45 protein-coding genes (1 of these 45 running past the window's edge) are annotated in these 57,671 nt (G+C 53.6%); 29 read left to right on the forward strand and 16 right to left on the reverse strand.

The genetic code is table 11. The features are described 5' to 3' along the window. Both OGW13_RS00825 and OGW13_RS00830 read left to right on the forward strand, forming a co-directional pair. On the forward strand, window positions 1-531 hold a 531-nt coding region (locus OGW13_RS00825), incomplete at its 5' end, for a DMSO/selenate family reductase complex B subunit (RefSeq protein ID WP_287115467.1). A gap of 1 nt (window position 532) precedes the next feature. Then, on the forward strand, window positions 533-1,396 hold the full coding sequence (locus OGW13_RS00830; RefSeq protein WP_043001202.1) for a dimethyl sulfoxide reductase anchor subunit family protein: 864 nt from the start codon (window positions 533-535) through the stop codon (window positions 1,394-1,396). 192 nt (window positions 1,397-1,588) lie between these two features. Here the strand turns inward: OGW13_RS00830 and ycaC are convergent, their stop codons facing one another. Beyond that, window positions 1,589-2,215: an isochorismate family cysteine hydrolase YcaC gene (gene ycaC / locus OGW13_RS00835; protein WP_043001201.1), complete on the reverse strand. Its 627-nt coding sequence runs from the start codon at window positions 2,213-2,215 to the stop codon at window positions 1,589-1,591. Window positions 2,216-2,528: 313 nt separating this feature from the next. Between ycaC and OGW13_RS00840 the strand changes: the two genes are divergently transcribed. Then, window positions 2,529-3,677: an MFS transporter gene (locus OGW13_RS00840; RefSeq protein WP_043001200.1), complete on the forward strand. Its 1,149-nt coding sequence runs from the start codon at window positions 2,529-2,531 to the stop codon at window positions 3,675-3,677. A gap of 115 nt (window positions 3,678-3,792) precedes the next feature. On the opposite strand, the gene pflA is transcribed toward OGW13_RS00840, so the two are convergent. The 4 genes from pflA to ycaO form a co-directional block, all read right to left on the reverse strand. Further along, window positions 3,793-4,533, reverse strand: coding sequence for a pyruvate formate lyase 1-activating protein (gene pflA, locus OGW13_RS00845; protein ID WP_043001199.1), 741 nt, complete (start codon window positions 4,531-4,533; stop codon window positions 3,793-3,795). 204 nt (window positions 4,534-4,737) lie between these two features. Next, a complete protein-coding gene (gene pflB, locus OGW13_RS00850) occupies window positions 4,738-7,020 on the reverse strand; it encodes a formate C-acetyltransferase (protein ID WP_043001198.1) in 2,283 nt (760 codons plus the stop codon). A gap of 56 nt (window positions 7,021-7,076) precedes the next feature. Next, window positions 7,077-7,934, reverse strand: coding sequence for a formate transporter FocA (gene focA, locus OGW13_RS00855; protein WP_043001197.1), 858 nt, complete (start codon window positions 7,932-7,934; stop codon window positions 7,077-7,079). A gap of 405 nt (window positions 7,935-8,339) precedes the next feature. Then, window positions 8,340-10,100: a 30S ribosomal protein S12 methylthiotransferase accessory factor YcaO gene (gene ycaO, locus OGW13_RS00860; protein WP_043001976.1), complete on the reverse strand. Its 1,761-nt coding sequence runs from the start codon at window positions 10,098-10,100 to the stop codon at window positions 8,340-8,342. Between the two features lie 136 nt (window positions 10,101-10,236). On the opposite strand from ycaO, the gene OGW13_RS00865 reads away from it, so the two are divergent. The 14 genes from OGW13_RS00865 to OGW13_RS00930 all read left to right on the forward strand — a co-directional run bounded on the left by OGW13_RS00865 (window position 10,237) and on the right by OGW13_RS00930 (window position 26,082). Beyond that, window positions 10,237-10,929, forward strand: a complete 693-nt coding sequence (locus tag OGW13_RS00865; RefSeq protein WP_109740096.1) for a DUF421 domain-containing protein — start codon at window positions 10,237-10,239, stop codon at window positions 10,927-10,929. Between the two features lie 203 nt (window positions 10,930-11,132). Continuing rightward, entirely contained in the window at window positions 11,133-12,221 is a 1,089-nt protein-coding gene (gene serC, locus OGW13_RS00870) for a 3-phosphoserine/phosphohydroxythreonine transaminase (protein WP_043001195.1), read from the forward strand. 72 nt (window positions 12,222-12,293) lie between these two features. Beyond that, window positions 12,294-13,577 (forward strand): 3-phosphoshikimate 1-carboxyvinyltransferase, encoded by a 1,284-nt coding sequence (gene aroA / locus OGW13_RS00875; RefSeq protein WP_044256343.1) that lies wholly within the window; start codon window positions 12,294-12,296, stop codon window positions 13,575-13,577. Between the two features lie 143 nt (window positions 13,578-13,720). Further along, window positions 13,721-14,482: a metalloprotease LoiP gene (loiP, locus tag OGW13_RS00880; RefSeq protein ID WP_043001193.1), complete on the forward strand. Its 762-nt coding sequence runs from the start codon at window positions 13,721-13,723 to the stop codon at window positions 14,480-14,482. 172 nt (window positions 14,483-14,654) lie between these two features. Continuing rightward, window positions 14,655-15,338, forward strand: a complete 684-nt coding sequence (gene cmk / locus OGW13_RS00885; RefSeq protein WP_042320210.1) for a (d)CMP kinase — start codon at window positions 14,655-14,657, stop codon at window positions 15,336-15,338. Window positions 15,339-15,451: 113 nt separating this feature from the next. Further along, a complete protein-coding gene (gene rpsA, locus OGW13_RS00890; protein WP_042320207.1) occupies window positions 15,452-17,125 on the forward strand; it encodes a 30S ribosomal protein S1 in 1,674 nt (557 codons plus the stop codon). Between the two features lie 147 nt (window positions 17,126-17,272). After that, window positions 17,273-17,557: an integration host factor subunit beta gene (gene ihfB / locus OGW13_RS00895; RefSeq protein ID WP_002463068.1), complete on the forward strand. Its 285-nt coding sequence runs from the start codon at window positions 17,273-17,275 to the stop codon at window positions 17,555-17,557. A gap of 204 nt (window positions 17,558-17,761) precedes the next feature. Next, window positions 17,762-20,026 carry a ComEC family protein gene (locus OGW13_RS00900; RefSeq protein ID WP_044265765.1) on the forward strand — a complete coding sequence of 755 codons (2,265 nt, stop codon included), beginning with the start codon at window positions 17,762-17,764 and terminating at the stop codon, window positions 20,024-20,026. A 36-nt stretch (window positions 20,027-20,062) separates the two neighbouring features. Beyond that, a complete protein-coding gene (gene msbA, locus OGW13_RS00905; protein ID WP_043001191.1) occupies window positions 20,063-21,811 on the forward strand; it encodes a lipid A ABC transporter ATP-binding protein/permease MsbA in 1,749 nt (582 codons plus the stop codon). After that, entirely contained in the window at window positions 21,808-22,785 is a 978-nt protein-coding gene (lpxK, locus tag OGW13_RS00910) for a tetraacyldisaccharide 4'-kinase (protein WP_044265762.1), read from the forward strand. The genes msbA and lpxK overlap by 4 nt, the downstream gene beginning before the upstream one ends. A gap of 41 nt (window positions 22,786-22,826) precedes the next feature. Further along, entirely contained in the window at window positions 22,827-24,059 is a 1,233-nt protein-coding gene (locus tag OGW13_RS00915; protein ID WP_044265759.1) for a winged helix-turn-helix domain-containing protein, read from the forward strand. A gap of 51 nt (window positions 24,060-24,110) precedes the next feature. Further along, window positions 24,111-24,293 carry a protein YcaR gene (gene ycaR / locus OGW13_RS00920; protein ID WP_042320194.1) on the forward strand — a complete coding sequence of 61 codons (183 nt, stop codon included), beginning with the start codon at window positions 24,111-24,113 and terminating at the stop codon, window positions 24,291-24,293. Next, on the forward strand, window positions 24,290-25,036 hold the full coding sequence (gene kdsB, locus OGW13_RS00925; protein ID WP_043001188.1) for a 3-deoxy-manno-octulosonate cytidylyltransferase: 747 nt from the start codon (window positions 24,290-24,292) through the stop codon (window positions 25,034-25,036). Before ycaR ends, kdsB begins: the two co-directional genes overlap by 4 nt. A 152-nt stretch (window positions 25,037-25,188) precedes the next feature. After that, the gene (locus OGW13_RS00930) at window positions 25,189-26,082 is read left to right on the forward strand and encodes a YcbJ family phosphotransferase (RefSeq protein ID WP_043001187.1); all 894 of its coding nucleotides are present in this window, start codon (window positions 25,189-25,191) and stop codon (window positions 26,080-26,082) included. On the opposite strand, the gene elyC is transcribed toward OGW13_RS00930, so the two are convergent. Then, window positions 26,059-26,838 carry an envelope biogenesis factor ElyC gene (elyC, locus tag OGW13_RS00935; RefSeq protein WP_044256330.1) on the reverse strand — a complete coding sequence of 260 codons (780 nt, stop codon included), beginning with the start codon at window positions 26,836-26,838 and terminating at the stop codon, window positions 26,059-26,061. The genes OGW13_RS00930 and elyC overlap by 24 nt on opposite strands. 135 nt (window positions 26,839-26,973) lie before the next feature. Between elyC and cmoM the strand changes: the two genes are divergently transcribed. The 7 genes from cmoM (at window position 26,974) to OGW13_RS00970 (ending at window position 37,639) form a co-directional block, all read left to right on the forward strand. Then, the gene (gene cmoM, locus OGW13_RS00940; protein ID WP_287115468.1) at window positions 26,974-27,753 is read left to right on the forward strand and encodes a tRNA uridine 5-oxyacetic acid(34) methyltransferase CmoM; all 780 of its coding nucleotides are present in this window, start codon (window positions 26,974-26,976) and stop codon (window positions 27,751-27,753) included. 3 nt (window positions 27,754-27,756) lie between these two features. Beyond that, window positions 27,757-29,079 (forward strand): chromosome partition protein MukF, encoded by a 1,323-nt coding sequence (gene mukF / locus OGW13_RS00945; protein WP_042320184.1) that lies wholly within the window; start codon window positions 27,757-27,759, stop codon window positions 29,077-29,079. Further along, complete coding sequence (mukE, locus tag OGW13_RS00950) at window positions 29,060-29,764, forward strand: chromosome partition protein MukE (RefSeq protein ID WP_043001183.1); 705 nt, start codon at window positions 29,060-29,062, stop codon at window positions 29,762-29,764. Before mukF ends, mukE begins: the two co-directional genes overlap by 20 nt. Further along, window positions 29,764-34,224 carry a chromosome partition protein MukB gene (mukB, locus tag OGW13_RS00955; RefSeq protein ID WP_222167930.1) on the forward strand — a complete coding sequence of 1,487 codons (4,461 nt, stop codon included), beginning with the start codon at window positions 29,764-29,766 and terminating at the stop codon, window positions 34,222-34,224. The genes mukE and mukB overlap by 1 nt, the downstream gene beginning before the upstream one ends. A gap of 172 nt (window positions 34,225-34,396) precedes the next feature. Then, a complete protein-coding gene (gene ldtD, locus OGW13_RS00960) occupies window positions 34,397-36,247 on the forward strand; it encodes a L,D-transpeptidase (protein ID WP_287115469.1) in 1,851 nt (616 codons plus the stop codon). A gap of 176 nt (window positions 36,248-36,423) precedes the next feature. Further along, window positions 36,424-36,972 (forward strand): peptidoglycan L,D-endopeptidase MepK, encoded by a 549-nt coding sequence (mepK, locus tag OGW13_RS00965; protein WP_043001180.1) that lies wholly within the window; start codon window positions 36,424-36,426, stop codon window positions 36,970-36,972. 19 nt (window positions 36,973-36,991) lie between these two features. Next, window positions 36,992-37,639, forward strand: a complete 648-nt coding sequence (locus tag OGW13_RS00970) for an MBL fold metallo-hydrolase (RefSeq protein ID WP_287115470.1) — start codon at window positions 36,992-36,994, stop codon at window positions 37,637-37,639. A 49-nt stretch (window positions 37,640-37,688) separates the two neighbouring features. Here OGW13_RS00970 and aspC read toward each other — a convergent pair whose 3' ends face one another. The 4 genes from aspC to pncB form a co-directional block, all read right to left on the reverse strand. Then, window positions 37,689-38,879: an aspartate transaminase gene (gene aspC / locus OGW13_RS00975; protein ID WP_156595366.1), complete on the reverse strand. Its 1,191-nt coding sequence runs from the start codon at window positions 38,877-38,879 to the stop codon at window positions 37,689-37,691. A 183-nt stretch (window positions 38,880-39,062) separates the two neighbouring features. Then, a complete protein-coding gene (gene ompF, locus OGW13_RS00980; RefSeq protein WP_044256321.1) occupies window positions 39,063-40,172 on the reverse strand; it encodes a porin OmpF in 1,110 nt (369 codons plus the stop codon). Between the two features lie 601 nt (window positions 40,173-40,773). After that, a complete protein-coding gene (gene asnS, locus OGW13_RS00985) occupies window positions 40,774-42,183 on the reverse strand; it encodes an asparagine--tRNA ligase (RefSeq protein WP_287115472.1) in 1,410 nt (469 codons plus the stop codon). A gap of 162 nt (window positions 42,184-42,345) precedes the next feature. After that, complete coding sequence (gene pncB / locus OGW13_RS00990) at window positions 42,346-43,548, reverse strand: nicotinate phosphoribosyltransferase (protein ID WP_142764980.1); 1,203 nt, start codon at window positions 43,546-43,548, stop codon at window positions 42,346-42,348. 266 nt (window positions 43,549-43,814) lie between these two features. Between pncB and pepN the strand changes: the two genes are divergently transcribed. After that, window positions 43,815-46,427, forward strand: a complete 2,613-nt coding sequence (gene pepN / locus OGW13_RS00995) for an aminopeptidase N (protein ID WP_287115473.1) — start codon at window positions 43,815-43,817, stop codon at window positions 46,425-46,427. Between the two features lie 105 nt (window positions 46,428-46,532). Here pepN and ssuB read toward each other — a convergent pair whose 3' ends face one another. From ssuB to ssuE, 5 genes are read right to left on the reverse strand one after another with little or no spacing between them, the layout of a single operon-like run. Further along, window positions 46,533-47,300: an aliphatic sulfonates ABC transporter ATP-binding protein gene (ssuB, locus tag OGW13_RS01000; protein ID WP_061070314.1), complete on the reverse strand. Its 768-nt coding sequence runs from the start codon at window positions 47,298-47,300 to the stop codon at window positions 46,533-46,535. Further along, the gene (ssuC, locus tag OGW13_RS01005) at window positions 47,297-48,088 is read right to left on the reverse strand and encodes an aliphatic sulfonate ABC transporter permease SsuC (protein WP_058587871.1); all 792 of its coding nucleotides are present in this window, start codon (window positions 48,086-48,088) and stop codon (window positions 47,297-47,299) included. Before ssuC ends, ssuB begins: the two co-directional genes overlap by 4 nt. An 11-nt stretch (window positions 48,089-48,099) precedes the next feature. Next, the gene (gene ssuD / locus OGW13_RS01010) at window positions 48,100-49,245 is read right to left on the reverse strand and encodes an FMNH2-dependent alkanesulfonate monooxygenase (RefSeq protein ID WP_061070313.1); all 1,146 of its coding nucleotides are present in this window, start codon (window positions 49,243-49,245) and stop codon (window positions 48,100-48,102) included. After that, window positions 49,242-50,216, reverse strand: coding sequence for a sulfonate ABC transporter substrate-binding protein (locus tag OGW13_RS01015; protein WP_043001170.1), 975 nt, complete (start codon window positions 50,214-50,216; stop codon window positions 49,242-49,244). The genes ssuD and OGW13_RS01015 overlap by 4 nt, the downstream gene beginning before the upstream one ends. Then, window positions 50,209-50,784, reverse strand: coding sequence for an NADPH-dependent FMN reductase (gene ssuE, locus OGW13_RS01020; protein WP_043001169.1), 576 nt, complete (start codon window positions 50,782-50,784; stop codon window positions 50,209-50,211). The genes OGW13_RS01015 and ssuE overlap by 8 nt, the downstream gene beginning before the upstream one ends. Before the next feature lie 243 nt (window positions 50,785-51,027). Between ssuE and pyrD the strand changes: the two genes are divergently transcribed. After that, window positions 51,028-52,038, forward strand: a complete 1,011-nt coding sequence (gene pyrD / locus OGW13_RS01025) for a quinone-dependent dihydroorotate dehydrogenase (RefSeq protein ID WP_043001168.1) — start codon at window positions 51,028-51,030, stop codon at window positions 52,036-52,038. Between the two features lie 179 nt (window positions 52,039-52,217). Then, window positions 52,218-52,760, forward strand: a complete 543-nt coding sequence (gene zapC / locus OGW13_RS01030; protein WP_043001167.1) for a cell division protein ZapC — start codon at window positions 52,218-52,220, stop codon at window positions 52,758-52,760. Here zapC and OGW13_RS01035 read toward each other — a convergent pair. Further along, a complete protein-coding gene (locus tag OGW13_RS01035; protein WP_287115474.1) occupies window positions 52,757-53,866 on the reverse strand; it encodes a YcbX family protein in 1,110 nt (369 codons plus the stop codon). The two genes, zapC and OGW13_RS01035, sit on opposite strands and share 4 nt — an antisense overlap. Window positions 53,867-53,963: 97 nt before the next feature. Here OGW13_RS01035 and rlmKL point away from each other — a divergent pair, with 97 nt between their 5' ends. Then, window positions 53,964-56,072: a bifunctional 23S rRNA (guanine(2069)-N(7))-methyltransferase RlmK/23S rRNA (guanine(2445)-N(2))-methyltransferase RlmL gene (gene rlmKL, locus OGW13_RS01040; protein ID WP_287115475.1), complete on the forward strand. Its 2,109-nt coding sequence runs from the start codon at window positions 53,964-53,966 to the stop codon at window positions 56,070-56,072. Window positions 56,073-56,084: 12 nt separating this feature from the next. Further along, on the forward strand, window positions 56,085-57,671 hold the 5' portion of the coding sequence (locus OGW13_RS01045) for an ABC transporter ATP-binding protein (protein ID WP_130098076.1). 321 nt of this gene lie beyond the right edge of the window; the window shows 1,587 of its 1,908 coding nt (coding positions 1-1,587); its start codon is at window positions 56,085-56,087; the stop codon falls past the right edge of the window.

Here is a 57,671-nt window from a genome sequence, read left to right on the forward strand (position 1 = left end):
TTAACCCCGGATGTCAGCTTCCGCCGCATTTATGAATATGCGGGCGGAGACTGGCAGGAAGACAACGGCGTCTGGCACCAGAACGTGTTTGCCTATTATCTCTCTATTGCCTGTAACCACTGTGAAGATCCGGCCTGTACCAAGGTCTGTCCGAGCGGGGCGATGCACAAACGGGAAGACGGCTTTGTGGTGGTGGATGAAGATGTCTGCATCGGCTGTCGTTATTGCCATATGGCCTGTCCGTACGGCGCGCCGCAGTACAACGCCGCCAAAGGCCACATGACCAAATGCGACGGCTGTCATGACCGGGTGGCGGAAGGCAAGAAACCGATCTGTGTCGAGTCTTGTCCGCTACGTGCGCTGGATTTCGGTCCTGTTGACGAACTGCGTCAGAAACACGGCGATCTGGCGGCGGTTGCTCCGCTGCCTGGCGCACACTTTACGAAGCCGAGTATTGTGATCAAACCGAATGCCAACAGCCGCCCGACCGGGGATGCCACCGGTTATCTGGCGAATCCGAAGGAGGTGTAAGATGGGAAGTGGATGGCATGAATGGCCGCTGATGATCTTCACGGTCTTCGGACAATGTGTGGTCGGTGGCTTCATTGTCCTGGCGCTGGCGCTAATGAAAGGCGACCTGCGGGCCGAAACGCAACAGCGCGTGATTACCTGCATGTTTGCGCTGTGGGTGCTGATGGGGATTGGCTTTATCGCATCTATGCTGCACCTTGGCTCGCCAATGCGGGCGTTTAACTCGCTTAACCGTGTCGGTTCATCGGCGCTGAGTAATGAAATTGCCAGCGGTTCGATTTTCTTTGCGGTTGGCGGGATCGGCTGGCTGCTGGCGGTGTTGAAAAAGCTCTCTCCGGCTCTGCGTAACCTGTGGTTGCTGCTGACGATGGTGCTGGGTGTACTGTTCGTCTGGATGATGGTGCGCGTCTATAACAGCATTGATACCGTACCGACCTGGTACAGCGTCTGGACGCCGCTGGGCTTCTTCCTGACTCTGCTGATGGGGGGGCCACTGCTGGGCTATCTGCTGCTGCGCGTGGCGGGAGTCGATGGCTGGGCGATGCGTCTGTTGCCTGCGGTTTCACTGCTGGCGCTGGTGGTCAGTGCCATCATGTCGGTGATGCAGGGCGCAGAACTGGCGACCATTCACAGCTCTATTCAGCAGGCTTCTGCGTTGGTACCTGACTACGGGGCGTTGATGGCCTGGCGGATTGGGGTGCTGGCGCTGGCCTTGTGCTGCTGGATTGTTCCGCAGTTGAAAGGGTATCAGCCTGCGGTTCCGCTGCTGTCAGTGGCCTTTATTCTGCTGCTGGTGGGAGAACTGATTGGTCGCGGCGTATTCTACGGTCTGCATATGACCGTCGGTATGGCGGTTGCCAGCTAAGTGAATAACCGGGGCTTTCGCCCCGGTCAGATTACTGACAAGGAAAGAAAAAGCGTGGTTTTTCCTTCCTTGTGGTTATCAGCCGAAAATCAATGAATTGATTTTCCTGGTTTTTAATGAGGTGATCTTTACTTTTCCGGTATCGGGATGAAGTTTGTCATCACTCTCACCGGGGCTTTCGCCCCGGTTTTACTATTTCTGTTTAGTCAACGTATCGTAGCTGGTCATCAGGTTGCGATAATCCGGAATGTGGTTGGAGAACAGCGTCGCCAACCCCTCAATATCATTACGCCAGTCACGGTGCAGTTCACAGGCCACACCAAACCATGTCATGAGCTGAGCACCGGCCTGCGACATTCTATCCCACGCCGAATGACGGGTAATTTCATTAAACGTACCCGACGCGTCGGTGACGACGAAGACATCAAAACCTTCTTCAATGGCTGACAGCGCCGGAAATGCCACACAAACTTCGGTCACTACACCCGCAATGATCAACTGCTTTTTCCCTGTCGCTTTGACGGCCTTAACGAAGTCTTCGTTATCCCAGGCGTTGATATTCCCTGGCCTCGCAATGTACGGGGCATCCGGGAACTGGGCTTTTAATTCGGGGACCAACGGGCCGTTTGGTCCGGTTTCGAAACTGGTGGTGAGGATGGTAGGCAGCTTGAAGTATTTGGCTAAATCACCCAGCGCGAGCACGTTGTTTTTGAATTTATCAGGGTCAATATCCCTGACCAGTGACAGCAATCCGGCCTGGTGATCCACCAGAAGAACCGCTGCGTCATTTTTATCGAGACGAACATAAGGCCTGGTCATTCTCTTCTCCTTGCTTGAGTCAACTCTGCGCCCGAATTCATTCAGGTGCGTATGGTTCATTCAAAGCATAGAACGGAAAAAAAAACCTGCCGGGACTATGAGATTTTTCGACTGATCGAAACGGAATACCTTTGCGTTAAATCAATAAAAACAGTCACCTGTAGTTGATTGGTTATCAGTAATACATAATCTTAATCAATAAATTCAATCGAAGACGGAAAAGGGTCGCCACACCACGGTTTCCGCCGATTGACAATGTTTTTGTTGGTGGCATGATGCGCGTGAAATTTGAACTTCCTCACGGTTTATACTCATGTCCACCTATACCCGACCTGTCTTGCTTTTGCTGGCTGGTCTACTTCTGCTGACCCTGGCGATTGCGGTGCTGAACACGCTCGTCCCGCTTTGGCTCGCCCAGGAAAACCTGCCGACGTGGCAGGTGGGTATGATCAGTTCGTCCTATTTCACCGGTAATCTGGTCGGGACGCTGTTGACAGGAGCTTTAATCAAACGCCTCGGGTTTAACCGTAGTTACTATCTTGCCTCGCTGATTTTTGCCGCCGGTTGTGTGGGCCTCGGGGTGATGGTCGGCTTCTGGAGCTGGCTGGCATGGCGCTTTGTCGCGGGCATTGGCTGCGCGATGATCTGGGTGGTTGTGGAGAGTGCGCTGATGTGCAGCGGGACATCACGTAACCGCGGTCGCCTGCTGGCGGCCTACATGATGGTCTATTATGTGGGGACCTTCCTCGGACAACTGCTGGTCAGCAAAGTCTCGACGGAACTGATGAATGTGCTGCCGTGGGCGACGGGACTGATTCTGGCAGGGATTTTACCGCTGCTCTTTACCCGCATCCTGAATCAACAGTCTGATGAACACAACGACACGCCAATTACCGCAATGCTGAAACTGCGTCAGGCGCGGCTGGGCGTTAACGGCTGCATCATTTCCGGGATTGTCCTGGGTTCGCTGTACGGCCTGATGCCGCTCTATCTCAATCATCAGGGCATGAGTAATGCCAGTATCGGTTTCTGGATGGCGGTGCTGGTTAGCGCGGGGATCCTCGGGCAGTGGCCAATCGGGAGACTGGCGGATAAGTTTGGTCGACTGCTGGTACTGCGCGTGCAGGTGTTTGTGGTCATCCTCGGAAGCATCGCGATGTTAAGCCAGGCAGCGATGGCACCTGCGCTCTTTATCCTGGGGGCGGCCGGTTTTACGCTCTATCCGGTGGCGATGGCCTGGGCCTGTGAAAAAGTGGAACATCACCAGCTGGTGGCAATGAACCAGGCGTTGTTGCTGAGCTACACCGTTGGCAGCCTGTTAGGGCCTTCCTTCACCGCCATGCTGATGCAGAATTATTCCGATAATCTTCTGTTTATTATGATTGCCAGCGTGTCGTTTATTTATTTGCTGATGCTGCTGCGCAATGCCGGACATACTCCGAACCCGGTTGCTCACGTTTAATTCAGCGTCAACAGGAAGCAATGTGTGTTATTGCATCCTGTTTTGGTTAATTTTCTGTATTCCCCGACAGAAAGTAAAAAGGCTACCCGCCGGATAGCCTTTTTAAAAGACGCAATCAATACATCACTTTATGCCCGTACTGCTCAAGAATGCCTTTAACGCGTTCCATCGTTTCTTTCTTCGGTGGATGTACACCATCGAGTTTGTACTCTTCGCCCATCGCCACCCATTTATGTTTACCCAGTTCGTGATAGGGCAGGAGCTCGATTTTTTCAACGTTGCCCATATCGCGGGTAAATTCACCGAGTCGGTGCGCGGAGTCGTCATCGTCGGACCAGCCAGGTACCACGACGTAACGGATCCACACGTTGATATTTTTGTTTGCCAGATAGCGGGCGAACTCCAGCGTACGGTGGTTGGAAACGCCGACCAGGTTCTGGTGGATCTCATCATTCATCTGCTTGAGGTCGAGCATCACCAGGTCGGTGACTTCCAGCAGTTCATCAATCACCGGGTCGTAGCGGCGAACAAAACCATTGGTATCCAGACAGGTATGGATACCTTCTTGCTTACAGGCACGAAACCAGTCACGGACAAATTCCGCTTGCAGGATGGCTTCACCGCCTGACGCCGTTACGCCGCCGCCGGATGCGTTCATAAAGTGGCGATAGGTCACGACCTCTTTCATCAGTTCTTCAACGGTGACTTCTTTACCGCCATGCGTGTCCCACGTATCGCGGTTGTGGCAATACAGACAGCGCATCAGGCAGCCCTGGAAGAAGGTAATAAAGCGGATGCCTGGGCCGTCAACGGTACCACAGGACTCAAAGGAGTGAATGCGACCAATAACTGACATTGCGGTGTTTCTCCAGATGTGGCCCATCCGGGGCCGTGTTGGTGCACAGCTCATTGGCTGTGTCGAGTCTGTTTTGGCGGTTATCCATTGAGTATAGATAGCTGACAAAACAGGCTGCAGTCGGGAAACGACCTGTTAAAAAGGCCCCACTTACGTGGAGCCTTTATTGTACGCCTTTTACCGCGTGATTTCAGTCAAAACACATTACATGGTTTGAGTGAAGGTACGGGTAATAACGTCCTGCTGCTGTTCTTTCGTCAGGGAGTTAAAACGCACTGCATAACCAGATACACGGATGGTCAGCTGCGGATATTTTTCCGGATGTTCCATCGCGTCCAGCAGCATTTCACGGTTCATCACGTTCACGTTCAGGTGCTGACCACCTTCGATGGACGCTTCATGGTGGAAGTAACCATCCATCAGACCGGCCAGGTTAGTCTTACGAACTTCGTCGTCTTTACCCAGTGCGTTCGGAACAATAGAGAAGGTATAAGAGATACCATCTTTCGCGTAAGCAAACGGCAGTTTAGCAACAGAAGTCAGAGAGGCAACAGCACCTTTCTGGTCACGACCGTGCATCGGGTTAGCACCTGGTCCGAACGGCGCGCCAGCACGACGACCATCTGGGGTGTTACCGGTTTTCTTACCATACACAACGTTAGAGGTGATGGTCAGAACAGACTGCGTCGGGATAGCATCACGGTAGGTTTTCAGTTTCTGAATTTTCTTCATGAAACGTTCAACCAGGTCAACCGCCATGTCATCAACGCGCGCGTCGTTGTTACCAAACTGCGGGTATTCGCCTTCGATTTCGAAGTCGATAGCCAGACCGTCTTCATCACGAATCGGTTTAACTTTCGCATATTTGATAGCAGACAGGGAGTCAGCCGCAACGGACAGACCTGCGATACCACATGCCATGGTGCGAATAACATCACGATCGTGCAGCGCCATCAGAGAGGCTTCGTAGCTGTACTTGTCGTGCATGTAGTGGATAACGTTCAGCGCGGTGACATACTGCTTAGCCAGCCAGTCCATGAAGTGATCCATGCGCTCCATGACTTCGTCATAGTTCAGCACGTCGCCTTTGATTGGCTCAGATTTCGGGCCAACCTGCATTTTCAGTTTTTCATCAACGCCGCCGTTGATTGCGTACAGCATGGTTTTCGCCAGGTTTGCACGCGCACCGAAGAACTGCATTTGTTTACCAACAACCATTGGGCTTACGCAGCAAGCGATAGCGTAATCGTCGTTGTTGAAGTCCGGACGCATCAGGTCATCGTTCTCATACTGCAGAGAAGAGGTGTCGATGGACACTTTAGCGGCGAATTTCTTGAAGTTCAGAGGCAGTTTTTCAGACCACAGAACGGTGATGTTCGGCTCCGGAGACGGACCCATGGTGTACAGGGTGTTCAGGAAGCGGAAGCTGTTTTTGGTAACCAGAGTACGGCCATCAACGCCCATACCACCGATGGATTCCGTTGCCCAAATCGGGTCGCCGGAGAACAGTTCATCATATTCAGGCGTACGCAGGAAACGAACCATACGCAGTTTCATGACCAGGTGGTCAATCATTTCCTGAGCGTCTTGTTCAGTGATTTTGCCTGCTTTCAGGTCACGTTCGATGTATGCATCCAGGAAGGTGGAGACACGACCGAAGGACATTGCCGCGCCGTTCTGAGATTTAACCGCAGCCAGGTAGCCGAAGTAAGTCCACTGAATCGCTTCCTGAGCGTTGGTTGCCGGACCAGAGATATCGCAGCCATATTTCGCAGCCATCTCTTTGATCTGACCCAGCGCACGGTGCTGTTCAGCAATTTCTTCACGCAGACGGATAGTCGCTTCCAGGTTTACGCCGTTTTCCAGGTCAGACTGCAGGGAAACGAACTGAGCGTATTTGTCTTTCATCAGGAAGTCGATACCGTACAGCGCAACGCGACGGTAGTCACCGATGATACGGCCACGGCCATAGGCATCCGGCAGACCAGTCAGAACACCGGATTTACGGCAGTTCAGAATGTCTTTGGTGTAAACATCGAAAACGCCCTGGTTGTGGGTTTTACGATATTCAGTGAAGATTTTTTTCAGCATCGGGTCCAGTTCGCGGTTGTACGCTTTGCAGGAACCTTCAACCATTTTGATACCACCGAACGGGATGATCGCACGTTTCAGCGGAGCTTCAGTTTGCAGACCAACAATTTTCTCGAGCGCTTTATTGATGTAGCCAGCGTCGTGAGAAGTGATGGTGGAAGCAACAGAGGTGTCAAAGTCAACAGGCGCGTGAGTGCGGTTTTCCTGTTTAACGCCTTCCATTACGCTGTCCCACAGTGCAGTGGTCGCATCAGTCGCGCCAGCCAGGAAGGACTCGTCACCCTCGTACGGAGTGTAGTTTTTCTGAATGAAGTCACGGACGTTTACTTCATTCTGCCAGTCACCTTTGGTAAAACCTTCCCAGGCTGTGGCTAACTTTTCATTAAGCTCGGACATGTAACACCTACCTTCTTAAGTGGATTTTTTATTTACTGCGTGTATCGCGACATCAATTAATGATGATCGTTGTCACGCAGATAAATGACCCAGTATGTCAACCCAACCAACAAACCCCCGCCGATAATGTTACCGATCGTAACCGGAATCAGGTTATCAGTGATGAAGTTCATCGCGGTCAGGTGAGAAAAACTTTCCGGCGTCGAGCCAACTGCGCTCCAGAACTCCGGTGTTGCGAGATCACGGATTACAATACCCATCGGAATCATAAACATGTTTGCGATACTGTGCTCAAAACCGCTGGCAACAAACATCGCAACCGGTAATACCATGATAAACGCTTTATCCATCAGGCTACGGCCTGAGTAGCTCATCCATACAGCCAGGCATACCATCAGGTTTGCGAGGATACCGAGGCTGACGGCTTCAACAAAAGTATGGTGCATTTTGTGGTCGGCGGTTTGCAGGACGTTCAGTCCCCACTGGCCGTTGGCGACCATATATTCGCCGGAAAGCCACATCAGTAGCACAAAGAGCAAGCAACCAATCAGGTTACCAAAATAGACGTTGAGCCAGTTTTTTGCCAACTGACCCCAGGTGATTCGGCCACTGGCTTTGGCAACGACAATCAACACGGTTGACGTAAAGAGGTCTGCACCGCAGATGACGCAAAGAATCAACCCCAGAGAGAAGCAGATACCGCCAATCAGTTTCGCCATACCAAAGGGCATCGTACCTGTACCGGTCGTTGCAGTGATATAGAAAACAAAGGCGATGGAAATGAACACACCGGCAGTAATTGCCAGGAAGAAAGTCTTAAGCGGATGTTTCGTTGCTTTATAGACACCTGCCTCTTCGGCCACTTTGGCCATTGCTGCAGGGAGTAAAAGATCAAAAGGGTTGTCAGCTTTCACACTAACTCTCTCTTTATTAAGTCGGCGACGAGATACTAACAAAGCATTATAGATGAGAAATTGATGTAGATCATATCCCGCCTGGCTTATAGGCCCGTAATACGCATGGTTTTTATGCAATTACGGAGTAATTAATTGATTTTTATGATAAAAATAAATTTTAAATTTTAGCAAATGAGTTGAAAATTTTCCTTCCTACGTCTGTTAGCCAGTTAATTAATATGGAGTAATTGGCAGATAAAGTAACAACTATCCATTAAATTATGTAATATCAACTACCAACATTTAACCTTGTTATTACATTTATTTTGGGATATTCAAAAATAAATAAAAAGGGGCGCTTAGCGCGCCCCGTAATATAGCCCAGACGATTATTTAAACCTACTCAGCGTAGGTTGATTGGCTTTATTTTGACCAAAATGAAGATTTTGCACGCTGCAACTTCTCATAGGCCTTCAACAGCGACTGGTGTGATGCGAATGCGTGCAGATCGCTGTCAACCGGCTGCAGACCATAAAAGGCGGCTTCACCGCTCAATGCTGCACTGGCGGCTTCGACTGCATTTGCGCCATACATACGGACAAACGCGTTCAGATATTGCAGCGGTTCACGTTCTTCTTCCTGCGACAGCAGTAACAGCGTTTGCAGGCAACGGTAATAATTCGCCCGCTCGGCGCTAAAGATCGACGTATTAAATTCCATCGTCCATTCGGTCCAGATCAGTGCCTGTTCCAGATCACCACCTGCCAGCGCCAGCATCGCTTTCAGTTCCCCAATACGCAGGGTGTACCAGCCGTTATCTGAACCGGTAGCCAGGCCTAACAGTTCACGAACGCGGGTGAAATCATCAAACCCTTCTTCATCGAGTTGCTCAATCAGGTTGAGATAGTCTTCTTTATCCCAGCGACTATTCGGCAGTGAGAGCAGGGTCTCGCGCAGATGGACGCCCATGGCGTTATTGGCTAACCACAGATCTTCAGCAGGATAAATATCAGACATCCCCGGAACGATGATCCGACAGGCGTAGACACCGAGATGTTCGTAATCGGCGATGTACACCTCTTTATCTTCCGCGTTGAAGATCGCCATCAGGGTGGCAAACTCTTCTTCTGTGGTACCGGAGAAACTCCAGTCAACGAACGGGTAGTCGGCATCCTGCTTGAACAGATCCCAGGAGATCAGACCGCTGGAGTCAATGAAGTGTGTTTCCAGGTTGGTATGCTCAGCCACTTCTTCATCGTCGAAGGTCGGCGGCGTGAAGACGTCGAGATCTTTCAGACCACGGCCCTGCAGCAGTTCCGTCACGGTACGTTCCAGTGCGACGCCAAAATCAGGATGTGCGCCGAAAGAGGCGAAGCAGGTGCCGTTAGCCGGATTGAACAGCACAACGCAGATCACCGGATACTGACCGCCCAGAGAACCGTCGTAAGCAAAGATGGGGAAACCTTCCGCTTCCAGCGTTGCAATAGATTCCACTACCGCCGGGTAGCGTGCCAGCACGTCGGCCGGAATTTCCGGCAGGCTGATGCTTTCGGCAATAATGCGATTCTTCACATAACGCTCAAAGACTTCAGATAACCCTTGCACGCGCGCTTCGTTACGGGTGTTACCGGCGGACATCCCGTTTGAGACGTACAGGTTGCCGATAATGTTCATTGGAATATAGACGGTCTGGTTATCCGACTGGCGGGTAAACGGCAGGCCGCAGATACCACGCTCTTCGTTGCCAGACTGCAGGTCGATCAGCATGCTGCCGGTCAGTTCGTTCTCGGGATCGTAAAAGGCACGCAGGCGGGCATCCAGCAGACCGTCCGGTACGTCATCATTTTCGGTCAGCGGGAACCATTTCTCGTTCGGATAATGCACGAACGGGCCATTGGCGATGGTTTCACCCAGCCAGAAATCGGCAAAGAAATAGTTGGTTGACAGACGCTCAAAATATTCGCCCAACGCCGAGGCCAGCGCGGCCTTTTTCGTCGCCCCTTTGCCGTTGGTAAAGCACAGCGCACATTCTTTATCGCGAATGTGTACGGACCAGACGTTCGGCACTGGATTCAGCCACGAGGCCTCTTCAATATGGAAACCGAGGTCGAGTAGTTTTTGCTGGAAGCGAGCGATGGAGTCTTCCAGTGCGGCGTCTTTGCCGGGAATAAATGTTTGCGTCATGAAAATCACTTTTGTCGTACGGAAAGCGCGCAATGATACGGGTTTTACGTGACTGACGCTATCGCCGCCACTGACGCGGCGCAAATAAAAGTTTTGGCTATGCTTGTAGGCAGTGATCCACCATAAGAGCATAAAAATGAAAGCGTTTGATTTACAACGGATGGCACTCGATAAAGTGCCGATGGAATTCCTCGGTGAAGTGGCTTTACGCAGTCTGTATACCTTCGTACTGGTCTATCTGTTTCTCAAACTCACAGGACGACGCGGCGTGCGACAGATGTCGCTCTTCGAAGTGCTGATTATTTTAACGCTGGGGTCGGCGGCGGGTGACGTGGCCTTTTATGATGATGTCCCGATGTTGCCAGTACTGGTGGTCTTCATTACCCTCGCGCTGCTGTACCGTCTGGTGATGTGGCTGATGGCGCGCAGTGAAAAACTGGAAGATTTACTGGAAGGTAAGCCCGTCGTGATTATTGAAGATGGCGAGCTGGCGTGGGAAAAACTGAACCAGTCAAATATGACCGAGTTCGAGTTTTTCATGGAGCTGCGACTGAATGGCGTTGAGCAACTGGGACAGGTGCGCCTGGCGATCCTTGAAACGAATGGTCAGATCAGCGTTTATTTCTTTGAAGACAGTGAGGTAAAGCCTGGCTTAAGCATTTTGCCGAAGTATTGTACGCAACGTTATAAAGTCGTTCCTGAAGCGGGAGAGTATTCCTGTGTGCGATGCAGTGAAGTGATCACAATGAAAGTCGGCGATCGTCAGGCGTGCCCGCGGTGTAAAAATCCAGAATGGTCGAAGGCCAGTCGGGCAAAACGGGTCGTCTGACAGCAAAAATATCGGTCTTTTATCGTCAATCCCGAAGATTCTGTTGTGTGAGCGAACACTCATTTTTACTCGAGTTTGTTTTAGCCATTGCGGCGCGTGTCACTGAATGATAAAACCGATATCCACAGGAATAACTTATACCCAATCTCTGTTCATGTACGAAAAGAGATTGGGTTAATAACAACGCAACGTGGTGAGGGGAAATGGCTCAGGTCTTCAATTTTAGTTCAGGTCCGGCAATGTTACCGGCAGACGTGCTTAAACTGGCTCAAAAGGATCTTTGTGACTGGAACGGTCTTGGTACGTCCGTCATGGAAGTGAGCCACCGCGGCAAAGAATTCATCCAGGTCGCGCAAGAAGCGGAGCAGGATTTTCGCGATCTGTTGAATATCCCCTCCAACTACAAAGTGCTGTTTTGTCACGGCGGTGGTCGTGGCCAGTTTTCTGCCATTCCGCTGAACATTCTGGGCGACAAAACCACGGCAGACTACGTTGATGCAGGCTACTGGGCAGCCAGCGCCGTCAAAGAAGCGAAAAAATACTGCACGCCGAATGTGATTGACGCCAAAGTTTCGGTCGATGGCCTGCGCGGCGTGAAGCCGATGAGTGAGTGGCAGCCTTCTGCTGATGCAGCGTATCTGCATTACTGCCCGAACGAAACCATCGATGGCATCGCAATTAACGAAACGCCCAATTTTGGTTCCGATGTGGTGGTGACCGCTGATTTCTCCTCAACCATTCTCTCCGGACCGCTGGATGTTTCACGCTATGGCATCATTTATGCGGGCGCACAGAAGAACATTGGCCCGGCGGGTTTGACTATCGTCATCGTACGCGAAGATTTACTGGGTAAAGCGAATGTGGCGTGTCCGTCGATCCTCGATTATTCCGTTCTGAACGACAATGACTCGATGTTCAATACGCCGCCGACCTTCGCCTGGTATCTTTCCGGCCTGGTGTTCAAATGGCTGAAAGCCAATGGTGGCGTGGCGGCGATGGATAAAATCAATCAGCAAAAAGCAGAACTGCTGTACGGTGTGATTGATAACAGTGACTTCTATCGTAACGATGTCGCGAAAGCGAACCGTTCACGTATGAACGTGCCGTTCCAGTTAGCTGACAGCGCGCTGGATAAGCTCTTCCTGGAAGAGTCTTTTGCTGCGGGCCTGCACGCGCTGAAAGGCCACCGCGTTGTCGGCGGAATGCGTGCCTCCATTTATAACGCGATGCCGCTGGAAGGGGTAAAAGCGCTTGCCGATTTCATGACTGATTTCGAGCGCCGTCGCGGCTAATCAGGTGTCTCTTTTCATCCCCACAGCCTTGTCTGTGGGGTTTTTATTTCTGTCTTTTGAGAGTTGAGTTTCATGGAATCCCTGACGTTACAACCCATCGCACGGGTCGATGGCACGATTAATCTGCCAGGCTCGAAGAGCGTATCAAACCGCGCGCTGTTACTGGCGGCGTTAGCTCATGGCACCACAGAGCTGACCAACCTGTTAGACAGCGATGACGTTCGCCATATGCTCAATGCCCTGAGTGCGTTGGGGATTGATTACACTCTTTCTGCGGATCGCACCCGCTGTGAAATCACGGGTAACGCAGGCCCGCTGCACGCCGAAGGCGCATTAGAGCTGTTTCTGGGCAATGCCGGAACGGCAATGCGACCGCTGGCCGCCGCACTGTGCCTTGGCGCAAACGATATTGTGCTGACCGGTGAACCGCGTATGAAAGAGCGCCCGATTGGTCATCTGGTGGATGCGCTGCGTCAGGGCGGGGCGAACATTGAGTATCTGGAGCAGGAAAACTATCCGCCGCTTCGACTGCGTGGCGGATTTACCGGCGGACAGGTTGAGGTTGACGGCAGCGTCTCCAGCCAGTTTCTCACTGCGCTGCTGATGACCGCGCCTCTGGCACCCCAGGATACGGTGATAAGTATCAAAGGCGATCTGGTGTCGAAACCGTATATTGATATCACGCTGAACCTGATGAAAACCTTTGGCGTTGAGATAGAGAACCAGAGCTATCAGCGCTTTGTGGTCAAAGGCGGTCAGCAGTACCACTCTCCAGGTCATTATCTGGTTGAAGGAGATGCTTCATCGGCCTCCTATTTCCTCGCGGCAGGCGCCATTAAAGGTGGAACGGTGAAAGTGACCGGGATTGGCCGCAACAGCATGCAGGGCGATATCCGTTTTGCCGATGTGTTGGAGAAAATGGGCGCGACCGTCACCTGGGGTGACGACTTTATCGCCTGTACCCGTGGCGAACTGAATGCCATCGATATGGACATGAACCATATTCCGGATGCCGCCATGACTATCGCGACAGCCGCGTTGTTTGCCAAAGGTACGACAACGCTTCGCAACATTTACAACTGGCGGGTGAAAGAAACTGACCGTCTGTTTGCGATGGCGACCGAACTGCGCAAAGTCGGCGCGGAAGTGGAAGAGGGGCATGATTTTATTCGCATCACGCCGCCGGCACACCTGAAGTTTGCCGACATTAGCACCTATAACGATCACCGTATGGCGATGTGTTTCTCGCTGGTGGCGTTATCTGATACGCCGGTTACGATCCTTGACCCGAAATGTACCGCCAAAACCTTCCCTGACTATTTCGAACAGTTGGCGCGTATCAGTACCCCTGCCTGATTTCTCTCTTCGCGCCGGTCAACTGGCTGGCGCGATATCGTCTGTATCTGTACTTTTTTCCTGTTACTGCTAATGCTAACGTGTTGATGATTTAATATTTTGATTTATATGCGTTTTATTATAAATATCAACGGAAGATTAGCATGAAAAATAAATCACTCCTGATTACTATTGCAGTATCCGCAGCGCTGCTGGCGGGATGTAAAAATGGCGTTAATGGTGATATGCTCGCCAGTTCGGGCATGTCGGCCTATAAAGCAGCCACGCTTTCTGATACCGATGTCAAAACGTTGTCCAGCAACGCCTGCAAACAGATGGATAGCCAGAATCAACTTGCGGGAAAAAGCAGTAAATACACCAGGCGTCTGGGTAAGATTGCCAAAGCTCTGGGAAATAATATTGATGGTACTCCGGTCGATTATAAGGTCTACATTACTTCTGACGTCAATGCGTGGGCAATGGCGAACGGCTGTGTCCGCGTTTATTCCGGTTTGATGGATCTGATGACCGATAATGAAATCGAAGGGGTATTAGGTCACGAGTTAGGTCACGTCTCTTTAGGGCATTCCCGCAAAGCAATGCAGACGGCTTATGCTACCCTGGCCGCGCGTGATGCTATTTCTGCCACCAGCGGCGTGGCTTCACAACTCTCTCAGTCGCAGTTAGGCGATTTGGCTGAAGGGGTGATCAACTCGGCGTTCTCCCGCAGTCAGGAATCTGAGGCTGATGACTTCTCCTATGACCTGATGAAAAAACGTGGCATCAATACGCAGGGGTTAGTGAGTGCATTCGATAAGTTAGCCACAATGGATGCCGGCCACGCTAAATCCCTGATGGATTCCCACCCGGCGTCAGCCGACCGTGCTCAGCATATGCGTGACCGTATCGCTGAAGATAAAAAGTAAAACATTGTCATCTTTCGGGCTGGTTTCTCCCCGGCCCGCTATAATTGCGCAATTATTCTTCACCTGGTGACAGACTAAATCGGTTTTTGCACACAACGTTAACGATTGTGGGCGTTGGCGCGTATAATGCGCGGCGTTTACGTTAACAGAACGCCTGTTTAAGGAGATAAAGATGACGGCAATTGCCCCGGTAATTACCATTGATGGCCCAAGCGGTGCAGGAAAAGGCACCTTGTGCAAAGCGATGGCGGAAGCATTGCAATGGCATCTGTTGGACTCTGGCGCAATCTATCGCGTGCTGGCGCTGGCGGCATTACATCATCATGTTGATGTTGCATCGGAAGACGCGCTGGTTCCGCTGGCAACCCATCTCGATGTCCGCTTTGTTTCAACCGACGGAAATCTGGAAGTGATCCTTGAAGGGGAAGACGTCAGCGGTGAAATCCGTACGCAGGAAGTCGCCAATGCCGCCTCTCAGGTCGCCGCATTCCCTCGCGTACGTGAGGCACTGCTGCGTCGTCAACGCGCTTTCCGTGAAGCACCCGGACTGATCGCTGATGGACGTGATATGGGGACGGTAGTTTTCCCGGATGCGCCGGTCAAAATTTTCCTTGACGCCTCCTCGGAAGAACGTGCACATCGCCGTATGCTACAGTTGCAGGAGAAGGGCTTTAGTGTTAACTTTGAACGCCTTTTGGCCGAGATCAAAGAACGTGACGATCGCGACCGAAACCGTGCTGTAGCGCCGTTGGTTCCCGCTGCTGATGCTTTAGTTTTAGATTCCACACGATTAAGCATTGAGCAAGTGATTGAAAAAGCGCTACAATACGCGCGCCAAAAACTGGCACTCGCTTAAGAGCGACCGAATTTGCAGTACCCCCGTTGCAATGGAATGACAGCGGGTATGTTAAACAACCCCATCCGGCACGGAGCCAGGTGGACGTTAAATATGAAACCTGAAGATTAAACATGACTGAATCTTTTGCTCAACTGTTTGAAGAATCCTTAAAAGAAATCGAAACCCGTCCGGGTTCCATCGTTCGCGGTGTTGTTGTTGCTATCGACAAAGACGTTGTTCTGGTTGATGCAGGCCTGAAATCTGAATCTGCAATTCCTGCAGAACAGTTCAAAAACGCGGCTGGCGAACTGGAAATCCAGGTGGGCGACGAAGTTGATGTTGCTCTGGATGCAGTAGAAGACGGCTTCGGTGAAACACTGCTGTCTCGTGAAAAAGCGAAACGTCACGAAGCATGGATCACGCTGGAAAAAGCTTACGAAGATGCTGAAACTGTTACCGGTGTTATCAACGGCAAAGTTAAGGGCGGCTTCACTGTTGAGCTGAACGGTATTCGTGCGTTCCTGCCAGGTTCACTGGTAGACGTTCGTCCGGTGCGCGATACGCTGCACCTGGAAGGCAAAGAGCTTGAATTCAAAGTCATCAAGCTGGATCAGAAACGCAACAACGTTGTTGTTTCTCGTCGTGCCGTGATCGAATCCGAAAACAGCGCAGAGCGCGATCAACTGCTGGAAAACCTGCAGGAAGGCATGGAAGTTAAAGGTATCGTTAAGAACCTCACTGACTACGGTGCATTCGTTGATCTGGGTGGCGTTGACGGCCTGCTGCACATCACCGATATGGCATGGAAACGCGTTAAGCATCCGAGCGAAATCGTAAACGTTGGCGACGAAATCACTGTTAAAGTGCTGAAGTTCGACCGCGAACGTACCCGTGTATCTCTGGGCCTGAAACAGCTGGGCGAAGATCCGTGGGTAGCTATCGCTAAGCGTTATCCGGAAGGTACTAAACTGACCGGTCGCGTAACCAACCTGACCGACTACGGCTGCTTCGTTGAAATCGAAGAAGGCGTTGAAGGGCTGGTTCACGTTTCCGAAATGGACTGGACCAACAAAAACATCCATCCGTCCAAAGTTGTTAACGTTGGCGACGTAGTGGAAGTTATGGTTCTGGATATCGACGAAGAACGTCGTCGTATCTCCCTGGGCCTGAAGCAGTGCAAATCTAACCCATGGCAGCAGTTCGCGGAAACCCACAACAAGGGCGACCGTGTTGAAGGTAAAATCAAGTCTATCACTGACTTCGGTATCTTCATCGGCCTGGACGGCGGCATCGACGGCCTGGTTCACCTGTCTGACATCTCCTGGAACGTTGCAGGCGAAGAAGCAGTTCGTGAATACAAAAAAGGCGACGAAATCGCAGCAGTTGTTCTGCAGGTTGACGCAGAGCGCGAGCGTATCTCTCTGGGCGTTAAACAGCTGGCAGAAGATCCGTTCAACAACTGGGTTGCACTGAACAAGAAAGGCGCAATCGTAAACGGTAAAGTGACTGCAGTTGACGCGAAAGGCGCAACCGTAGAACTGGCTGACGGCGTTGAAGGTTACCTGCGCGCTTCTGAAGCATCCCGTGACCGCGTTGAAGACGCTACCCTGGTTCTGAGCGTGGGTGACGACGTTGAAGCTAAATTCACCGGCGTTGACCGTAAGAACCGTGCAATCAGCCTGTCTGTTCGTGCTAAAGACGAAGCTGATGAGAAAGATGCCATCGCAACTGTTAACAAACAGGAAGATGCAAACTTCTCCAACAACGCAATGGCTGAAGCTTTCAAAGCAGCTAAAGGCGAGTAATTCTTTGATACTTTGGGAGGTTTCGTCCCGAAGTCAGATGAGAATACTTGACAGATTATAGAATTCGTTCTGTAATCAATGACAAAGGGCGGCTACGGCCGCCCTTTGTCAATGCAACAGCAGCAGCTTATTGGAACCGGAGGAATCATGACCAAGTCAGAATTGATTGAAAGACTTGCCACTCAGCAATCTCATATTCCCGCGAAAGCGGTTGAAGATGCGGTCAAAGAGATGCTGGAGCATATGGCCTCGACTCTTGCACAGGGCGAGCGTATTGAAATCCGCGGTTTCGGCAGCTTTTCTTTGCACTACCGTGCACCACGTACCGGGCGTAACCCGAAGACTGGCGACAAAGTGGATCTGGAAGGGAAATACGTTCCGCACTTTAAGCCGGGTAAAGAACTGCGCGATCGCGCCAATATTTACGGTTAAGTTTTTCGCACAACGTAACCTCAGAAAAGCACCTTTACGGTGCTTTTTTCTTGCCTGCTTTTCAACCCTGGAATGCCGCTCGCATTTCATGTTGCACATTGCCGGGCGGCGATGAAAATCGCGGAATCATGGCCGTAAATCCTTCATTCTCCTCCTGACAATCCCGGCTCAGACCTGCACACTGCCGCCAACACGGAGGTGTGTATGAAATTAACGACGGTCAGTCTGTGTGCATTAGGGGGAATTTTCCCTTTATTTTTGCTACCTGCGCTGCCGGGGGGATGGCTTGTTAGCATCCTGTTTGTGCTGGCCTGTCTGCTCGGTCTGCTCCGCTGGAAAGTGGCACAGTACGCTGGGCTTCTCCTGCTGTTTTTTCTCTGGGGCGTCATGGCGGCGAAACAGTCGCTATGGGCGGGAAATACGTTGCCCGCCGCCACGCAGGAGACCATCGTTGAGCTGACGGCCACGGATAGCATGACGACACATGCCGGGCTGATCACGCATCTTAATGGGCATCGGCTTTTCCCTGCCGTCGGTATTGTGCTTTATAACCAATATTTGCCAATCGCGCCGTGCGCGGGACAACGTTGGGCGATGACGCTGAAGGTCCGTGCCATGCACGGCGAGTTAAATGACGGCGGATTTGATAGTCAGCGTTATGCCCTGGCACAGCATCAGCCGCTCACTGGCCGATTTTTACAGGCAAAGATTGTCGACAGCAAATGCAGCTGGCGAGCGCGCTATCTTGCCTCGTTAACGGATTCTCTGGAAAACTATCCCTGGCAGCAGGTGATACTAGGTCTGGGGATGGGGGAGCGCCTGCTGGTGCCACAGGAAGTCAAAGCGATCATGCGAGATACCGGCACGGCGCATCTGATGGCAATTTCCGGCCTGCATATCGCTTTTGCGGCTTTACTGGCAGCAGCTCTGATTCGCGGCGTGCAGTTTCTGCTGCCGATCAGTGCAATTCGCTGGCAACATCCTGTGATTGGTGGGCTTATTTGCGCTGCGTTTTACGCCTGGCTGACCGGGTTACAGCCTCCGGCGCTACGTACGGTGGTGGCGCTGCTGGTGTGGGGGGCACTGAAATTATGCGGGCGGCAATGGAGCGGATGGTCAGTCTGGTGCTGCTGTCTGGCGGCTATTCTGGTTGTTGATCCCGTCGCCGTGATCTCGCAAAGCCTGTGGCTTTCGGCCTTTGCCGTTGCGGCGCTGTTATTCTGGTACCAATGGTTTCCTTGCCCCGCCTGTCCCACATCACGTGCCGGGCGCTTGCTGGTTGAACTGGCACATCTGCAACTGGGGATTACCTTGCTGCTTATGCCGCTACAAATCGCACTGTTCCACGGTATCAGCCTGACGTCGTTTGCTGCGAATCTGTTTGCTGTCCCGCTGGTTACGTTTGTCAGCGTCCCGCTGATCCTCGCCGGAATGGTGGTCCATCTCACTGGTCCGCTGCTTCTTGAGGGCGGACTCTGGTATCTGGCCGATCGCTCACTGGCTGCACTATTCTGGGCGCTCAATCACTTGCCTGCGGGGTGGATCAACATTGATGCCCGTTGGCAGTGGCTGGTCTTTGTCCCCTGGTTGATGCTACCCGGTTGGCGATTTATCGCCTGGCGCGTTTTCCCCGGCCTGTGTCTGGCGACGCTGGCGTTGCTGAGCTGGCCGTTCTGGAGTCCGGTGCGCACTGACGCCTGGCAGGTGCACATGCTGGATGTCGGGCAGGGGTTAGCGATAGTTATCGCCCGTAATGGTAAAGCGTTACTCTACGATACCGGGCTGGCCTGGCCGGGAGGTGACAGCGCCCAGCAGATAATCATTCCGTGGCTGCGCTGGCACCACTTGCAGCCAGAGGGGATTATTCTCAGCCATGAGCATCTCGACCATCGCGGTGGACTACACTCTTTGCAGACAACCTGGCCAGCGCTTTGGGTGCGCAGTCCGTTAGGCTGGCAGGGGCATCTGCCGTGTTACCGCGGTGAGACGTGGCAATGGCAGGGACTGCGTTTTAGCGTGCACTGGCCGTTGAAAGGAGACCCGACGCAGGGGAATAATCACTCTTGCGTCGTAAAGATTGATGATGGTACGCACAGTATTCTGCTGACGGGCGATATAGAGTCCCCCGCGGAACTGAAAATGCTCAGTCATTACTGGCAGCATCTTTCGGCGACGGCAATCCAGGTACCACACCATGGCAGCAGTACCTCTTCTTCACTGGCGCTACTTCAGCGCGTTAGTGGCAACGTGGCGCTGGTCTCCGCCTCACGCTATAACGCCTGGCGATTGCCGTCATGGAAGGTGAAGCAACGCTATCTGCAACAGGGTTACCGGTGGTGTGATACCCCGCATCAGGGGCAAATTTCGCTGGATTTTTCAACACAGGGCTGGCAGGCCATCAGCCTGCGGGAGCAAATTTTACCTCGTTGGTATCATCAGTGGTTTGGCGTGTCAGACGATAACGGGTAGAATATGCGGCTATTTCAACAGATGCTGGTTTCTTGAATGCATAACGATAAAGATCTCTCTACGTGGCAGACGTTTCGCCGACTGTGGCCAACCATTGCGCCTTTCAAATCGGGTCTGATCGTGGCGGGTGTTGCGTTAATCCTCAACGCGGCCAGCGATACCTTCATGTTATCGCTCCTCAAACCATTACTGGACGATGGTTTTGGTAAAACAGATCGCTCAGTGTTGCTTTGGATGCCGCTGGTGGTTATTGGGCTGATGATTTTACGTGGTATTACCAGCTATATCTCCAGCTACTGTATTTCCTGGGTATCCGGCAAAGTGGTGATGACCATGCGTCGTCGCCTGTTCGGTCATATGATGGGAATGCCGGTTTCCTTCTTTGACAAACAGTCTACCGGGACGCTGCTGTCTCGTATTACTTATGATTCTGAACAGGTAGCCTCTTCGTCTTCCGGTGCGCTGATTACCGTTGTGCGTGAAGGTGCATCGATTATCGGCCTGTTCATCATGATGTTCTATTACAGCTGGCAATTGTCGATAATCCTGGTTGTGCTGGCACCTATTGTGTCGATCGCGATTCGCGTAGTCTCCAAACGTTTTCGTGCTATCAGTAAGAATATGCAGAATACGATGGGGCAGGTGACAACCAGCGCGGAGCAGATGCTGAAAGGCCACAAAGAGGTACTGATCTTCGGTGGTCAGGGAGTGGAAACGAAGCGCTTCGACAAAGTCAGTAACAAGATGCGTTTGCAGGGGATGAAGATGGTTTCTGCCTCTTCCATTTCCGATCCTGTCATCCAGTTGATCGCTTCACTGGCGCTGGCGTTTGTGCTGTACGCGGCTAGCTTCCCAAGCGTGATGGACAGCCTGACGGCAGGGACGATCACCGTGGTCTTCTCCTCAATGATCGCCCTGATGCGTCCGTTGAAGTCGTTGACTAACGTTAACGCCCAGTTCCAGCGTGGGATGGCCGCATGCCAGACTTTATTTGCCATCCTGGATAGCGAGCAGGAAAAAGACGAAGGTAAACGTGTGATTGAGCGTGCGACCGGCGATCTGGAATTCCGCAATGTCACCTTTACCTATCCGGGGCGCGAAGTACCGGCGCTGCGTAACATCAACCTGAAAATTCCGGCGGGCAAAACCGTTGCGCTGGTGGGGCGTTCAGGTTCCGGCAAATCAACCATTGCCAGTCTGATCACGCGTTTCTATGACATCAATGAAGGTGAAATCCTGATGGATGGTCACGATCTGCGGGAATACACCCTGGCCTCATTACGTAATCAGGTCGCGCTGGTGTCGCAGAACGTACATCTGTTCAACGACACGGTGGCGAATAACATCGCCTACGCGCGAACTGAGCAGTATAGCCGTGAGGAGATCGAAGAAGCGGCTCGTATGGCTTATGCCATGGACTTTATCAATAAGATGGATAACGGCCTTGATACGGTGATCGGTGAAAACGGCGTGCTGCTTTCCGGTGGTCAACGTCAACGTATCGCCATCGCGCGCGCCTTACTGCGTGACAGCCCGATTCTGATCCTTGATGAAGCCACGTCAGCGCTGGATACCGAATCTGAACGCGCCATTCAGGCGGCGCTGGACGAACTGCAGAAAAACCGCACCTCGCTGGTGATTGCGCACCGCCTTTCAACTATCGAACAGGCCGATGAAATTGTGGTCGTGGAAGATGGGCTGATTGTGGAGCGCGGTACGCACAACGAACTGCTGGAACACCGCGGCGTCTACGCGCAACTGCACAAAATGCAATTTGGTCAATGATCGCACGCATCTGGTCCGGTGAGTCGCCCTTGTGGCGACTGTTACTCCCACTTTCCTGGTTATACGGCCTGGTGAGCGGGGCGATCCGCCTGTGCTACACGCTCGGGATCAAACGCGCCTGGCGCGCACCGGTGCCGGTGGTGGTGGTCGGTAATTTGACGGCAGGTGGCAATGGCAAAACGCCGGTAGTGATCTGGTTGGTGGAACAACTCCAGCAGCGCGGTCTTCGCGTTGGGGTAGTTTCTCGTGGATATGGCGGCAAAGCCGCGTCCTATCCCTTGCTGCTGAATGCCGAAACCACCACGGCGGAAGCGGGTGATGAGCCGGTGCTGATTTATCAGCGCACCAGCGCGCCAGTTGCCGTATCGCCCAACCGGGCTGACGCGGTAAAAGCGATTCTGGCGCATCACGATGTGCAGATTATCGTTACTGATGATGGTCTTCAGCACTACCGTCTGGCGCGCGATGTCGAGATTGTGGTGGTTGATGGCGTTCGTCGCTTCGGCAACGGCTGGTGGCTACCGGCAGGTCCGATGCGGGAGCGAGCAGGTCGCCTGAAAACGGTGGATGCGGTTATTGTTAATGGCGGTATTCCGCAGGCGGGCGAGATCCCGATGCATCTGGCGCCAGGACAGGCTGTGAACCTGCGTACCGGTGAACGTCGTGATGTCGCGCAATTGAAAAATGTCGTGGCAATGGCCGGTATTGGTCATCCGCCACGCTTTTTTGCCACGTTAGAATCCTGTGGCGTACAGCCGCAAAAATGTGTTCCTCTGGCGGATCATCAGGCATTGACTTCGCATGATGTCAACGGCCTACTAAACGGGTCGCAAACGCTGGTCATGACGGAGAAGGACGCCGTGAAGTGCCGTGCCTTTGCCGAAGACAACTGGTGGTATCTTCCTGTCGATGCACATTTGTCGGGGACTGAACCTGAGACATTACTCGAAAAATTGATCTCGCTGACACGTTAGCGCACCACCATGACGGCAGCGTACAAATGAGGGAATCATGAATGTCGTTGCCGTACCTCTCACTTACGGATGCCCGTAACCTTCATCTCGCCGCCCAGGGATTGTTAAAAAAACCACGTCGTCGCGCGTTGGCAAGCGATATCCTGCCGACGATTACCCGTATGTCGCTACTACAAATCGATACCATCAATATTGTCGCCCGCAGTCCCTACCTTGTGTTGTTCAGTCGACTGGGCAATTACACCCCACAGTGGCTGGATGATGCGTTGGCGCAGGGTGAACTGATGGAGTACTGGGCCCATGAGGCCTGTTTCCTGCCGCGTAGTGATTTTACGCTGATACGCCACCGGATGCTGGCACCTGAAAAAATGGGCTGGAAGTACCAGGCGGCGTGGATGGAAGAGCATGCCGGCGAAATTGAGCAACTGTTGCAGCATATTCATCAAAATGGACCGGTACGCTCGGCTGACTTTGAGCATCCGCGTAAAGGCAACAGCGGCTGGTGGGACTGGAAGCCGCACAAGCTGCATCTGGAAGGGTTGTTTACGGCAGGAAAAGTGATGGTGATTGAGCGTCGCAATTTCCAGCGCGTGTACGATCTCACGCATCGCGTGATGCCACACTGGGATGATGAACGCGATTTGCTACCCCGGGCGCAAGCAGAATCTGTCATGCTGGACAACAGTGCGCGCAGCCTGGGTATTTTTCGTGAGCAGTGGCTGGCAGATTACTACCGCCTGAAACGTCCTGAGTTACAAAACTGGCGCGACGTGCGGGCTGAACAGCAGTACATCATTCCGGTAGAGGTCGAAAAACTTGGTCGGCTGTGGTTGCATGCGGATTTGCTGCCGCTACTTGAACAGGCACAGGCAGGCAAGCTGACAGCGACGCATAGCGCGGTACTGTCGCCGTTTGATCCGGTGGTTTGGGATCGCAAACGTGCGGAGCAACTGTTCGATTTCAGCTATCGGCTGGAGTGCTACACGCCAGCCCCAAAGCGCCAGTATGGTTATTTTGTCCTGCCTTTACTGCACCGGGGTCAGTTGGTGGGGCGGATGGACGCCAAAATGCACCGTAAGACGGGCGTACTGGAAGTGATTTCTCTCTATCTGCAAGAAGGCGTAAAGCCAGGAGTGACGCTGCAAAATGGGCTACAGCAGGCGATAACCGATTTTGCCCGCTGGCAGAATGCCGTTCGCGTGACGCTCGGCCGCTGTCCGGCAGGGATATTTACGCAATGTCGACAGGGGTGGGAAATAGACGCAGTCGCATGAGCGAGTATGATAAGATCTCTGCATTCATTACCCGGTCCATCTGGAGGAACTATGGATCATCGACTGCTTGAAATCGTTGCCTGCCCGGTCTGTAACGGCAAACTCTGGTACAACCAGGAAAAACAAGAACTGATCTGCAAACTGGATAACCTCGCTTTTCCACTGCGTGATGGCATTCCCGTTTTGCTGGAAACCGAGGCCCGTGTATTAGCGGCTGATGAGCGTAAATCATGAGTTTTGTCGTCATTATTCCTGCCCGCTACGCCTCCACGCGTCTGCCGGGTAAACCGTTGCAGGACATCAACGGTAAACCGATGATTGTGCATGTGCTGGAACGCGCCCGTGAATCCGGCGCTGAGCGTATTATTGTCGCGACCGATCATGAAGAGGTCGCACGCGCCGTTGAAGTGGCGGGTGGAGAAGTGTGCATGACCCGCGTCGATCACCAGTCCGGGACAGAACGTCTGGCTGAAGTGGTTGAGAAGTGTGGTTTCAGTGATGACACCGTGATTGTCAATGTGCAGGGTGATGAGCCGATGATCCCGGCCATCATTATTCGCCAGGTGGCAGAAAACCTGGCGCAGCGTCAGGTTGGAATGGCCACGCTCGCGGCACCGATTCATAGCGCGGAAGAGGCGTTCAATCCGAATGCAGTGAAGGTGGTACTGGATGCCGAAGGCTATGCGCTGTATTTCTCGCGTGCAACGATCCCCTGGGATCGCGATCGTTTTGCGAAAAGTCGCGAGACCGTCGGCGATAATTTCCTGCGCCACCTCGGCATTTACGGCTATCGCGCCGGATTTATCCGTCGCTATGTGAGCTGGGAGCCCAGCCCGCTGGAAAACATCGAGATGCTGGAGCAACTCCGCGTGCTGTGGTACGGCGAAAAAATCCACGTGGCTGTGGCAAAAGAGGTGCCTGGTACCGGTGTTGATACCGCAGAAGACCTCGAGCGCGTTCGCGCTGAAATGCGTTAATTTTCTTTACGACACTCCGCTCTTTAGTGAGAGGAGTGTCGTACCGTTACGATTTTCCACGCTTTTTCTTTTCAACAATTGATCTCATCCGGGTGACATCCGTCGGTGTGGCGCTCATTATAAAAGCAGTAGCTTTTATGAGGGCAATCTGAATGGAACAGCTGCGCGCCGAATTAAGTCATTTACTGGGCGAAAAACTGAGCCGCATTGAATGCGTGAATGAAAAAGTCGACACAGCACTGTGGTCGCTCTATGACAGCCAGGGCAACCCAATGCCGCTGATGGCCCAAAGTTTCACCACGCCGGGGGTCGCGCAACAACTGGCCTGGAAAACCACCATGTTAGCGCGTAGCGGCACCGTGCGAATGCCGGTCATTTATGGGGTGATGACTCACGATGAACATCCCGGTCCGGATGTCTTACTGCTGGAACGTCTGCGTGGCGTCCCCGTTGAAGCGCCGGCCCGGACGCCGGAGCGTTGGGAGCAGCTCAAAGATCAGATTGTCGAAGGGTTACTGGCCTGGCACCGCCAGGATAGCCGGGGGTGTGTCGGTGCGGTGGACAATACGCAGGAGAATATCTGGCCTTCCTGGTATCGTCAGCGGGTTGAGGTGCTCTGGAGTACGCTCAATCAGTTCAACAACACCGGGCTAACCATGCAGGATAAGCGCATTCTGTTTCGCACCCGCGAATGTCTGCCCGCGCTGTTTGACGGCTTTAACGACAACTGTGTGCTGGTGCATGGCAATTTCAGTCTGCGCAGCATGTTAAAAGACGCCCGGAGCGACCAGCTTCTGGCGATGGTGGGGCCTGGTATTATGCTCTGGGCACCACGGGAGTACGAACTGTTCCGGCTGGTAGATAACACGCTGGCGGAAGGACTACTCTGGCACTACCTGCAACGCGCGCCAGTGGCGGAATCGTTCATCTGGCGGCGTTGGTTATACGTGTTATGGGATGAAGTGGCGCAACTGGTCAATACCGGGCGCTTTAACCGATCTCATTTTGATCTCGCTGCGAAATCACTCCTGCCCTGGCTCGCCTGACGAGCCTTTCAACCGCTGCCAGACTCTCCCCAGCGTCTCGTAGCTTGCGCGATCGCTATGCATCAACCAGACGGGAGAGGGGATTGCCCGCTCCCACGGATTCAACGGGGAATCGATAGCCAGTTGATTCGCCGGAGCCGGCAGCGGATTTAACCCTGCCTGCTGAAAGAAAATCATTGCTCGCGGCAGATGAGAGGCTGAAGTGACCAGCAGGAATGGCGCGTCGCCGATAGCCTGCTTCACGGCAGCGGCTTCTTCCTCCGTATCCTTAGGCTTGTCGAGTGTGATGATATCCTCTTCCGGCACCCCCAGCGATTGCGCCACCCGTGCGCCAACTTCTGCCGTACTCACCGGATTGGTTTTGGCATTCGCGCCGGTAAAAATCAATTTCGAACCCGGGTTAGCCCGCCACAGACGTATTCCCTCATTTAGACGCGGCAAACTGTTGTTGATCAGGTTAGAACTGGGCGCCCACTGCGGGTTCCAGGTATAGCCGCCGCCTAACACGACGATGTATTCAACTTTCTGCGTATCCTGCCAGGTGGGGTAGCTATTTTCTATCGGGCGCAGCAGATGGTCAGCAACGGGTTGCAGGCTGAGCAGGAACAGTACCAGCCAACTGAGGCTGATAAATACCTTGCCGGTTTTCTGAAAACGGCTAAACCACAGCAGTGCCAGACCGATACCCATCATCAAGAGCAGAAAAGGGAGAGGCAACAGCATGCCGCCAATCACTTTCTTCAGCGTAAAAAGCATCCTTTTTGGTTCCTTTTTTGACCATACAGCAGAAGAATAATCGTGATATTACACCAGAGAGGTTCATTCTCCGCGCGGGTGTGACAAAATAGCGGTTTTATCAGAGAACAGCTAAGCCAGCCTGTGGAGAGCCCGATGCGGGATCGCAATTTTGATGACATTGCTGAGAAGTTTTCCCGTAATATTTACGGCACCACAAAAGGGCTGCTAAGGCAGGCGATCCTGTGGCAGGATCTCGACCTTATTCTGGCAGACTTCGGCGCGCAACCACTGCGTGTGCTGGACGCTGGCGGCGGTGAAGGACAAACGGCCATTAAAATGGCAGAACGTGGTCATCACGTGACGTTGTGTGACGTTTCCGGTGAGATGATCGCCCGTGCGCAACGGGCGGCAGAAGCCAAAGGTGTGAGCCACAACATGCATTTTATACAATGCGCTGCTCAGGACGTCGCTTCGCATTTGGAAAGCTCCGTTGATCTGATATTGTTTCACGCTGTGCTGGAGTGGGTCGCCGATCCGGTCAGCGTGTTAAAGACCCTTTGGTCGGTATTGCGTCCCGGTGGCGTACTGTCATTAATGTTCTACAATGCCAACGGCCTGTTGATGCATAACATGGTGGCGGGGAACTTTGACTACGTGCAGATAGGGATGCCCAAACGTAAGAAGCGTACCCTTTCACCAGACTATCCGCGTGAGCCAGGAGAGGTTTACCAGTGGCTGGAACAGATGGGCTGGCAGATCACCGGGAAAACCGGGGTGCGCGTGTTTCATGATTATCTGCGTGAGAAACATCAGCAGCGTGACTGTTATGAGATATTGCTTGAATTAGAAACGCGTTACTGTCGCCTGGAGCCGTATGTCAGCCTGGGTCGTTACATTCACGTCACCGCGCGTAAACCGCAGATGCAAGGATAACCTATGAGTGAATTTTCCCAGACAGTCCCCGAACTGGTTGCCTGGGCCAGAAAAAATGACTTCTCTATCTCGCTGCCGGTAGACCGACTCTCGTTTCTGCTGGCGGTGGCCACGCTGAATGGCGAGCGCCTGGACGGTGAGATGAGTGAAGGCGAACTGGTGGATGCGTTCCGCCATGTAAGTGATGCGTTTGAGCAAACCAGCGAAACCATTGGCGTGCGCGCGAACAATGCGATCAACGATATGGTGCGTCAACGTCTGCTGAACCGCTTTACCAGTGAGCAGGCAGAAGGGAACGCGATTTATCGTTTGACGCCGCTCGGCATTGGCATTACCGATTACTATATTCGTCAACGTGAATTTTCCACGCTGCGTCTGTCAATGCAGTTGTCGATCGTGGCGGGTGAGCTCAAGCGCGCGGCGGATGCCGCCGATGAGGGCGGCGATGAGTTCCACTGGCATCGCAACGTCTATGCGCCACTCAAGTATTCGGTCGCTGAGATTTTCGACAGTATCGATCTGACTCAGCGCATCATGGATGAACAGCAGCAGCAGGTGAAAGATGATATCGCGCAACTGTTGAATAAAGACTGGCGCGCGGCGATTTCGAGCTGTGAACTGCTACTGTCAGAAACCTCCGGCACTCTGCGCGAGTTGCAGGATACGCTGGAAGCGGCAGGCGATAAATTGCAGGCCAATTTGCTGCGTATCCAGGATGCGACGCTGGCTCATGACGATCTGCATTTTGTTGATCGCCTGGTGTTTGACCTGCAAAGCAAGCTCGATCGTATTATCAGCTGGGGTCAGCAGTCGATCGATCTGTGGATTGGCTATGACCGCCACGTTCACAAATTTATCCGTACCGCCATCGATATGGATAAAAACCGCGTCTTTGCCCAGCGCTTACGTCAGTCGGTACAGACCTATTTTGACGAGCCGTGGGCGCTGACCTATGCCAACGCCGATCGTCTGCTGGATATGCGTGACGAAGAGATGGCGCTGCGTGATGAAGAGGTCACCGGGGAACTTCCGCCGGATTTAGAGTACGAAGAGTTTAACGAGATCCGCGAACAGCTGGCGGCGATTATCGAAGGCCAACTGGCTATCTATAAATCGAAAGAGACGCCGTTAGATCTCGGTCTGGTAGTGCGCGAGTATCTTGCGCAATACCCGCGTGCGCGTCACTTTGACGTCGCGCGCATTGTTATCGATCAGGCGGTACGTCTTGGCGTAGCGCAAGCAGACTTCACCGGACTGCCAGCCAAATGGCAGCCGATTAATGATTACGGAGCCAAGGTACAGGCGCATGTCATTGACAAATATTGAACAAGTGATGCCGGTTAAGCTGGCGCAGGCGCTGGCGAATCCGTTATTTCCGGCGCTGGATAGCGCATTACGTTCAGGCCGCCACATTGGTCTGGATGAACTGGATAATCATGCTTTTTTGATGGACTTCCAGGACTATCTGGAAGAGTTTTACAGCCGCTATAACGTGGAGCTGATCCGCGCGCCGGAAGGTTTCTTCTACCTGCGTCCGCGTTCAACGACCATTATCCCGCGTTCCGTGTTGTCTGAACTGGACATGATGGTCGGTAAAATTCTCTGCTACCTCTACCTCAGTCCGGAGCGGCTGGCGAACGAGGGGATTTTCACTCAGCAGGAGTTGTACGACGAGCTGCTGACGCTGGCTGACGAAGCCAAACTGTTGAAGCTGGTGAATAACCGCTCAACCGGCTCCGACGTTGACCGCCAGAAGTTACAGGAAAAAATGCGTTCGTCATTAAACCGCCTGCGCCGTTTAGGCATGGTGTGGTTTATGGGGCATGACAGCAGCAAATTCCGCATTACGGAATCGGTGTTCCGCTTTGGCGCGGATGTACGAACGGGTGACGACCCGCGCGAAGCGCAGCGTCGCCTGATCCGCGATGGCGAAGCGATGCCGGTCGAAAACCACCTGCAGCTCAATGATGAGACCGAAGAGAATCAGCCGGACAGTGGAGAAGAAGAATAATGATTGAACGCGGTAAATTTCGCTCACTAACGCTGATTAACTGGAACGGTTTCTTTGCCCGTACCTTTGACCTGGATGAACTGGTTACCACGCTTTCCGGGGGGAACGGCGCGGGGAAATCCACTACCATGGCGGCGTTCGTCACGGCGCTGATCCCGGATTTAACCCTGCTGCACTTCCGTAACACCACGGAAGCAGGCGCGACCAGCGGCTCACGCGACAAAGGTCTGCACGGGAAGCTGAAAGCGGGTGTCTGTTATTCGATGCTCGATACGATCAACTCGCGCCATCAGCGCGTGGTGGTGGGTGTGCGCTTGCAGCAGGTTGCCGGACGCGACCGTAAAGTCGATATCAAACCGTTTGCCATTCAGGGACTGCCGATGTCTGTGCAGCCTACGCAACTGGTGACGGAGACGCTGAACGAACGTCAGGCGCGCGTCCTGCCGTTAACGGAGCTGAAAGAAAAGCTCGACGCGATGGAAGGCGTGCAGTTTAAGCAGTTCAACTCGATCACCGATTACCATTCGCTGATGTTTGATCTGGGCCTCATCGCCCGTCGTCTGCGCTCTGCGTCTGACCGTAGTAAATTCTATCGCCTGATTGAAGCCTCGCTGTACGGTGGGATTTCCAGCGCGATCACCCGGTCTCTGCGCGACTACCTGTTGCCGGAAAACAGCGGGGTGCGTAAGGCGTTCCAGGATATGGAAGCTGCGCTGCGGGAAAACCGCCTGACGCTGGAAGCCATTCGCGTTACCCAGTCCGATCGCGATCTGTTTAAACACCTGATTAGCGAAGCCACCAACTATGTGGCGGCGGACTATATGCGTCACGCCAATGAGCGCCGGATCCACCTTGATAAAGCGCTGGAATTCCGTCGCGAATTGTACACGTCGCGCAAACAACTGGCGGCCGAGCAGTATAAACACGTCGACATGGCGCGTGAGTTGGGCGAGCACAACGGTGCGGAAGGCGATCTCGAAGCCGATTATCAGGCGGCAAGCGATCACCTGAACCTGGTGCAAACCGCGCTGCGCCAGCAGGAAAAAATTGAACGTTATGAAGCGGATCTCGACGAGTTGCAGATCCGTCTCGAAGAACAAAACGAAGTGGTCGCAGAAGCCGCCGATCGTCAGGAAGAGAACGAAGCGCGCGCCGAAGCTGCCGAGCTGGAAGTGGATGAGCTGAAAAGCCAACTGGCGGATTACCAGCAGGCGCTGGACGTTCAACAGACCCGCGCCATCCAGTACAACCAGGCGATCTCGGCGCTGGAACGCGCCAGAGCGGTATGCCATCTGCCGGATCTGACGGCCGATAGCGCCGCCGAGTGGCTGGAAACCTTCCAGGCGAAAGAGCAGGAAGCCACCGAAAAAATGCTCTCGCTGGAACAGAAAATGAGCGTGGCGCAAACCGCGCACAGTCAGTTCGAGCAGGCGTATCAGTTGGTGGTGGCGATCAATGGCCCGCTGGCGCGTAATGAAGCCTGGGACGTGGCGCGCGAACTGCTGCGCGAAGGCGTTGACCAGCGTCACCTGGCGGAACAGGCGCAGTCGCTGCGTATGCGACTGAGCGAACTGGAACAGCGTCTGCGCGAGCAGCAGGAAGCCGAACGTCTGTTGGCGGAATTCTGCAAACGTCAGGGGAAAAATTTCGACATTGACGAACTGGAAGCCCTGCATCAGGAGCTGGAAGCGCGTATCGCCTCGCTGTCTGACAACGTTTCCAGCGCGCATGAACAGCGTATGGCGCTGCGTCAAGAGCAGGAACAGCTACAGTCGCGCATTCAGCATCTCATGCAGCGTGCCCCCGTCTGGCTGGCGGCGCAAAACAGCCTGAGTCAGTTGAGTGAACAGTGCGGTGAAGAGTTTACGTCCAGCCAGGAAGTGACCGAATATCTGCAGCAATTGCTCGAACGAGAGCGTGAAGCGATTGTGGAACGCGACGAAGTCGGCGCGCGCAAGAATGCCGTCGATGAAGAGATCGAACGCTTAAGCCAGCCTGGTGGCTCGGAAGATCAGCGTCTGAACGCGCTGGCGGAACGCTTTGGCGGCGTGCTGCTGTCAGAAATCTATGACGACGTCAGTCTTGAAGATGCGCCGTACTTCTCCGCGTTGTATGGTCCGTCGCGTCACGCCATCGTGGTGCCGGATCTGTCGCTGATCGCTGAACAACTGGAAGGGTTGACGGATTGCCCGGAAGATTTGTATCTGATCGAAGGGGATCCGCAGTCATTTGATGACAGCGTCTTCAGCGTCGACGAACTGGAAAAAGCGGTGGTGGTGAAGATTGCCGATCGCCAGTGGCGCTACTCGCGCTTCCCGTCCGTACCGCTGTTTGGCCGTGCGGCGCGAGAAAACCGTATCGAAACGCTGCATGCCGAGCGTGAAGGATTATCCGAGCGTTTTGCCACGCTCTCTTTTGACGTTCAGAAAACGCAGCGTCTGCATCAGGCGTTCAGCCGTTTCATTGGCAGCCATCTTTCGGTGGCTTTTGAATCCGATCCGGAAGCCGAAATTCGCCAGCTCAACAGCCGTCGCGTTGAGCTGGAACGTGCGTTGACCGCCCACGAAAACGACAACCAGCAGCAGCGTCTGCAGTACGAACAGGCGAAAGAGGGCGTTGCCGCGCTTAACCGCCTGCTGCCGCGTCTGAATTTGCTGGCTGACGACAGTCTGGCGGATCGCGTCGAAGAGATCCGCGAGCGTCTGGATGAAGCGCAAGAAGCCGCGCGCTTTGTACAGCAGCACGGCAACCAACTGGCGAAACTGGAACCGATGGTGTCGGTGTTGCAGAGCGACCCGGAACAGTTTGAACAACTGAAAGAAGATTACGCGTACTCCCTGCAGACGCAGCGCGATGCGCGTCAGCAGGCGTTTGCGCTGACCGAAGTGGTCCAGCGTCGTGCACACTTCGGCTATTCCGACTCAGCGGAAATGCTCAGCGGCAACAGCGATCTGAACGAAAAATTGCGTGAGCGCCTGGAACATGCGGAAGCTGAACGTACCCGTGCCCGTGAAGCCCTGCGTGGTCATGCGGCGCAACTGAGTCAGTACAATCAGGTTCTGGCTTCGCTGAAAAGCTCTTACGATACCAAGAAAGAGCTGCTTAACGATTTGCAGCGTGAATTGCAGGATATTGGCGTGCGTGCCGACAGCGGAGCGGAAGAGCGTGCGCGCATTCGTCGCGATGAACTGCATTCGCAGCTCAGCAACAACCGTGCGCGGCGTAACCAGCTCGAAAAAGCGCTTACCTTCTGTGAAGCGGAGATGGATAACCTGACCCGCAAACTGCGCAAACTGGAACGCGATTACCACGAAATGCGTGAGCAGGTGGTAACCGCGAAAGCAGGCTGGTGCGCCGTGATGCGACTGGTGAAAGACAGCGGCGTCGAGCGTCGTCTGCACCGCCGTGAGCTTGCCTATCTCTCGGGTGATGAACTGCGTTCGATGTCGGATAAGGCGCTGGGTGCGCTGCGTCTGGCGGTCGCTGATAACGAACATCTGCGAGATGTCCTGCGTCTGTCGGAAGATCCGAAACGTCCGGAACGTAAGATCCAGTTCTTTGTCGCAGTGTATCAGCATCTGCGCGAGCGTATCCGTCAGGATATCATTCGTACCGACGATCCAGTGGAAGCCATCGAACAGATGGAAATCGAGCTGGGCCGCCTGACCGAAGAACTGACCTCCCGTGAACAGAAACTGGCAATCAGCTCACGTAGCGTGGCGAACATTATTCGCAAGACCATCCAGCGTGAGCAGAACCGTATTCGTCAGCTCAACCAGGGGTTGCAGAGCGTGTCGTTCGGTCAGGTTCACAGCGTGCGTCTGAACGTGAATGTGCGTGAAACCCATGCCACGCTGCTGGAAGTGCTGTCTGAACAGCATGAGCAGCATCAGGATCTGTTCAACAGCAACCGCCTGACCTTCTCAGAAGCGCTGGCGAAGCTTTATCAACGCCTGAACCCGCAAATCGACATGGGACAGCGTACGCCGCAAACCATTGGCGAGGAGTTACTGGATTACCGTAACTATCTCGAAATGGAAGTGGAAGTTAACCGTGGTTCTGACGGCTGGCTGCGTGCAGAGTCCGGTGCGCTGTCGACCGGTGAAGCGATCGGGACCGGGATGTCGATCCTGGTGATGGTGGTTCAAAGCTGGGAAGATGAAGCGCGCCGTCTGCGCGGGAAAGATATCTCCCCGTGCCGTCTGCTGTTCCTCGATGAAGCCGCCCGTCTGGATGCGCGTTCTATCGCGACGCTGTTCGAACTGTGTGAGCGTCTGCAGATGCAGCTCATCATCGCGGCGCCGGAAAACATCAGTCCGGAGAAGGGCACTACCTATAAGCTGGTGCGTAAAGTCTTCCAGAATACGGAACACGTTCATGTGGTTGGTCTGCGCGGGTTTGCGCCGCAGTTACCGGATCCTCTCCCCGGCGAGGCTGATGCCCCGTCAGAGGCCAGCTAAAACCTTAAAGACGGCTGAAAAGCCGTCTTTTTCATTTCTTAAACTATGGATTTCAGGTGCATTTTCTTTAAACTTCTTTACATTAGGTTAGGCAATCGCATATCAGCCTTTCTATAATGAAGGAAAGCTCCGGTAGATGTGAGCATGTCGTAATGTAACCAGAGGGCAAGGGATGTTGCTTAATAAAATTGGTGGTCGTCGGTTCTCGGCAATAAGTTTATGCTTGGCCGTAGTATTCGCTCCACTGTCCAGTGTTCAGGCTGATGAGCCTGAAGTGATACCTGGCGACAGCCCTGTCGTTGTCAGTGAACAGAGTCTCGCTCAGCCGCAGGCGCAATCTGGCGCAACGGCGGTGATGGCGGGTCTGCAGCCACTCCCTGAGGGGGCGGCGGAAAAGGCGCGAGCTGAGCTTCAGTCGCAACTTCCTTCAGGCTATACGCCTGTCTATATGAATCAGCTTGAACTGCTTTATGCGGCGCGAGATATGAAACCCATGTGGGAAAATCGCGAAGCCGTCAAAGCGTTCCAGCAACAGCTGGCAGAGGTCGCTATTGCGGGCTTCCAGCCTCAGTTCACCACCTGGGTGGCGTTACTGACCGATCCTGCCGTTAACGGCATCGCGCGCGATCTGGTGTTGTCTGATGCGATGATGGGGTATCTCCATCTGATCGCCAATATTCCGGTCAAAGGCAACCGCTGGCTGTACAGCAGTAAACCGTATGCACTGGCGACGCCACCGCTGTCGGTCATCAATCAGTGGCAGGTTGCGCTGGATAATGGACAACTTCCGACGTTTATTGCCGGGCTGGCACCTCAGCACCCGCAGTATGCGTCAATGCACGCGTCGCTATTAGCGCTGGTGGGTGATTCACGTCCATGGCCGCAACTGACCGGCAAAGCAACGCTACGACCGGGTCAGTGGAGCAACGACGTGCCTGCGCTGCGGGAAATACTGCAACGTACCAGGATGCTGGAAGGCGGACCGAAAATTGCGCTGCCGGGAGATGAGACCCCGTCAGAAGCGGTGGTCAGCCCGTCAGCCGTTGCCGTTGAAACCCCGAGCGCTGACACGGCAAAACAGACTGCGCCGCGCAGTAAGCCAGCACCGGCTGTCCGTGCTGCGTATGATAAAGAGCTGGTTGAAGCGGTAAAACGCTTCCAGACGTGGCAAGGGTTGGGCGCAGATGGCGCTATTGGCCCGGCTACCCGCGACTGGCTGAACGTGACCCCCGCGCAGCGTGCAGGGGTACTGGCGCTCAATATCCAGCGTCTGCGTTTGCTTCCATCTGAACTGTCGACGGGTATTATGGTGAATATTCCGGCGTATTCGCTGGTTTATTATCAGAATGGTAATCAGGTGCTGGCGTCCAGGGTGATTGTCGGTCGTCCCGATCGTAAAACGCCGATGATGAGCAGCGCGCTGAATAACGTGGTGGTCAATCCGCCATGGAACGTCCCGCCGACGCTGGCGCGTAAGGATATTCTGCCCAAGCTGTGGAACGATCCTGGCTACCTTGAACGTCACGGCTATACCGTGATGCGGGGCTGGAACAGCAGAGAAGCGATTGATCCGTGGCAGGTTGACTGGTCAACCATCACGCCGTCAAATTTACCGTTCCGTTTCCAGCAGGCGCCGGGAGCGCGTAACTCGTTGGGCCGCTACAAGTTCAATATGCCAAGTTCCGATGCAATTTATCTGCACGACACGCCTAACCATAATTTGTTCCAGAAGGATTCCCGGGCGCTTAGTTCCGGTTGCGTGCGTGTGAACAAGGCTTCTGAACTGGCAAACATGCTGTTACAGGATGCGGGCTGGAACGATACGCGAATTTCCGATGCGCTGAAGCAGGGCGACACGCGCTACGTCAATATTCGTCAGACTATCCCGGTCAATCTGTATTACCTGACGGCGTTTGTTGGCGCGGACGGGCGTACCCAGTATCGTACAGATATTTACAATTATGATCTGACAGCGCGATCCAGCGCACAAATTGTGGCAAAAGCAGAACAATTAATCAGGTAAATGAAGAAGTTCTGGTTAATCTGTTGTCGTAATAATTGGCAGTGACAGGGGCATCGGCCCAGAAGCCCCGTCATTGCTGGGGTTGGGCCAACTTGACGGCGGCTTTGATGCCAGTTAAGGTGCCTATCGTGCGCTAAAGCATATAGACGATAACATTGACCTGTAGACCTTAAACCATGGACAAATTTGACGCTAATCGCCGCAAACTGCTGGCGTTAGGTGGCGCTGCCCTCGGAGCTGCCATCTTGCCTGTGCCTGCGTTTGCCACACTCTCTACCCCGCGTCCGCGTATTTTGACTCTGAGCAACCTCAACACCGGAGAGTCAATTAAAGCGGAATTTTTTGATGGCAGAGCTTATATTCAGGATGAATTAGCCAAACTTAACCATTTTTTCCGTGACTATCGCGCGAATAAGGTGAAGTCCATCGATCCCAGACTCTTCGATCAGCTTTTCCGCCTGCAAGGGCTGTTGGGAACACGTAAGCCCGTTCAACTGATTTCCGGTTATCGTTCACTGGATACCAACAATGAATTGCGTGCGCACAGCCGTGGGGTTGCGAAACAAAGCTATCACACCAAAGGCCAGGCCATGGATTTTCATATTGAAGGCATTTCGTTAAGTAATATTCGCAAAGCCGCGTTATCTATGCGCGCAGGTGGTGTAGGATACTACCCACGCAGTAACTTTGTGCATATTGACACCGGGCCGGCGCGGCACTGGTGATTAACGAAACAGGAGCAGTATGAACTATCGTATTATTCCGGTCACCGCGTTCTCCCAGAACTGTTCTTTGATCTGGTGTGAGCAAACGCGTCTGGCAGCGCTTGTCGATCCCGGCGGCGATGCTGAAAAAATCAAACAGGAAGTGGATGCCAGCGGCATCACGTTGACGCAAATCCTGCTCACTCACGGACACCTCGATCATGTGGGTGCCGCGGCGGAACTGGCGCAACACTACGGAGTACCGGTTATCGGTCCGGAAAAAGAAGATGAGTTCTGGCTGCAGGGGTTGCCTGCACAGAGTCGCATGTTTGGCCTCGGCGAATGTCAGCCACTGACGCCCGACCGTTGGCTTAACGAAGGAGATCGTGTCAGCGTAGGGAATGTGACTTTACAGGTGTTGCATTGCCCGGGCCATACGCCTGGACACGTTGTTTTCTTTGATGAGCAGTCGCAACTTCTTATCTCAGGCGACGTGATTTTTAAAGGTGGAGTCGGGCGCTGTGATTTCCCGCGCGGCGATCACAGCCAGTTGATTGACTCGATCAAACGTAAGCTGTTGCCGTTAGGCGATGACGTGACGTTTATTCCGGGTCATGGCCCGCTGTCGACGCTGGGCTATGAACGGTTGCACAATCCGTTCCTGCAGGATGAAATGCCTGTCTGGTAATTCCTGTTAAAAAGCCCGCTTATCGCGGGCTTTGCTTTTATCGCACGTCTTACAGCACGGCAACAATGGCTTCGCACAGCGGCGCCATGTTATCCGGCGTCATTCCGGCAACGTTGACGCGACCAGAAGCCACCGCATAAACGCCAAACTCTTCACGCAGACGCAGAACCTGCTCTTTGGTCAGGCCGCTGAATGAGAACATGCCGTTTTGTTTGATGATGAAGCTGAAATCGCGTTCAGCCCCTTTCTCTTGCAGGGTGTTCACAAACAGCAGACGCATACGCTGAATGCGCTGGCGCATGTCGGTCAGTTCCTGTTCCCAGATTGCGCGCAGCGCATCGTTGCTGAGGATTGTGGCAACCACTGATGCGCCGTGGGCTGGCGGGTTAGAGTAGTTCGCACGAATGGCGGATTTCATCTGGCTGAAGGCGCGGTCAACGGTTTCCGCATCTGCCGCAACCAACGTACAGGCACCCACACGTTCGTTGTACAGGCCAAAGTTCTTGGAGTAGGAGCTCGCGACAATCAGCTCTTTGTGCAGCGCGGCGAACGCGCGCAGTCCTTCCGCGTCTTCTTCCAGACCACGAGCGAAGCCCTGATACGCGAAGTCAAATAGCGGCAACCAGCCTTTCTCGACGGAAAGCTGTGCCAGGGTTTGCCACTGCTCAAGCGTAGGATCGATACCGGTTGGGTTATGGCAGCAACCGTGGAATAGCACCACATCGCCCGCCTGTGCTTCGCTCAGGCTGTTTAGCAGCGCATCGAAGTCGAGTGAATGGTTTTCTGCGTCGTAATAAGCGTACTCGCGTACTTCCAGCCCGGCGGAGTTAAACACGCTCTTATGGTTCGGCCAGCTTGGGTTGCTCACCCAGACGCGTTTTACTGCCGTATTTTTTGCCAGGAAGTCGGCAGCAACGCGTAGCGCGCCGGTGCCGCCCGGCGTTTGCGCCGTGCGTGCGCGTTTGTCATTGATAAGATGACTACCTTTGCCGAACAGCAGCTCCTGCGTGCAACGGCCAAATTCCGGAATACCGTCAATGCCGAGGTAGTTTTTTGTTGTTTCATTTTCGAGTAAGTATTGCTCGGCTTTTTTAACGCTGGTCAGCACTGGCGTTTTGCCAGTTTCATCTTTATAGACACCGATCCCAAGGTTAATTTTCGAAGGACGGTCATCAGCACGAAACAGATCGGCCAGACCCAGAATGGGGTCGGCAGGGGCGGCAGTAATGTTCTCAAACATGACGAGGTTCCATTGTGGTTACAGAAGGGAAATCCGTTATCAGGTTAACGGCAGATTTACAAAATGCCAACCGTTAGTGATGAAAAGCCTGAAGGTTTTTTGAAGTCGCAAGATTTTGCTGACAGGCATAAAAAAACAGGACCGAAGTCCTGTTTTTTAGGCATTTAGCAAAGGGGTCTGCTATTAGAACTGGTATACGATACCCAGAGCAACGGTGTCGTCAGAGTTCACGCCCAGTTTGTTGTCAGAATCAATCTGGTTGATCTGGTAGTCAACATAGGTGGACATGTTTTTGTTGAAGTAGTAGGTGGCACCCACTTCAATGTAGTTCACCAGATCTTCGCTACCTACACCTTCTACGTCTTTCGCTTTAGATTTGTTGTAGGAGATGGACGGACGCAGGCCGAAATCGAACTGGTACTGAGCGACCACGAAGAAGTCCTGAGTTTTGTTGGCGAAACCACCGCTGATCGGAGTAGCGTTACGGGTTTCACCGTAGTTGGTCGCCAGGTAGATGTTGTTCGCGTCATATTTCAGACCGGTCGCCCACTGCTCAGCTTTTTCGCCACTGCCACGCAGTGCCGGATCTTGCTGTGCATTAGTACGGTCAGCTGCACCGTAAGCACCTACAACAGCGAAGCCTTCGAACTCATAGCTGATGGAGCCGCCAACGCCGTCACCATTAGAACGACGAACATCGCTGAAGTTGGTGCTGGTCGGATCGGTAGCGTCAACTTCGTAGCTGCTTGCGCGCTCGTTTTTGCCCAGGTACTGAACACCGAAGTTCAGGCCATCAACCAGACCGAAGAAGTTAGCGTTACGGTAAGTTGCTACGCCACCAACACGGCCAACGAAGAAGTTATCGCTGTATGCAGTATCACCGCCGAATTCTGGCAGCATATCGGTGTAACCCAGTGCATCGTAAACGATACCGTAGTTACGACCATAGTCGAAGGAGCCCGCATCACCGAATTTCAGACCGGCGAACGCCAGACGGGTTTTGTTGTTGTTCTGTGCGTCAGAACCGCCTTCAGAGTTGTTACCGGCGAAGTTATATTCCCACTGGCCGTAACCGGTCAGTTGGTCATTGATCTGAGTTTCCCCTTTGAAACCAAGACGAGCATAAGTCTGGTCGCCGTCGTTGCCTTTGTTATCAGAAAAATAGTGCAGACCTACCGCTTTACCGTACAGGTCCAGTTTGTTGCCGTCTTTGTTGTAGATTTCTGCAGCGTTAGCTGCACCGGCTACCAGCAGGGCAGGGATAACCACTGCCAGAATATTGCGCTTCATCATTATTTATTACCCTCATGGTTTTTTTATGACACCTGCCACTGCCGTCAATAAATTACGTCAATAAAAATTTACGGAACTATTGATGAGAGTTTGGTGTCTTTATGTGTCTGACAGGCATCTTTCCATTCAAACTAACGTTTCGCTACCGTGAAAGTGCTACAAAGATAAAGAATTAGTTTCAGAAAGAAAAAATGTGTAACTAATTATTTCATTTTTGGAACTTTGTGAACGATATCAAATTTCGAAACGATTTCAGCGCCAGAACACACCACTTATATCTATTTATATGATTTTCTTATCTTTAATTTGAATAAAAGAAAAACGACGTACAGAAAATAGACATTTCCAGTTTTGCTTATGGCATTATCTGGACGTCTGGAATGCTGTTGGATTGTTTAAAAAATGTGCTAATGGGTGAGTAAATACTAATCCGCAAGAAAACTACGGTTTATTTTTTGTGCAGAAATATTACAACGTAATACCCAGTAACAGGAGTGGAGGATTTCGGGGTTGATCTTAGAATTGCTTACTTATTACTCACAAAAACTGACATTTCAGGCAATAAAAAAGGCCAGCAACGCTGGCCTTTTTGTGAACGATCTTAGAACGTCGCATTACGCGGTGTACGCGGGAAGGCAATCACGTCACGAACGTTCTGTACGCCGGTGACGTAGGCGATCAGGCGCTCAAAGCCGAGACCGAAGCCGGAGTGCGGCACGGTACCGTAGCGGCGCAGATCGCGATACCACCAGTAATCTTCTTTATTGAGACCCATTTCCAGCATGCGCGCATCCAGCACATCCAGACGCTCTTCACGCTGAGAACCACCGATGATTTCACCGATACCCGGCGCCAGAACGTCCATCGCGGCAACGGTTTTTCCATCTTCGTTCAGGCGCATATAGAACGCTTTAATATCTTTCGGATAGTTTTTCACTACCACTGGTGCCTTAAAGTGTTCTTCTGCCAGATAACGTTCGTGCTCGGAGGAGAGATCGACACCCCAGTAAACCGGGTTCTCAAACTTTCTGCCTTTCTTAATGCACTCTTCCAGAATAACGATTGCATCGGTGTAATCTACCTGGGCGAAATCCGCTTCAATGAAACGTTCCAGACGGCTAATCGCCTCTTTATCTACGCGCTCGGCAAAGAACTTCATGTCGTCAGCACGCTCGGTCAGTACGGCTTTGAAGGCATATTTCAGCATGCCTTCCGCCAGGCCGGCGATATCGCTCAGGTTGGCAAACGCCACTTCCGGTTCCAGCATCCAGAACTCGGCCAGGTGACGGCTGGTGTTGGAATTTTCCGCACGGAAAGTCGGGCCGAAGGTATAGATTTTCGACAGCGCACAGGCGTAAGTTTCACCGTTCAACTGGCCGGATACGGTCAGGAAGGACTCTTTACCAAAGAAGTCTTTGTCGAAATCCACTTTGCCCTGATCGTCACGCGGCAGGTTTTCCAGATCCAGCGTCGACACGCGGAACATCTCACCAGCACCTTCGGTATCGGATGCGGTGATCAGCGGAGTGGAAACCCAGAAGAAGCCCTGCTCATCAAAGAAACGGTGCAGCGCCTTGGCCAGCGTGTGGCGAACACGTGCAACGGCACCAATCATGTTGGTACGCGGACGCAGGTGCGCAACTTCACGCAGGTACTCGATGCTGTGACGTTTCGCCGCCATCGGGTAGGTGTCTGGATCTTCAACCCAACCGCTAACTTCAACCTCAGAGGCCTGGATCTCAAAACTCTGTCCTTGTCCCGGAGAGGCCACAACCTTGCCGGTGACGATAACGGAGCAGCCGGTGGTCAGACGCAGCACTTCTTCATTGTAATTGGGCAGAGAATTATTAATGACGGCCTGTACAGGATCAAAGCAGGAACCGTCATAAACGGCGAGGAAGGAGATGCCAGCTTTTGAATCTCGGCGGGTACGTACCCATCCGCGCACGGTGACTTCGCTGTCAACGGCTACGCGGCCCTGGAGTACGTCGGCTACAGGCACAACGCTCATAATATTCTCTCTGTTAATAGTCCGATATATAAACACATGTTCCCCGGAATGGGGATTTCCTATGTTACCTGGCATCTGCAATCAGACAAGTAGAATTAACAGGAAAAGAAAAGAATTCAGAAATAAATGCTAAAAGGGAGCCGAAGCGGCTCCCTGGCAGGATTAACTGGCTTTTTTGATATGCGGTAAATCAAACGCTTTGCGCAATGCGCGAACAAAAGCTTTGTCGTGGCAAATGGTTTTGCCCGGACTATCAGACAGTTTGGCAACCGGTTTACCGTTGCACTCCACCAGTTTGATCACGATGTTAAGCGGCTTAACTTGCGGAATATCGCACGTCAGACGCGTGCCAATACCAAAACTCAACTTCACGCGGGATGAGAAATGCCGGTAAAGATCGACGGCTTTATTCAGATCCAGATTGTCGGAAAAGACCAGCGTTTTGCTGTGCGGGTCGATACCTAACTTTTCATAGTGAGCGATAGCTTTTTCACCCCATTCAACCGGATCGCCAGAGTCATGGCGCAGTCCCTGGTAACGGGTGGCAAATTCGCTGCCAAAATCGCGTAAGAACGCATCCATTGTGATGCAGTCAGTCAGCGCAATACCTAGCTGATCCGGATATTCATTCAGCCATGCGGCGAGAGCGGCGCGTTGACTGGTTGCCAGTTCAGGGCTTATCTGTTGATGCGCCTGGAACCACTCGTGCGCCTGTGTGCCCATCGGGGTTAGCGACAAACGACGCGCCAGATCGTAGTTACTGGTGCCAACAAACCACGACTCCTGCTGTAAACGCTTAACGATAGCCTGTTGCACTTCACGGGAAAAACGGCGACGAGTGCCGAAATCCATCAGGTGGAAGCGGGACATATCGAGACTTGACGTTAAAGCAGAGAAATCGACTAGTTTCGTCTCTAGCGTATCGAGGGCCTGCGCGACACCCACTTCTGGTGAGCGATACCGATGGACCAGCTCACTGATCACCGCCAGCAGTGGGACTTCCCACATGATGACTTCACGCCATGGGCCAGTTAAGCGGATATTCAGCTTCCCGTTGTCGTTGCTGATGGATACCTGTTGCGGGTTATAGCGAAAATCGCGCAGCCAGTTGAGGTAATCCGCTTTGAAGAAGGGCAGGCCGGAGAGCCACTGGTACTCTTCATCCTGCAGGCGCAGATGCTGCATAGCATTAACCTGCTCGCGAATGGTGTCGGCATAAATACCCAGCAGGTCGTCGCCTCGGCAACGAAATTCAGCCGCTACCTGCACATCATAGTAGTGGTGAAATACGGCTTGCTGCATATGCAACTTATAAGCATCTGTATCCAGCAACGAGTGCAGAACAGGAGAAGCGAATTGTGTCATAGGTGCGCAGTAGCATCCTCTCACGGGAGCGTTTAGTACAATAAACAACTAAGAAAACCGCTGGAGTATACCTTGTTTAGCGATTTATTGAACCCCGATCACACCATAAGCTGACGTTAGGGTCGAGTGCATTTCGTGCCTCGTGTTATAAAAATGTAGCGAAAAGAGTGTTTGTGCCTGAAAAGATAAACATTCTGCGTAGCGCGATTTCCGCAACAGGAATAGACTGGAGTCGAGACTCTTCAAAAGATGCTAAAGGTTTTTTTATGACACAACAGCCACAAGCCAAATACCGCCACGACTACCGTGCGCCGGATTACCAGATTACTGATATTGACTTGACCTTTGACCTGGATGCTGAAAAAACCGTGGTCACGGCAGTGAGCCAGGCTGTTCGTCATGGCGCATCGGATGCCCCGCTGAAACTGGATGGAGAAGATCTGACGCTGGTCTCTCTCCACGTCAACGATGAACCGTGGACCGCTTATAAAGAAGAAGCGGGTGCGCTGGTGATCAGCAATCTGCCCGAGCGTTTTACGCTGCGTATTGTGAATGAAATCAGCCCGGCCCGGAATACCGCGCTGGAAGGCCTGTATCAATCGGGCGATGCACTCTGCACTCAGTGCGAAGCGGAAGGCTTCCGCCATATTACCTGGTATCTCGACCGCCCTGACGTGCTGGCGCGTTTTACCACCAAAATTATTGCCGATAAGAGTCAATATCCGTTCCTGCTCTCCAACGGTAACCGCACCGGCGAGGGGGAACTGGAAAACGGTCGTCACTGGGTTCAGTGGCAGGATCCGTTCCCGAAGCCGTGCTATCTGTTTGCGCTGGTTGCCGGTGATTTCGACGTGCTGCGCGACACCTTTACGACCCGTTCCGGGCGCGAAGTCGCGCTGGAGCTGTACGTGGATCGCGGCAATCTCGACCGTGCGCCGTGGGCGATGACCTCGTTACAGAACTCAATGAAGTGGGACGAAGAGCGCTTCGGCCTGGAGTACGATCTCGACATCTATATGATCGTCGCTGTCGACTTCTTTAATATGGGCGCGATGGAGAATAAAGGGCTTAATATCTTTAACTCCAAATATGTGCTAGCGCGTACCGATACCGCCACCGACAAAGACTATCTCGATATTGAGCGCGTGATCGGCCATGAATATTTCCACAACTGGACCGGTAACCGCGTTACCTGCCGCGACTGGTTCCAGTTGAGCCTGAAAGAGGGCTTGACCGTTTTCCGCGATCAGGAGTTCAGTTCGGATCTCGGTTCCCGTGCCGTTAACCGGATTAGCAACGTGCGCACCATGCGCGGCCTGCAGTTTGCTGAAGATGCCAGTCCGATGGCGCATCCGATCCGCCCGGACATGGTCATTGAAATGAACAACTTCTACACCCTGACCGTGTATGAAAAGGGCGCAGAAGTGATTCGCATGATCCACACCCTGCTGGGTGAGGCAAATTTCCAGAAAGGGATGCAACTGTACTTTGAACGTCACGACGGCAGCGCGGCGACCTGCGATGACTTCGTTCAGGCCATGGAAGATGCGTCCAACGTTGATCTTTCCCATTTCCGCCGCTGGTACAGCCAGTCCGGCACGCCAATTGTCACCGTTAAAGATGACTACAACCCGGAAACCGAACAATACACGCTGACTCTCAGCCAGCGCACGCCGCCAACGCCGGATCAGGCGGAAAAACTGCCGCTGCATATTCCGTTTGCCATCGAACTGTATGACAACGAAGGTAAAGTGATCCCGCTGCAAAAAGGCGGTCACCCGGTGAATTCGGTACTGAATTTCACCCAGGCGGAGCAGACGTTTGTCTTTGATAACGTTTACTTTCAGCCGGTACCGGCGCTGTTGTGCGAGTTTTCAGCCCCGGTGAAACTAGAATACAAGTGGAGCGATCAGCAACTGACGTTCCTGATGCGTCACGCGCGTAACGACTTCTCCCGCTGGGATGCGGCGCAAAGCCTGCTGGCGACCTACATCAAGCTCAACGTAAACCGCCATCAGCAGGGCCAGCCGCTGTCTCTGCCGGTGCATGTGGCGGATGCGTTCCGCGCGGTGCTGCTGGATGAGAAGATCGATCCGGCGCTGGCGGCGGAGATCCTGACGTTACCTTCGGCAAACGAAATTGCTGAGCTGTTTGATATCATCGATCCGCTGGCGATCGCTGAAGTTCGCGAAGCGTTAACGCGTACGCTGGCGACCGAACTGGCGGATGAGTTCCTGGCGATCTACAACGCCAACCGGCTGGAGGAGTACCGTGTTGAGCATGCGGACATCGGTAAACGTACGCTGCGTAACGCCTGCCTGCGCTTCCTGGCCTTTGGTGAAACGACGCTGGCGGATACGCTGGTAAGTAAGCAGTATCGTGAAGCTAACAACATGACCGATGCGCTGGCGGCGCTGTCTGCGGCCGTAGCGGCGCAACTGCCGTGCCGTGATGCGCTGATGCAGGAGTATGACGACAATTGGCATCAGGACGGTCTGGTGATGGACAAATGGTTTATCCTGCAGGCCACCAGCCCGGCGGATAACGTGCTGGATACGGTACGCGGTCTGTTGAAACATCGTTCGTTCAGCCTGAGCAACCCGAACCGTATTCGTTCGCTGATTGGTGCGTTTGCCGGCAGTAACCCGGCGGCGTTCCATGCGGAAGATGGCAGCGGATATCAGTTCCTGGTTGAGATGTTGACCGAGCTTAACAGCCGTAACCCGCAGGTGGCGTCACGTCTGATCGAACCTTTGATCCGTCTGAAACGTTACGATGTGAAGCGTCAGCAAAAAATGCGTGCCGCGCTGGAACAATTGAAAGGGCTGGAGAATCTTTCCGGCGATCTGTACGAGAAGGTAACCAAAGCGTTAGCCTGAGACGTTGACCTGTCGTTTTTGTAGGCCGGATAAGGCGGTAACCCCGCTATCCGGCAAAATGCCCGGTGGCGCTCATGCTTACCGGGCCTACAACGTCCTGAATACTTATCCATGCCGACGGATCGGCTGTTCCGTTACCCCACGCTGCATCACCCGACTCAATACGTTGGCCTCCAGCTCCGCTAAACGCACCGATCCCAGGCGGCGGGGGCGTGCAATGTCGACCGTCAAATCCAGTCCAATCTTGCCATCCTCAATCAGCAACACCCGATCGGCCATCGCCACGGCTTCGCTGACGTCATGTGTCACCAGTAGCACGGTAAAACCATGCTCCTGCCACAGCGAAACAATGAGATCTTGCATCTCCAGACGTGTTAACGCATCCAGCGCGCCAAGCGGTTCGTCAAGCAACAGCAGGCCCGGCCGGTGGATTAGCGCCCGCGCAAGGGCAACTCGCTGCTTTTGTCCGCCGGAAAGCGCTGCTGGCCATTCGCTCGCCCGCTCTTCCAGCCCAACCGCCGCCAGCGCCTGACGCGCAGCGTCCCGCCAGTGGCCCTTCAGACCCAGTCCCACGTTGTCGATCACCGATTTCCACGGCAAAAGTCGGGCATCCTGAAACATCATGCGGGTGTCGTCCTGACTATCGCGAAGCGGCGTGGTCCCTGCCAGCAGTTCACCGGCGTTCGGCGATTCCAGCCCCGCCAGCAGGCGTAGCAGAGTGCTTTTTCCCCCACCGCTACGCCCGACGACGGCAACAAACTGTCCCGCCGGGATATGGAGATCAAGCTGATTCAGTACGATGTTACCCGCGTACTTTTTCGTTACCGCATTCAGCAGGAGCGGTGTACCCTGGTTCAGACGGGCGGTATTCATACGGTGGCCTCCTTCACATGATAAGCCGGGTTCCAGCGCAACCAGACGCGTTCCAGCAGTTGAGCGCTGACGTCGGCCAGTTTACCGAGCAGGGCGTAGAGAATAATGGCGACAACCACGATATCCGTTTGCAGGAATTCGCGAGCGTTCATCGCCAGATAACCGATTCCTGAATTGGCTGAAATGGTCTCCGCGACGATCAGCGTCAGCCACATCAGCCCCAGCGCAAAGCGCACGCCGACCATGATCGAGGGCAGGGCGCCGGGCAGGATCACATGGATAAACAGCGAAAAGCCGGATAATCCGTAGCTACGCGCCATCTCCACCAGGCCGCGATCGATGTTGCGGATCCCGTGCCAGGTATTGATATAGACAGGAAAGAGCGTCCCCAGCGCGACCAGAAAAATCTTCGCGGTTTCATCAATGCCAAACCACAAAATCACTAACGGGATGAGAGCCAGATGTGGAACGTTGCGCAGCATCTGAATGGAGGTATCCAGCAGGCGTTCTCCCCAGCGCGATAAGCCGCTGATCAGCCCCAGCGTCAGGCCAATCGAACCGCCGATCGAAAAGCCGATCAGCGCACGCCAGGAACTGATGGCCAGATGCTGCCAGAGTTCGCCGCTGGCGGAGAGCGTCCAGAAGGCGATGATCACCCCTTCCGGTGAGGGTAAAATACGCCCGGAGAGCCAGCCCATGGAGGAGGCCAGTTGCCAGACGGCGACGATGCCCACCGGTAAAAACCAGGGGGCAACGCGTAACAACCACTTTTTCGTTGGCGTTGCCATCATGGTTCTCCTCAGCTTTGCGCAACCTTACGCGGGATAAATTCATTCGCCACCGCTTCACCCTGCTGATGCTGGCGTTGCGGTTGTGGGACTTCCGGGATCGCGACGTCCAGATGCGGGAACAACAGTTCGCCGACCCGGTACGCCTCTTCCAGATGTGGGTAGCCGGAAAGGACAAAGCTGTCGATGCCCAGCGCGGCATACTCGTTGATGCGCGCCGCCACCGTCGGTCCGTCGCCGACCAGCGCGGTCCCGGCGCCACCGCGCACCAGACCCACACCGGCCCACAAATTCGGGCTGATCTCCAGTTGGTCGCGCTTGCCGTTATGCAGCGCCGCCATTCGGTGCTGACCGACAGAATCCGTCCGGGCAAACGCCGCTTGCGCCTTCGCGATCGTGTCGTCATCAAGGTGAGCGATCAGCCGGTCCGCGGCTCGCCATGCTTCTTCGTTGGTTTCACGGACAATGACGTGCAGGCGAATGCCAAAACGAATGTTACGCCCACGCGCCGCCGCTTTGGCTCGTACCTGGGCTATCTTCTCTTTCACCAGCTCAGGCGGTTCGCCCCAGGTGAGGTAAAGATCGACCTGTTTAGCGGCCAGATCCTGGGCGACATCGGAAGAGCCGCCGAAGTAAAGTGGGGGATAGGGTTGCTGGATGGGCGGGAAGAACAGTTTCGCTCCGCGAACGTGAATGTGCTTACCGTTGAAGTCGACGGTTTCACCCTGCAATAAACGACGCCAGACCTGGGTGAACTCCGAAGAGGCCTCGTAACGTTCACTGTGATCGAGAAACACACCGTCGCCCGCCAGTTCCTGTGGATCGCTGCCGGTGACCAGGTTAAACAGCGCGCGACCGTTGGAGAGGCGGTCAAGCGTAGCGGCCTGCCGTGCGGCGACTGTCGGTGAAGTGACGCTCGGGCGCAATGCGACCAGGAATTTGAGTCGCTGAGTTACCGGGATCATTGATGCCGCGACCAGCCACGCGTCTTCACAGGATCGCCCGGTGGGGATCAACACACCGGTGAATCCCAGACGATCCGCCGCCTGCGCAATCTGCTGTAAATAGCCATGATCCACCGGACGCGAGCCTTCCTCCGTCCCCAGATAGTGACCGTCACCGTGCGTCGGTAAAAACCAGAACATATTCAGACTCATAATGATTTTCCTTCCTGTTGAGTGGGGTGCCAGATGCGCTGGCGGATATCGATTTTTTTCGGTACCAGGCGGTTGTCGTAAAACAGATCTGCGGTTTGTTGTTGCAACGCGGCTACAGCGTCACTGACCGGTGAAATGCGGGTCGGCGGGCGATGATCGAGATATGACGCAATCACGGGCTCTGGCAGTCCCATTGTTTTCGCCAGCAGGGCAATGCTTTCCTGCCGCTGGCTGAGGGTTAACGCATCTGCCTGACTGAAGGTATCCAGCACGCCCTGAATGAACGCGCCGTTCTTCTCAGCGTACGGTCGCGCGGCGAGATAGAACGATCCCGTTTGTTTCAGATCGCTGCCGTCTTTCAGTACGCGCACACCGCCCTGCAATAATGCAGCGGAATAGTAAGGATCCCAGATGGCCCATGCATCAACGTTACCCTGCTGGAACGCCGCTCGGGCATCGGCAGGGGTAAGATACGTCGGCTGGATATCGGTAAATTTCAGCCCGGCCTGTTGCAGGGCGCGCAGCAGCAGGTTGTGCGAGCTGGATCCTTTCTGGAACGCCACTTTATGGCCTTTCAGTTCCGCCACCGTTTTGATGGGGCTGTTTTCCGGCACCAGAATCACTTCGGCTTTCGGTTTCGCCGGTTCTACGCCGACGTACACTAAATCTGCGCCAGCGGCCTGGGCGAAAATGGGCGGAATATCGCCGGTGCTGCCCAGATCAATACTGCCGACGTTCAGGGCTTCCAGCATTTGCGGTCCGGCGGGAAATTCAATCCAGGATATTTTGGTTCCGGGATAACGCGTTTCCAGCAGCTGGTGGCTTTTCGCCAGGACCATACTGATGCTGCCTTTCTGATAGCCTATACGCAGGGCATCAGGTGAGGGCTCCGCCGCCTGTGTCAGTCCGCAAAAGGCCAGCAGTCCGGCGAATGCCAGCCATGCCGTACGAGCTTTGAGAAGATTACGCATGGGCCGCACCTCGCACAGTATCAAAAGCAGGAACCTTAACGTCGCGGCGGTGCAGGGCGTGCCAGAACGTTTCCAGCGCTTTATCAAGACGCAGCTGCAAATTTGGCGTGAAATGAGGCTTATGCTGATAGTCGATCACCTGGGAGTCATCGGCAAAGACGCCGTGTAAAATCTCCTGCGCCTTCAGGGCGCTGAGCACCGGTTTCAGCGCGTAATCGACGGCAAGCAGATGTGCAACGGTGCCGCCTGTCGCCAGAGGCAGGACGACTTTACCTTCCAGCGCCCGTTCGGGGAGCAGATCGAGCAGCGTTTTTAGCGCCCCGGAATAGGCGGCTTTATAAACCGGCGTGGCAACGATCAGGCCGTCCGCCTCTTTCAGTTGTGCGACCAGTGTTTTCAATGCCGGGCTGTCGAAACGGGCATACAGCAGATCTTCAGGCTCGAAGTTGTGCAGATTCCAGTGGTACACCTCAACGTCCTGACCGTTCAATTTTTCCCGGGCATATTCCAGTAAAGCACTGGATCGAGAGGGAAAGCGTGGGCTTCCCGCCAAAGTGATGACGCGCATAATTGCATTCTCCCCTTATAACCAATTGTTCGCTTTGATTTAACATTGATAACAATTTTTGCAGTCTGACAGAGGGGAATCGGGAATCGAAATGATTTATGCGGAATTGAAAAGCTGAAAATTGCATAAAAAGAAGCTGCCAGGGAAAACGTTTGCTTTTTATTGCCGCAGGTCAATTCCCTTTTTGTTCGATATCACCCATAATACGCCCCCGGTTTGCACACCGGGAATCCAGGAGAGTTCATGTACTACCCCTTCGTTCGTAAAGCCCTTTTCCAGCTCGATCCAGAGCGCGCTCATGAATTAACTTTTCAGCAATTACGTCGTGTGACGGGAACGCCGCTAGAAGCGTTGATCCGCCAGAAGGTCCCGGCGAAACCGGTCACCTGTATGGGATTAACCTTTAAAAATCCGCTTGGTCTGGCTGCTGGTCTGGACAAGGACGGGGAGTGTATTGATGCCCTGGGCGCGATGGGATTTGGCTCGATCGAGATCGGCACCGTGACCCCGCGTCCACAGCCCGGCAATGATAAGCCAAGACTGTTCCGCCTGGTCGATGCCGAAGGTTTGATCAACCGTATGGGCTTTAATAACCACGGCGTTGATAACCTGGTCGAGAACGTTAAAAAGGCCCATTATGACGGGGTGCTCGGAATTAATATCGGCAAAAATAAAGATACGCCGGTTGAGCAGGGTAAAGATGACTATCTGATTTGTATGGAAAAAATCTATGCCTATGCCGGTTATATTGCCATTAATATCTCCTCGCCAAATACGCCGGGATTACGTTCATTACAATATGGCGACGCGCTGGATGATTTGCTTACGGCGATTAAAAATAAACAAAACGATCTGCAAAAGATCCACCAGAAATATGTTCCGATCGCTGTAAAGATCGCGCCGGATCTTTCTGAGGAAGAACTGATCCAGGTTGCCGATAGTTTAGTACGCCATAATATTGATGGTGTTATTGCCACCAATACAACACTCGATCGTTCTTTGGTTCAGGGAATGAAAAATTGCGATCAAATGGGTGGCTTAAGTGGTCGTCCGCTGCAATTAAAAAGTACAGAAATTATCCGCCGTCTGTCTCAGGAATTAAAAGGTCAGTTGCCTGTTATTGGCGTTGGCGGTATCGACTCAGTGATTGCCGCGCGCGAGAAGATGGCTGCCGGGGCGTCGCTGGTTCAGATTTATTCTGGTTTTATTTTTAAAGGTCCGCCACTGATTAAAGAAATCGTTACCCATATTTGATTTTTTCTCTCTCTTTATCAGAATATCAGACAACCAGGGGTTTATTTCCTCCCCTGGTTGTTTTATATTCTTTCACTGTTGCTTATTTAAACATTTTAAGCTTTGCTTATTAAGGTAATAAACGAAGCGGCGAAAAAGGACAATTTTGCAACGGGGCGATGGAGAGGGGAGAGAAAACAATGCGAATTAAACCTGACGATAACTGGCGCTGGTATTATGACGAAGAGCATGACCGAATGATGCTCGATTTAGCCAATGGCATGTTATTTCGCTCGCGTTTTGCCCGCAAAATGCTCACCCCGGATGCATTCTCACCGTCCGGTTTTTGCGTTGACGATGCCGCGCTGTACTTCTCCTTTGAAGAAAAGTGCCGCGACCTTGAGCTCTCTAAAGACCAGAAAGCTGAGCTGGTGCTCAATGCGCTGGTGGCCATTCGCTATCTGAAACCCCAAATGCCGAAAAGCTGGCACTTTGTGGCGCACGGCGAAAACTGGGTACCCGGCACTGGCGATGCGGCTTGTGTCTGGCTGAGCGATACCCAGGAACAAATCAATCTGTTAGTGGTAGAGCCTGGCGAAAATGCGGCGCTGTGCCTGCTGGCGCAACCCGGGGTGGTTGTGGCCGGGCGGACGATGCAGCTTGGTGATGCGATTAAAATAATGAATGACCGACTGAAGCCGTCGTTTCGTCCGCACAGCTTCAGCCTGGAACAGGCGGTTTAACGCGCCAGCTTCAGCGCGGTTTTTGGCACGCAGCTACAGCTGAGGATGGTGCCATCATCGCCAAGTGCCGATCTCTTCAGCGGGTTCACTTCGCCTTCCAGCAGTTTGATACGACAGCAGCCGCAAATTCCCGCCCGACACGAATAGGGTACCCGGATCCCCTGGTTTTCCAGTTGCTCAAGCAATACCTGTTGATTGTTCCCCTGAAACGCCTGTCCCTGCCAGTCGATGGTGACCGTCGCATTCGGTTGCTGCGCGACTTCAACCGTCTCCCCGGTGTCGGCGGCGCCATAAACGCGAGCCGGACCGGTCGATAAAACCTCCACTTCATCGCCCACGCGAATCACGCCGCTATTACGGGCGATCAGGTTCAGCCCAAAATCGACATCGCCATTGTCCGGCGCGGTACGGAAGGTTTGCAGCGTTGCCAGCGGCTCACCGGAGGGATGCTTTTGCCCTTTTTCCGGACTGACCGTGGTAAAAATACAGCGGCTGCACGGTTTCGCCACATCAAAGATAACCTCGCTAATGCGGATCACTTTCCAGTTGTCTTCTTCCCATGCCGTAGCACCAGAGACCACGATATTGGGGCGGAACTGTTCAACCTGCACCCCCGCCGGGCAGCGCTGCTGCAGATCGCGCAACGAAGCGTCATTCACCAGCAGATACGGGAAACCATCGGCAAAAGAGAGCGGCACGCCCGCGTGGCGTTTAACCCGCCGGGTCAACTGTGGTCCCACCCAACGCAGTTGCACGCTGCGGGAGAAGAAGCCGCTAAGCCACTGATTAATCGCATCGGGGGCGACTCGCGCGGTAAAATGGTTGCCCCAGACTTCCGTCGGCGCATCCTGGGCGGCAAAATCAGCAAACCGCACCAGCGCGCTGCTGCCGTCAGGCGCGGTCAAATGCAGGCCATCGTGCAGGGGCGAGGGGGTAAAGCGCACCATTTGTGGAAACTGACGCGCTGTGATGAAGGTGCCATCGGCTTCGGTAACCATAAAAATACGATCAAAAGCCAGACCGCTGACGTCTGCCAGAGCGTGGGTCAGCCCAATGCCACGCATTGATTTGACGGGGTGGATGAAAAGTCTGGATAACGTCAACACGGTACAGTCCCTCGAAAGAAATAAGCCTTCAACTTTATGACATAGCGCCCATATTAGCTATAATGCGCAGCAATTTTCTTCGAGTATAAGTGACGCTATGAATTCTTTGTTTGCCAGTACGGCCCGTGGGCTGGAAGAGCTGTTAAAAACTGAACTGGAAAGCCTCGGCGCCGTGGAGTGTCAGGTGGTTCAGGGTGGGGTCCATTTCCAGGGCGACACCCAGCTTGTTTACCAGAGCCTGATGTGGAGTCGCCTGGCCTCGCGCATTATTTTACCTTTGGGTGAGTGCAAAGTTTACAGTGACTTAGACCTTTACCTTGGTGTGCTGGCCATCGACTGGACGGCAATGTTTAATCCGGGTGCGACCTTTGCTGTCCACTTCAGCGGGCTGAACGACACCATTCGCAATAGCCAGTACGGCGCGATGAAAGTCAAGGATGCGATTGTTGACGCCTTCACGCGTAAAAATCTGCCGCGTCCGAATGTCGATCGCGAATCGCCCGACATCCGCGTAAACGTCTGGCTGAATAAAGACACGGCCAGCATTGCGCTGGATTTAAGCGGTGATGGTCTGCATCTGCGCGGCTATCGCGATCGCACCGGTCTGGCACCGATCAAAGAGACGCTGGCGGCGGCGATTGTGATGCGCTCTGGCTGGCAGCCGGGAACTCCATTGCTCGACCCGATGTGCGGTTCGGGCACGCTATTGATTGAGGCGGCGATGTGGGCAACCGATCGCGCACCGGGCTTACACCGTGGGCGTTGGGGCTTTAGCGGCTGGGCGCAGCATGATGACGCTATCTGGCAGGACGTGAAGGCGGAAGCGCAAACCCGCGCCCGCAAAGGTCTGGCTGAATATACCTCGCGTTTTTACGGTTCTGACAGTGATGCCCGAGTGATCGAACGCGCGCGCAGCAACGCCCGTCGCGCAGGGATTGGCGAACTGATTACCTTCGAAGTCAAAGACGTGGCGAAGCTGAGCAATCCGCTGCCGAAAGGTCCTTACGGGACGGTGATCAGCAACCCGCCTTACGGCGAACGTCTGGACAGCGAGCCGGCGCTGATTGCGCTGCACAGCCTGCTGGGACGCACCATGAAGAACCAGTTCGGCGGCTGGAACCTTTCTTTGTTCAGCGCCTCACCGGATTTGCTAAGCAGCCTGCAACTGCGCGCGGACAAACAATTCAAAGCGAAAAACGGCCCGCTGGACTGTGTGCAGAAAAACTACCATGTAGCGGAAAGCACGCCGGACAGCAAACCGGCAACGGTGGCGGAAGACTATGCCAACCGTCTGCGTAAAAACATCAAGAAACTGGAAAAATGGGCGCGTCAGGAAGGGATTGAATGCTACCGCCTGTACGATGCCGATCTGCCTGAATACAACGTAGCGGTCGATCGCTACGCCGACTGGGTCGTGATTCAGGAGTACGCTCCGCCGAAAACTGTCGATGCGCAGAAAGCGCGTCAGCGACTGTTCGACATCATCGCCGCCACCTTGTCGGTGCTGGAGATTGCGCCGAACAAGCTGGTGCTGAAAACCCGTGAACGGCAGAAAGGGAAAAACCAGTATCAGAAGATGAACGAGAAGGGGGAATTCATCGAGGTAAGCGAATACAACGCTCGCCTGTGGGTGAACCTGACCGATTACCTGGATACCGGACTGTTCCTCGATCACCGTATTGCGCGACGGATGCTGGGGCAGATGAGCAACGGCAAAGACTTCCTTAACCTGTTTTCCTACACCGGCAGCGCCAGTGTGCACGCAGGTTTAGGCGGCGCGCGCAGCACCACGACGGTCGATATGTCGCGTACCTATCTTGAGTGGGCAGAGCGCAACCTGCGTCTGAATGGCTTGAGCGGACGCGCGCATCGCCTGATCCAGGCCGACTGTCTGGCCTGGCTGCGTGAAGCTAATGAACAGTTTGATCTGATTTTTATCGATCCCCCGACGTTCTCCAACTCGAAACGGATGGAGGATGCCTTTGACGTTCAGCGCGATCACCTGGCGCTGATGAAAGATCTGAAACGTCTGCTGCGTAAAGGCGGCACGATCATGTTCTCCAACAATAAACGCGGATTCCGTATGGATCTTGACGGACTGGCGGCGCTGGGGCTGAAAGCACAAGAAATCACCCAAAAAACGCTTTCCCAGGACTTTGCCCGTAACCGTCAAATCCACAACTGCTGGTTGATTACCGCGGCCTGAAAGGATAAGTAAATGTCATTAATCAGTATGCATGGCGCATGGCTGTCGTTCAGCGACGCGCCGCTTCTTGATAATGCAGAACTGCATATCGAAGATAACGAACGCGTCTGTCTGGTGGGCCGTAACGGCGCCGGCAAATCAACGTTAATGAAGATCCTCAATCGTGAGCAGGGTCTGGACGATGGGCGCATTATTTATGAGCAGGATCTGATCGTTGCCCGTTTGCAACAGGATCCTCCGCGCAATATTGAAGGCACCGTTTACGATTTTGTCGCGGAAGGCATCGAAGAACAGGCGGTCTACCTTAAGCGATATCACGAAATTTCGCGTCTGGTGATGACCGATCCGAGCGACAGAAACTTAAATGAGCTGGCAAAAGTGCAGGAGCAGCTCGATCACCACAATCTGTGGCAACTGGAAAACCGCATCAATGAGGTGCTGGCGCAGTTAGGACTGGATCCTAATGCCGCGTTGTCGTCGCTGTCCGGTGGTTGGCTGCGTAAAGCCGCGCTGGGTCGTGCGCTGGTCAGTAATCCGCGCGTTCTGCTGCTGGATGAACCGACCAACCACCTCGATATTGAAACCATTGACTGGCTGGAAGGGTTCCTGAAGTCGTTCAATGGGACGATTATTTTTATCTCCCACGACCGTTCTTTTATTCGCAATATGGCGACCCGCATTGTCGATCTCGATCGTGGCAAGCTGGTGACCTACCCGGGGAATTACGATCAATACCTGGTGGAGAAAGAAGAGGCGCTGCGCGTCGAAGAACTCCAGAACGCCGAGTTCGATCGCAAGCTGGCGCAGGAAGAGGTGTGGATCCGCCAGGGCATTAAAGCCCGTCGTACCCGTAATGAAGGCCGCGTGAGGGCGCTGAAAGCGATGCGCCGCGAACGCAGCGAACGCCGCGAAGTGATGGGCACCGCGAAGATGCAGGTCGAAGAGGCGACCCGCTCCGGTAAGATCGTTTTCGAAATGGAGAACGTGGATTACCAGGTCGACGGCAAACAGCTGGTGAAAGACTTTTCAGCTCAGGTACAGCGCAGCGATAAAATTGCCCTGATCGGTCCTAACGGCTGCGGTAAGACCACGCTGCTGAAGCTGATGTTAGGCCAGTTGCCGCCGGACAGCGGTCGTATTCACGTCGGTACGAAACTGGAAGTCGCTTATTTCGACCAGCACCGCGCCGAACTGGATCCAGACAAGACGGTGATGGACAACCTCGCCGAAGGTAAGCAGGAAGTGATGGTTAACGGCAAACCGCGCCATGTGCTCGGCTATTTGCAGGACTTCTTGTTCCATCCGAAACGGGCGATGACCCCGGTACGCGCACTGTCTGGCGGTGAGCGAAATCGTCTGCTGTTGGCGCGTCTTTTTCTGAAACCCAGCAATCTGTTGATTCTCGATGAACCAACGAACGATCTCGACGTCGAAACGCTGGAGTTGCTGGAAGAGCTGATTGATGGTTATCAGGGCACCGTGTTACTGGTGAGCCACGATCGTCAGTTTGTCGACAATACGGTGACCGAGTGCTGGATTTTCGAAGGCAACGGGAAAATCGGCCGTTATGTCGGCGGCTATCATGATGCACGCAGTCAA

Origin of the sequence: Citrobacter sp. Ca225, from assembly GCF_030337175.1 — a bacterium.
In the GTDB taxonomy this organism is placed as follows: Bacteria; Pseudomonadota; Gammaproteobacteria; order Enterobacterales; family Enterobacteriaceae; genus Citrobacter_A; species Citrobacter_A amalonaticus.

What these genes read in the sequence shown, in the direction of transcription:
- OGW13_RS00830 (WP_043001202.1), top strand. Translation starts at nt 533, where the DNA reads ATGGGAAGTGGATGGCATGAATGGCCGCTGATGATCTTCACGGTCTTC.
- ycaC (WP_043001201.1), bottom strand. Translation starts at nt 2,215, where the DNA reads ATGACCAGGCCTTATGTTCGTCTCGATAAAAATGACGCAGCGGTTCTT.
- OGW13_RS00840 (WP_043001200.1), top strand. Translation starts at nt 2,529, where the DNA reads ATGTCCACCTATACCCGACCTGTCTTGCTTTTGCTGGCTGGTCTACTT.
- pflA (WP_043001199.1), bottom strand. Translation starts at nt 4,533, where the DNA reads ATGTCAGTTATTGGTCGCATTCACTCCTTTGAGTCCTGTGGTACCGTT.
- pflB (WP_043001198.1), bottom strand. Translation starts at nt 7,020, where the DNA reads ATGTCCGAGCTTAATGAAAAGTTAGCCACAGCCTGGGAAGGTTTTACC.
- ycaO (WP_043001976.1), bottom strand. Translation starts at nt 10,100, where the DNA reads ATGACGCAAACATTTATTCCCGGCAAAGACGCCGCACTGGAAGACTCC.
- OGW13_RS00865 (WP_109740096.1), top strand. Translation starts at nt 10,237, where the DNA reads ATGAAAGCGTTTGATTTACAACGGATGGCACTCGATAAAGTGCCGATG.
- serC (WP_043001195.1), top strand. Translation starts at nt 11,133, where the DNA reads ATGGCTCAGGTCTTCAATTTTAGTTCAGGTCCGGCAATGTTACCGGCA.
- aroA (WP_044256343.1), top strand. Translation starts at nt 12,294, where the DNA reads ATGGAATCCCTGACGTTACAACCCATCGCACGGGTCGATGGCACGATT.
- loiP (WP_043001193.1), top strand. Translation starts at nt 13,721, where the DNA reads ATGAAAAATAAATCACTCCTGATTACTATTGCAGTATCCGCAGCGCTG.
- cmk (WP_042320210.1), top strand. Translation starts at nt 14,655, where the DNA reads ATGACGGCAATTGCCCCGGTAATTACCATTGATGGCCCAAGCGGTGCA.
- rpsA (WP_042320207.1), top strand. Translation starts at nt 15,452, where the DNA reads ATGACTGAATCTTTTGCTCAACTGTTTGAAGAATCCTTAAAAGAAATC.
- ihfB (WP_002463068.1), top strand. Translation starts at nt 17,273, where the DNA reads ATGACCAAGTCAGAATTGATTGAAAGACTTGCCACTCAGCAATCTCAT.
- OGW13_RS00900 (WP_044265765.1), top strand. Translation starts at nt 17,762, where the DNA reads ATGAAATTAACGACGGTCAGTCTGTGTGCATTAGGGGGAATTTTCCCT.
- msbA (WP_043001191.1), top strand. Translation starts at nt 20,063, where the DNA reads ATGCATAACGATAAAGATCTCTCTACGTGGCAGACGTTTCGCCGACTG.
- lpxK (WP_044265762.1), top strand. Translation starts at nt 21,808, where the DNA reads ATGATCGCACGCATCTGGTCCGGTGAGTCGCCCTTGTGGCGACTGTTA.
- OGW13_RS00915 (WP_044265759.1), top strand. Translation starts at nt 22,827, where the DNA reads ATGTCGTTGCCGTACCTCTCACTTACGGATGCCCGTAACCTTCATCTC.
- ycaR (WP_042320194.1), top strand. Translation starts at nt 24,111, where the DNA reads ATGGATCATCGACTGCTTGAAATCGTTGCCTGCCCGGTCTGTAACGGC.
- kdsB (WP_043001188.1), top strand. Translation starts at nt 24,290, where the DNA reads ATGAGTTTTGTCGTCATTATTCCTGCCCGCTACGCCTCCACGCGTCTG.
- OGW13_RS00930 (WP_043001187.1), top strand. Translation starts at nt 25,189, where the DNA reads ATGGAACAGCTGCGCGCCGAATTAAGTCATTTACTGGGCGAAAAACTG.
- elyC (WP_044256330.1), bottom strand. Translation starts at nt 26,838, where the DNA reads ATGCTTTTTACGCTGAAGAAAGTGATTGGCGGCATGCTGTTGCCTCTC.
- cmoM (WP_287115468.1), top strand. Translation starts at nt 26,974, where the DNA reads ATGCGGGATCGCAATTTTGATGACATTGCTGAGAAGTTTTCCCGTAAT.
- mukF (WP_042320184.1), top strand. Translation starts at nt 27,757, where the DNA reads ATGAGTGAATTTTCCCAGACAGTCCCCGAACTGGTTGCCTGGGCCAGA.
- mukE (WP_043001183.1), top strand. Translation starts at nt 29,060, where the DNA reads ATGTCATTGACAAATATTGAACAAGTGATGCCGGTTAAGCTGGCGCAG.
- mukB (WP_222167930.1), top strand. Translation starts at nt 29,764, where the DNA reads ATGATTGAACGCGGTAAATTTCGCTCACTAACGCTGATTAACTGGAAC.
- ldtD (WP_287115469.1), top strand. Translation starts at nt 34,397, where the DNA reads ATGTTGCTTAATAAAATTGGTGGTCGTCGGTTCTCGGCAATAAGTTTA.
- mepK (WP_043001180.1), top strand. Translation starts at nt 36,424, where the DNA reads ATGGACAAATTTGACGCTAATCGCCGCAAACTGCTGGCGTTAGGTGGC.
- OGW13_RS00970 (WP_287115470.1), top strand. Translation starts at nt 36,992, where the DNA reads ATGAACTATCGTATTATTCCGGTCACCGCGTTCTCCCAGAACTGTTCT.
- aspC (WP_156595366.1), bottom strand. Translation starts at nt 38,879, where the DNA reads ATGTTTGAGAACATTACTGCCGCCCCTGCCGACCCCATTCTGGGTCTG.
- ompF (WP_044256321.1), bottom strand. Translation starts at nt 40,172, where the DNA reads ATGATGAAGCGCAATATTCTGGCAGTGGTTATCCCTGCCCTGCTGGTA.
- asnS (WP_287115472.1), bottom strand. Translation starts at nt 42,183, where the DNA reads ATGAGCGTTGTGCCTGTAGCCGACGTACTCCAGGGCCGCGTAGCCGTT.
- pncB (WP_142764980.1), bottom strand. Translation starts at nt 43,548, where the DNA reads ATGACACAATTCGCTTCTCCTGTTCTGCACTCGTTGCTGGATACAGAT.
- pepN (WP_287115473.1), top strand. Translation starts at nt 43,815, where the DNA reads ATGACACAACAGCCACAAGCCAAATACCGCCACGACTACCGTGCGCCG.
- ssuB (WP_061070314.1), bottom strand. Translation starts at nt 47,300, where the DNA reads ATGAATACCGCCCGTCTGAACCAGGGTACACCGCTCCTGCTGAATGCG.
- ssuC (WP_058587871.1), bottom strand. Translation starts at nt 48,088, where the DNA reads ATGGCAACGCCAACGAAAAAGTGGTTGTTACGCGTTGCCCCCTGGTTT.
- ssuD (WP_061070313.1), bottom strand. Translation starts at nt 49,245, where the DNA reads ATGAGTCTGAATATGTTCTGGTTTTTACCGACGCACGGTGACGGTCAC.
- OGW13_RS01015 (WP_043001170.1), bottom strand. Translation starts at nt 50,216, where the DNA reads ATGCGTAATCTTCTCAAAGCTCGTACGGCATGGCTGGCATTCGCCGGA.
- ssuE (WP_043001169.1), bottom strand. Translation starts at nt 50,784, where the DNA reads ATGCGCGTCATCACTTTGGCGGGAAGCCCACGCTTTCCCTCTCGATCC.
- pyrD (WP_043001168.1), top strand. Translation starts at nt 51,028, where the DNA reads ATGTACTACCCCTTCGTTCGTAAAGCCCTTTTCCAGCTCGATCCAGAG.
- zapC (WP_043001167.1), top strand. Translation starts at nt 52,218, where the DNA reads ATGCGAATTAAACCTGACGATAACTGGCGCTGGTATTATGACGAAGAG.
- rlmKL (WP_287115475.1), top strand. Translation starts at nt 53,964, where the DNA reads ATGAATTCTTTGTTTGCCAGTACGGCCCGTGGGCTGGAAGAGCTGTTA.